General features: G+C 58.3%; 52 protein-coding genes (1 of these 52 running past the window's edge). 39 read left to right on the top strand and 13 right to left on the bottom strand.

Features of this window, described 5'->3' with window-relative positions:
• Together fdhF and AC2FIP_RS17490 are read left to right on the top strand one after the other, a co-directional pair.
• Positions 1-2120, top strand: the 3' portion of a protein-coding gene (gene fdhF, locus AC2FIP_RS17495; protein ID WP_496701090.1) for a formate dehydrogenase subunit alpha. The gene continues 664 nt to the left of window position 1, outside the view; only the last 2120 of its 2784 coding nucleotides appear in the window; its start codon lies off the left edge, out of view; it ends in the stop codon at positions 2118-2120.
• A gap of 312 nt (positions 2121-2432) precedes the next feature.
• Positions 2433-3365 (top strand): LytTR family DNA-binding domain-containing protein, encoded by a 933-nt coding sequence (locus AC2FIP_RS17490; protein ID WP_142640101.1) that lies wholly within the window; start codon positions 2433-2435, stop codon positions 3363-3365.
• Between the two features lie 457 nt (positions 3366-3822).
• On the opposite strand, the gene AC2FIP_RS17485 is transcribed toward AC2FIP_RS17490, so the two are convergent.
• The 3 genes from AC2FIP_RS17485 to AC2FIP_RS17475 form a co-directional block, all read right to left on the bottom strand.
• Entirely contained in the window at positions 3823-7896 is a 4074-nt protein-coding gene (locus AC2FIP_RS17485; protein ID WP_496787470.1) for a translocation/assembly module TamB domain-containing protein, read from the bottom strand.
• Entirely contained in the window at positions 7893-9698 is a 1806-nt protein-coding gene (locus tag AC2FIP_RS17480; RefSeq protein WP_496692313.1) for an autotransporter assembly complex protein TamA, read from the bottom strand. Before AC2FIP_RS17480 ends, AC2FIP_RS17485 begins: the two co-directional genes overlap by 4 nt.
• A gap of 156 nt (positions 9699-9854) precedes the next feature.
• On the bottom strand, positions 9855-11078 hold the full coding sequence (locus AC2FIP_RS17475; protein ID WP_496692314.1) for a urate hydroxylase PuuD: 1224 nt from the start codon (positions 11076-11078) through the stop codon (positions 9855-9857).
• Between the two features lie 96 nt (positions 11079-11174).
• Between AC2FIP_RS17475 and AC2FIP_RS17470 the strand changes: the two genes are divergently transcribed.
• The gene (locus AC2FIP_RS17470; protein ID WP_496787469.1) at positions 11175-12095 is read left to right on the top strand and encodes a LysR family transcriptional regulator; all 921 of its coding nucleotides are present in this window, start codon (positions 11175-11177) and stop codon (positions 12093-12095) included.
• A 141-nt stretch (positions 12096-12236) separates the two neighbouring features.
• Here AC2FIP_RS17470 and uraH read toward each other — a convergent pair whose 3' ends face one another.
• Positions 12237-12593 (bottom strand): hydroxyisourate hydrolase, encoded by a 357-nt coding sequence (gene uraH / locus AC2FIP_RS17465; RefSeq protein WP_496787468.1) that lies wholly within the window; start codon positions 12591-12593, stop codon positions 12237-12239.
• A gap of 209 nt (positions 12594-12802) precedes the next feature.
• On the opposite strand from uraH, the gene puuE reads away from it, so the two are divergent.
• The 3 genes from puuE to AC2FIP_RS17450 all read left to right on the top strand — a co-directional run bounded on the left by puuE (position 12803) and on the right by AC2FIP_RS17450 (position 16191).
• Positions 12803-14221, top strand: a complete 1419-nt coding sequence (gene puuE, locus AC2FIP_RS17460) for an allantoinase PuuE (protein WP_496787466.1) — start codon at positions 12803-12805, stop codon at positions 14219-14221.
• The gene (locus AC2FIP_RS17455; protein ID WP_496787465.1) at positions 14218-14700 is read left to right on the top strand and encodes an ureidoglycolate lyase; all 483 of its coding nucleotides are present in this window, start codon (positions 14218-14220) and stop codon (positions 14698-14700) included. The genes puuE and AC2FIP_RS17455 overlap by 4 nt, the downstream gene beginning before the upstream one ends.
• 63 nt (positions 14701-14763) lie before the next feature.
• Positions 14764-16191, top strand: coding sequence for a nucleobase:cation symporter-2 family protein (locus AC2FIP_RS17450; protein ID WP_142640116.1), 1428 nt, complete (start codon positions 14764-14766; stop codon positions 16189-16191).
• A gap of 40 nt (positions 16192-16231) precedes the next feature.
• On the opposite strand, the gene AC2FIP_RS17445 is transcribed toward AC2FIP_RS17450, so the two are convergent.
• From AC2FIP_RS17445 to AC2FIP_RS17435, 3 genes are all read right to left on the bottom strand, one after another.
• Complete coding sequence (locus AC2FIP_RS17445) at positions 16232-17218, bottom strand: type I glyceraldehyde-3-phosphate dehydrogenase (protein ID WP_496703820.1); 987 nt, start codon at positions 17216-17218, stop codon at positions 16232-16234.
• 54 nt (positions 17219-17272) lie between these two features.
• Positions 17273-17593 carry a hypothetical protein gene (locus tag AC2FIP_RS17440; protein WP_496709656.1) on the bottom strand — a complete coding sequence of 107 codons (321 nt, stop codon included), beginning with the start codon at positions 17591-17593 and terminating at the stop codon, positions 17273-17275.
• An 81-nt stretch (positions 17594-17674) separates the two neighbouring features.
• Complete coding sequence (locus tag AC2FIP_RS17435) at positions 17675-18508, bottom strand: bifunctional allantoicase/(S)-ureidoglycine aminohydrolase (protein ID WP_496692319.1); 834 nt, start codon at positions 18506-18508, stop codon at positions 17675-17677.
• Positions 18509-18682: 174 nt separating this feature from the next.
• On the opposite strand from AC2FIP_RS17435, the gene AC2FIP_RS17430 reads away from it, so the two are divergent.
• The 5 genes from AC2FIP_RS17430 to AC2FIP_RS17410 all read left to right on the top strand — a co-directional run bounded on the left by AC2FIP_RS17430 (position 18683) and on the right by AC2FIP_RS17410 (position 22887).
• Positions 18683-19039 carry a hypothetical protein gene (locus tag AC2FIP_RS17430; protein ID WP_496701077.1) on the top strand — a complete coding sequence of 119 codons (357 nt, stop codon included), beginning with the start codon at positions 18683-18685 and terminating at the stop codon, positions 19037-19039.
• A gap of 189 nt (positions 19040-19228) precedes the next feature.
• Entirely contained in the window at positions 19229-20464 is a 1236-nt protein-coding gene (locus AC2FIP_RS17425; protein WP_496787463.1) for an acyl-CoA dehydrogenase family protein, read from the top strand.
• Between the two features lie 26 nt (positions 20465-20490).
• Positions 20491-21279 (top strand): thioesterase family protein, encoded by a 789-nt coding sequence (locus AC2FIP_RS17420; RefSeq protein WP_496787462.1) that lies wholly within the window; start codon positions 20491-20493, stop codon positions 21277-21279.
• 85 nt (positions 21280-21364) lie between these two features.
• The gene (locus AC2FIP_RS17415) at positions 21365-22000 is read left to right on the top strand and encodes a DUF1007 family protein (protein ID WP_496787460.1); all 636 of its coding nucleotides are present in this window, start codon (positions 21365-21367) and stop codon (positions 21998-22000) included.
• Positions 21985-22887: a nickel/cobalt transporter gene (locus AC2FIP_RS17410; protein ID WP_496787459.1), complete on the top strand. Its 903-nt coding sequence runs from the start codon at positions 21985-21987 to the stop codon at positions 22885-22887. Before AC2FIP_RS17415 ends, AC2FIP_RS17410 begins: the two co-directional genes overlap by 16 nt.
• Here AC2FIP_RS17410 and truA read toward each other — a convergent pair.
• Complete coding sequence (truA, locus tag AC2FIP_RS17405; protein WP_496703816.1) at positions 22884-23651, bottom strand: tRNA pseudouridine(38-40) synthase TruA; 768 nt, start codon at positions 23649-23651, stop codon at positions 22884-22886. The two genes, AC2FIP_RS17410 and truA, sit on opposite strands and share 4 nt — an antisense overlap.
• A gap of 108 nt (positions 23652-23759) precedes the next feature.
• On the opposite strand from truA, the gene AC2FIP_RS17400 reads away from it, so the two are divergent.
• The 10 genes from AC2FIP_RS17400 to AC2FIP_RS17355 all read left to right on the top strand — a co-directional run bounded on the left by AC2FIP_RS17400 (position 23760) and on the right by AC2FIP_RS17355 (position 36246).
• Positions 23760-25172, top strand: a complete 1413-nt coding sequence (locus tag AC2FIP_RS17400) for a YcjX family GTP-binding protein (protein ID WP_496787457.1) — start codon at positions 23760-23762, stop codon at positions 25170-25172.
• Positions 25169-25624 (top strand): GNAT family N-acetyltransferase, encoded by a 456-nt coding sequence (locus AC2FIP_RS17395; RefSeq protein WP_142640138.1) that lies wholly within the window; start codon positions 25169-25171, stop codon positions 25622-25624. The genes AC2FIP_RS17400 and AC2FIP_RS17395 overlap by 4 nt, the downstream gene beginning before the upstream one ends.
• Positions 25617-26606, top strand: coding sequence for a YcjF family protein (locus AC2FIP_RS17390; RefSeq protein ID WP_496787517.1), 990 nt, complete (start codon positions 25617-25619; stop codon positions 26604-26606). Before AC2FIP_RS17395 ends, AC2FIP_RS17390 begins: the two co-directional genes overlap by 8 nt.
• A gap of 54 nt (positions 26607-26660) precedes the next feature.
• A complete protein-coding gene (locus AC2FIP_RS17385) occupies positions 26661-27371 on the top strand; it encodes a VIT1/CCC1 transporter family protein (RefSeq protein WP_281973820.1) in 711 nt (236 codons plus the stop codon).
• 91 nt (positions 27372-27462) lie between these two features.
• Positions 27463-28770, top strand: coding sequence for an SDR family oxidoreductase (locus AC2FIP_RS17380; RefSeq protein ID WP_496787456.1), 1308 nt, complete (start codon positions 27463-27465; stop codon positions 28768-28770).
• On the top strand, positions 28770-29249 hold the full coding sequence (locus tag AC2FIP_RS17375) for a DUF2269 family protein (protein ID WP_496701455.1): 480 nt from the start codon (positions 28770-28772) through the stop codon (positions 29247-29249). The genes AC2FIP_RS17380 and AC2FIP_RS17375 overlap by 1 nt, the downstream gene beginning before the upstream one ends.
• 95 nt (positions 29250-29344) lie before the next feature.
• Positions 29345-32038 carry a DUF2339 domain-containing protein gene (locus AC2FIP_RS17370; RefSeq protein ID WP_496787455.1) on the top strand — a complete coding sequence of 898 codons (2694 nt, stop codon included), beginning with the start codon at positions 29345-29347 and terminating at the stop codon, positions 32036-32038.
• A 163-nt stretch (positions 32039-32201) separates the two neighbouring features.
• Positions 32202-35114 (top strand): isoleucine--tRNA ligase, encoded by a 2913-nt coding sequence (ileS, locus tag AC2FIP_RS17365; protein ID WP_496787454.1) that lies wholly within the window; start codon positions 32202-32204, stop codon positions 35112-35114.
• Positions 35115-35246: 132 nt separating this feature from the next.
• Positions 35247-35702, top strand: coding sequence for a methylated-DNA--[protein]-cysteine S-methyltransferase (locus AC2FIP_RS17360; RefSeq protein ID WP_496692328.1), 456 nt, complete (start codon positions 35247-35249; stop codon positions 35700-35702).
• A 76-nt stretch (positions 35703-35778) separates the two neighbouring features.
• Complete coding sequence (locus AC2FIP_RS17355; RefSeq protein ID WP_496787452.1) at positions 35779-36246, top strand: hypothetical protein; 468 nt, start codon at positions 35779-35781, stop codon at positions 36244-36246.
• A gap of 2 nt (positions 36247-36248) precedes the next feature.
• On the opposite strand, the gene AC2FIP_RS17350 is transcribed toward AC2FIP_RS17355, so the two are convergent.
• The 4 genes from AC2FIP_RS17350 to fsa all read right to left on the bottom strand — a co-directional run bounded on the left by AC2FIP_RS17350 (position 36249) and on the right by fsa (position 39487).
• Positions 36249-36944 carry a CDP-alcohol phosphatidyltransferase family protein gene (locus tag AC2FIP_RS17350; RefSeq protein WP_496787450.1) on the bottom strand — a complete coding sequence of 232 codons (696 nt, stop codon included), beginning with the start codon at positions 36942-36944 and terminating at the stop codon, positions 36249-36251.
• Between the two features lie 67 nt (positions 36945-37011).
• Positions 37012-37932, bottom strand: coding sequence for a tyrosine recombinase XerC (locus tag AC2FIP_RS17345; RefSeq protein ID WP_496787449.1), 921 nt, complete (start codon positions 37930-37932; stop codon positions 37012-37014).
• Positions 37929-38636 carry a DUF484 family protein gene (locus AC2FIP_RS17340; RefSeq protein ID WP_496692329.1) on the bottom strand — a complete coding sequence of 236 codons (708 nt, stop codon included), beginning with the start codon at positions 38634-38636 and terminating at the stop codon, positions 37929-37931. Before AC2FIP_RS17340 ends, AC2FIP_RS17345 begins: the two co-directional genes overlap by 4 nt.
• A 197-nt stretch (positions 38637-38833) precedes the next feature.
• A complete protein-coding gene (fsa, locus tag AC2FIP_RS17335; protein WP_496787446.1) occupies positions 38834-39487 on the bottom strand; it encodes a fructose-6-phosphate aldolase in 654 nt (217 codons plus the stop codon).
• An 88-nt stretch (positions 39488-39575) separates the two neighbouring features.
• On the opposite strand from fsa, the gene AC2FIP_RS17330 reads away from it, so the two are divergent.
• The 4 genes from AC2FIP_RS17330 (at position 39576) to AC2FIP_RS17315 (ending at position 44475) form a co-directional block, all read left to right on the top strand.
• Positions 39576-41771 carry a primosomal protein N' gene (locus tag AC2FIP_RS17330; protein ID WP_496787444.1) on the top strand — a complete coding sequence of 732 codons (2196 nt, stop codon included), beginning with the start codon at positions 39576-39578 and terminating at the stop codon, positions 41769-41771.
• 80 nt (positions 41772-41851) lie between these two features.
• Positions 41852-43084, top strand: a complete 1233-nt coding sequence (locus AC2FIP_RS17325; protein WP_271952281.1) for an MFS transporter — start codon at positions 41852-41854, stop codon at positions 43082-43084.
• Between the two features lie 66 nt (positions 43085-43150).
• Positions 43151-44023 (top strand): 50S ribosomal protein L11 methyltransferase, encoded by an 873-nt coding sequence (locus tag AC2FIP_RS17320; RefSeq protein WP_496692331.1) that lies wholly within the window; start codon positions 43151-43153, stop codon positions 44021-44023.
• Positions 44024-44130: 107 nt separating this feature from the next.
• Positions 44131-44475, top strand: a complete 345-nt coding sequence (locus AC2FIP_RS17315) for a hypothetical protein (RefSeq protein WP_496696928.1) — start codon at positions 44131-44133, stop codon at positions 44473-44475.
• 102 nt (positions 44476-44577) lie between these two features.
• Here the strand turns inward: AC2FIP_RS17315 and AC2FIP_RS17310 are convergent, their stop codons facing one another.
• Positions 44578-44790: a DUF1127 domain-containing protein gene (locus AC2FIP_RS17310; RefSeq protein WP_142640173.1), complete on the bottom strand. Its 213-nt coding sequence runs from the start codon at positions 44788-44790 to the stop codon at positions 44578-44580.
• A 333-nt stretch (positions 44791-45123) separates the two neighbouring features.
• Between AC2FIP_RS17310 and ruvC the strand changes: the two genes are divergently transcribed.
• The 14 genes from ruvC to AC2FIP_RS17240 all read left to right on the top strand — a co-directional run bounded on the left by ruvC (position 45124) and on the right by AC2FIP_RS17240 (position 57440).
• Positions 45124-45621, top strand: coding sequence for a crossover junction endodeoxyribonuclease RuvC (gene ruvC, locus AC2FIP_RS17305; protein ID WP_142640175.1), 498 nt, complete (start codon positions 45124-45126; stop codon positions 45619-45621).
• On the top strand, positions 45618-46295 hold the full coding sequence (gene ruvA / locus AC2FIP_RS17300) for a Holliday junction branch migration protein RuvA (protein ID WP_271952277.1): 678 nt from the start codon (positions 45618-45620) through the stop codon (positions 46293-46295). The genes ruvC and ruvA overlap by 4 nt, the downstream gene beginning before the upstream one ends.
• A 4-nt stretch (positions 46296-46299) precedes the next feature.
• On the top strand, positions 46300-47319 hold the full coding sequence (gene ruvB, locus AC2FIP_RS17295; protein WP_496787442.1) for a Holliday junction branch migration DNA helicase RuvB: 1020 nt from the start codon (positions 46300-46302) through the stop codon (positions 47317-47319).
• Positions 47320-47380: 61 nt separating this feature from the next.
• Complete coding sequence (locus tag AC2FIP_RS17290) at positions 47381-48004, top strand: hypothetical protein (protein WP_496787440.1); 624 nt, start codon at positions 47381-47383, stop codon at positions 48002-48004.
• On the top strand, positions 48001-48384 hold the full coding sequence (ybgC, locus tag AC2FIP_RS17285) for a tol-pal system-associated acyl-CoA thioesterase (RefSeq protein WP_142640183.1): 384 nt from the start codon (positions 48001-48003) through the stop codon (positions 48382-48384). The genes AC2FIP_RS17290 and ybgC overlap by 4 nt, the downstream gene beginning before the upstream one ends.
• Positions 48385-48489: 105 nt before the next feature.
• Entirely contained in the window at positions 48490-49185 is a 696-nt protein-coding gene (tolQ, locus tag AC2FIP_RS17280) for a protein TolQ (protein WP_142640185.1), read from the top strand.
• Between the two features lies 1 nt (position 49186).
• Positions 49187-49663, top strand: a complete 477-nt coding sequence (tolR, locus tag AC2FIP_RS17275; protein ID WP_142640204.1) for a protein TolR — start codon at positions 49187-49189, stop codon at positions 49661-49663.
• Between the two features lie 9 nt (positions 49664-49672).
• Positions 49673-50776: a cell envelope integrity protein TolA gene (tolA, locus tag AC2FIP_RS17270; protein WP_496696934.1), complete on the top strand. Its 1104-nt coding sequence runs from the start codon at positions 49673-49675 to the stop codon at positions 50774-50776.
• Positions 50773-52092 (top strand): Tol-Pal system beta propeller repeat protein TolB, encoded by a 1320-nt coding sequence (gene tolB, locus AC2FIP_RS17265; protein ID WP_496787439.1) that lies wholly within the window; start codon positions 50773-50775, stop codon positions 52090-52092. Before tolA ends, tolB begins: the two co-directional genes overlap by 4 nt.
• Positions 52093-52180: 88 nt before the next feature.
• Complete coding sequence (gene pal / locus AC2FIP_RS17260; protein WP_281973807.1) at positions 52181-52690, top strand: peptidoglycan-associated lipoprotein Pal; 510 nt, start codon at positions 52181-52183, stop codon at positions 52688-52690.
• A 4-nt stretch (positions 52691-52694) separates the two neighbouring features.
• A complete protein-coding gene (gene ybgF, locus AC2FIP_RS17255; protein WP_496696939.1) occupies positions 52695-53519 on the top strand; it encodes a tol-pal system protein YbgF in 825 nt (274 codons plus the stop codon).
• Entirely contained in the window at positions 53516-54769 is a 1254-nt protein-coding gene (gene tilS, locus AC2FIP_RS17250) for a tRNA lysidine(34) synthetase TilS (RefSeq protein ID WP_496787436.1), read from the top strand. Before ybgF ends, tilS begins: the two co-directional genes overlap by 4 nt.
• A gap of 76 nt (positions 54770-54845) precedes the next feature.
• Entirely contained in the window at positions 54846-56762 is a 1917-nt protein-coding gene (gene ftsH, locus AC2FIP_RS17245; RefSeq protein ID WP_142640196.1) for an ATP-dependent zinc metalloprotease FtsH, read from the top strand.
• A gap of 102 nt (positions 56763-56864) precedes the next feature.
• Complete coding sequence (locus AC2FIP_RS17240; RefSeq protein ID WP_496787434.1) at positions 56865-57440, top strand: MOSC domain-containing protein; 576 nt, start codon at positions 56865-56867, stop codon at positions 57438-57440.
• The last annotated feature ends 231 nt before the right edge of the window (positions 57441-57671 follow it).

The raw sequence follows: 57671 nt of genomic DNA, 5'->3' as shown, positions 1-57671 counted from the left end.
AGCAGGGCGACAGCAAGGATTATGATTCCGAGACCGAAAGCGTCTGCCCGTTCTGCGGCGTCGGCTGCAAGGTCTCGCTGAAGGTCAAGGACGGCAAGGTCAAGTATGTCGAAGGCATCAACGGCCCGGCCAACGAAGGCCGCTTGTGCGTGAAAGGCCGCTTTGGCTTTGACTACATCCACCACCCACACCGCCTGACCAAACCGCTGATCCGGCGAGAGGATGCGCCTGCGAAGGGGCTGAATGTCGATCCGTCGAATCTGTCGACCCATTTCCGCGAAGCGAGCTGGGAAGAGGCGATGGATCTGGCCGCCGCCAGGCTGAAAGCCCTGCGCGACGAAGACCCGCGCAATGTTGCGGGCTTTGGTTCGGCCAAATGCACCAACGAAGAGGCCTATCTGTTCCAGAAATTCATCCGTCAGGGTTTCAAGCACAACAATGTCGATCACTGCACAAGGCTGTGCCATGCATCGTCCGTGGCGGCGCTGATCGAGAATGTCGGCTCGGGCGCGGTGACCGCGACGTTTAACGAGATCGAAAACGCGGATGTGGCGATCATCATCGGGGCTAACCCGATCGAAAACCATCCCGTTGCGGCGACCTATTTCAAGCAGTTCACCAAACGTGGTGGCAAGCTGATCGTGATGGACCCGCGCGGCGTCGGCATGCGCAAATTCGCGGACGAAATGCTGCAATTCCGTCCGGGTGCTGATGTCTCGATGCTGAATGCGATCATGAATGTGATCGTCGAAGAAGAGCTTTATGACAGCCAGTACATCCACCGCTGGACCGAAAACTGGGAAGCCGAAAAAGAGCACCTGCGCGCCTTCACCCCCGAAGCGATGGCGCCGATCTGCGGTATCGAACCTGATCAGCTGCGCCGCGTGGCGCGCATCTTTGCACAGGCCAAGGCCGGGCTTATTTTCTGGGGTATGGGTGTCAGTCAGCATATCCACGGCACCGACAATTCGCGCTGCCTGATCTCGCTGGCGTTGATGACCGGCAACGTTGGTAAACCAGGCGCGGGCCTGCACCCGCTGCGCGGTCAGAACAATGTGCAGGGCGCGTCGGACGCGGGCCTGATCCCGATGTTCCTGCCCGATTACAAAACGGTGACCGATGACAACATCCGGGCAAGGTTCACCTCGGTCTGGGGATCTGAGGATTTCTCGAACGAAAAAGGCCTGACCGTCACTGAAATCATCGATCAAGCATATGCGGGCAATATCAAGGGCATGTATATTCAGGGTGAAAACCCAGCCATGTCCGACCCCGATGTAGGCCATGCGCGGGACGCGCTGGCCAAGCTGGAGTTGATGATTGTGCAGGACATCTTCCTGACCGAAACGGCGAACTACGCCGACATCATCCTGCCTGCCTCGGCGCTGTATGAAAAGAACGGCACCGTGTCGAACACCAACCGTCAGGTACAACGAGTGCGTCCGGCTGTGGCGCCTCCGGGCGAGGCGCGCGAGGATTGGAAAATCACCGTCGAACTTGCGCAGCGCATTGGTCTGAACTGGTCTTATTCGGATGTGTCCGAAGTGTTTGCCGAGATGAAGCTGACGATGGAGTCTCTCGACAACATCACCTGGGAGCGGCTGGAGACCGAAACAATCACCTACCCGTCGCTGTCTGAGACCGATCCGGGCCAAGCGATTGTGTTTGGTGATGGCTTCCCTCGTGCCGATGGGCGGGCCAAGTTCACTCCTGCCAGTGTGATCCAGCCGGATGAAGCGCCGGATGAGGAGTATCCGATGATAGCCACCACGGGTCGTCAGCTTGAACATTGGCACACAGGGTCAATGACCCGCCGGGCCACGGTGCTGGATGCGGTTGAACCAGAGGCCAACTGTTCGATGAACCCACGTCAGCTAAAGCTGATGGGAATCGAACCGGGCGAGACCATTCGCCTGACCACCCGTCGCGGCTCGATCGAGATCATGGTGCGTGCCGACCGGGCGATTGCAGAGGACATGGTGTTCATCCCCTTTGCCTATGTTGAGGCGGCGGCGAATATCCTGACCAACTCGGCCATCGACCCTTATGGTAAAATCCCTGAGTTCAAATTCTCGGCCATTCGCGTAGAAAAGATCGAAGACGCAATCGCGGCTGAGTAAGAGTGTCGGAGTAGAATTTTTGAGGGCGGCCTTGCGAGGTCGCCCTTTTAGGTTTCCGCGACGTCAACGCGGAAATAGGCATTTCCCACTCAGCTTTGCGCCATTTGCGCCATATTTCTCTGGTTTCAGCAATTTTGAGCCTAAGAAAACGCCACCAAAGCGCCCATTTTGCGGTCGTCAGGTTAGGTCTTGATTGGGTTTGGAAACGAAATTGGGGAACCGATTGCGCAGGGCCCGAACCTGTGAGCAGTCGGGCCTAGGCGCCGAAGCCGAAATAGATGGTAGTAGTGCGATCAGAGCAACAAGGGCTGAATGAAACCGCAAGACGTGTATAACGATTTGAAACAGGCTAAGCTTTCGTTTGTCGTATTGCCGGGTATGTCGGTTGATGCGATCCTGAGCGAAGTCCTTAGTTTTTTCCTGTCCAGAAACTTCCTGATGTTTCTGCCTGCTTTGATGCTGCTGCTCATTGGTGCGACGCCGTCATTGTTTGCTGAACCGCTAAACGGGCTGGGGCGCACGATCTATTGGATGTGCGGATTGCTGGGGTATATGGGCTCGGTGGTGCTGATGTTGCTTTTTGAAGCATTCTGCAGCCGATATCTGGGCATCAAACGGTTTTTCACCCCGCTGACATGTTTTCCCATTGCGTATGGGGCGATGCAGTTTGCCCAATTCGCAACGACAATGGTTTTCAGTACATTTCTGTCTTTCAGCTTTGAAAACTCGCCGCTTTTGCTGCCTCAGTACTTTCTCGTCGTTGGAATTGAAGTGATCGTAATCGTTTGGGTTTTTCCACCTTATCTGGCCCGCCTGCGCGCCAGCGATCCGCAACCCGAGGACGAGCCGGATAGCAGAGTGGAATCCCGTGTTCCTGTGGCCAATGGTTTAGTGTCCGCCAATGGGCAAAATTTTTTGGCCAAGGACATTTTGTTCGTTCAGGCTCAGCAGCACTATGTCACCCTGCGTGTAGATGAAAAAGAAGTGCTGGTGCGTTCAACGTTCAAAGGCATCCTATCGCAAATGCCAGAATGCTATGGCCTACAGGTGCATCGGTCCTTTTGGGTTGCCAATCGGTGTGTGGATATTGCTCAAAGCCTGAATGAAGTCGGATATCTGGTTCTGGGCTGCGGCAAAAAGATCGCTATCGCCCGTAGTCGGCACGGCGCCGTGCGTGATTGGCTGTCCGAGATGGCGTCAGCGGAAAGCCCGGCAACAGTCAAAGCTTCACCACAACAAACCTGACATCGTTCGGCAGAAACATCCGGCTTATCGGTTCGTTTAGATAATCCACCTTCCCATCGCTACTGGGTACAGAATACGCAGTGGATGGGAAGGTGGACAGTTCAATATTTTTAGTAATGAAAAGACTTGAATTTTGATCTTTTGCTTTCCCCGATTTTGAGTTTTTCCCCCTCTATAATCAGGTCGTACTGGTCAACACGTCACTCGATAAAGGCGCCGCAAAACCAGGCGCTGCCTTCTTTTCCTGCATAGGCACGGACCTGGCAATGAAATTGGTACGAAACGTCAAAAATTCGAAACGAATGGCAATGAAAATTCGTGTCGCACGAAATGAATAGAGCGACTTGTGCATTCGCTGTCATGTTAAGAAGTTGATAGTAAAGGGGTTAATGAAACTCCCTGCCTTCCTGTGATTTGGCCCGAAACTGTTGTCACAGATGCAGAGTTCCGCGCAGGATTAGTAGTCGCGCTCGAAAAAGACACCCAATCCCGTTTCCCCTCGCCCGTCAACGGTTCCGCGCATGGTGATATTATCGGTGACGTCCAGATTGAGGTTCACTTCGGTATTTCCTTCGGTGTTCACGTTAAAGTCGGTATAGAGATTGTCACCCAGATACGCCCCGGCGCCCAAAATTCCGCCGCTTGACGTTGCTCCGATATCGACTGTGTCGACACCGGTCGACTCCCTCAGACCCTTGGTTGCATCCCCTCCTGCACCGCTGAGCTGCGCCAGCGATGCCGCCATCTGGGCAATGACAAAGGGGGACAGCTCAGAGAAACGATTGCCAAACAACAGCATGGCCAGCGCCTCTTCTGCTGGCCGTTCCGGATCCGAGAACACGTTGACTTCGGGGGCGTCCAGCGGCCCGGCGATTTCGATTGTAGCGGTCCCGTCCGAGGTGCTGTTTGAGGATTCAAATTCGATATAGGGTGTCAAGTCGCCTTGTAGGGTCACGATACCTTTTGTCAGGGCCAGCCTGCGGCCCAGAATGTCGAAATTGCCTCGGATTAGAGCGATCTGACCCGAAGGAATGATCGAGGTTGTTGTACCGCCTATGTACAGCTGTCCGCCGAGTTCGGCATTCACGCCTCGACCTCGGACAAACACGGCTTTGGGGGCGAGCAGAGCGATGTCCAGCGCAATACGGGAATCGCTTTGGGTGGCATCGTCCTGTTTTACCAAACGAGCACGTTCCCGAGTCCTATAGCTGGCCGCGTTTTCGTTGATATGTTCGATCTCTGGTATGGGTGCAGCGCCGACCGCACCCGAGGCGGCGGCGAGATTAATATTGGTTTCCTCGAATGTAATTTGCCCGACTATTGTGCTGTTGCCAGCCAAAGCTCCGGTCATTGCGATTTGCCCGTTCAGGATCGTCTCGTACAAAAGCTGATCCGTCAGCACGAGACGATTGAGCGTGGTCGTAATTTGCGCATTGAACGGAGGCGTCAGGTCAATCGGGCCCGCGACGGTGAAATTACCCCCGGCGCGGGTTCCACCATTTAGGGAGATGTTGGCGCGGTTGTTGGCCAACTCGACCGCGCCGCTGATGCCGGTAATGGTCTGACCGGCACCCGGTATCGCCAACGAGGTTCCAGAGGTCGTGATCGACCCGCTGAGCGCCTCAAGCGAGGGTTGGCCATTCAAGCTAAGGTCGTACCGCGCAGTCCCGTCGATTTGGTTGGGGGTGATGAACAGGTTTGCGATACCGATATTAACCCCGCCTTGCGCATTCAGATCGGCGTTTCCTGTGGTTTCATCGAACGTGCCCGAGATTTCGCCGGTGATCTGTGCCGGACCCTGCGCCGAAGAGTTGATGGTCCAGACGCCTGCCTTGCGCTTTGCGGTCCCATTGGCGGTGATTGTACCTGGAAAGTCTGGGGCGAAACGCTCGACCTTGTTTAGCTCGGCGTCAAAGTCCAAGTCTGCCGATCCGTCAGAGCCGACCGACCCCGTCAGCGACGCGTATGAACTGTCCGGCCCACGCAAGCTGACTCTTCCTTCAAGGCCCGAAGCTGTTGGCGCGGCGTTGCCTTCCAATGTGAGTGGTCCTGACAACGTCTTGGAAATCCGCGCAAGATCGTCCAGCTTTACCGAATAGCTCAGCCCGCCGGTCTCTTTGCTGACCTGACCCGAAGCGTCTGCGGTCAAGGCGGTGCCCCGCAGTTTGAAGTTTTGGACATTCAGACCCTGATCACTGTTCTCGGCATCGACACGCAGCGTCGTTCGACCTTCGATCAGTTTGTCGACGAGACTGATGCCAATCTGGACGTCCTGCGCATCGACATCGCCGGCTATGTCGAAGGTCTGGCTGGACAAAGCTCCGTTGCCATTGATATCCGCGGTAACCGACCCGGCAAGATCCCGGCCCGCGAGGTCCGAAAATAGCGAAAGATCAGGGACAGTCACCTGTGCCTGACCATCAAGAACTAGATTGCCGGTTGGGTCATTGATCGACGCGCTCACCTGTGCTGTCACGGCCCGTCCGTTGATGGTGGCTTTGCGTATGTCGATAAGGTCTCCCGTTTTCGCACCATCCCAGGCGATCACGGTTTTGCCTGCAAGCAGAGGATCGACTTCGGATATACCTGTCTGCAGATCCTGCGTCGTAATGCTGGCCGTGCCATCAAACTCTTGCGTCTGCAGGGTGCCTTTGCCGTCCATTTGTGCGCTGAGCGACCCGCCAAGCTGTCGCTGGGCCAGCCCGGAAAAGACCGAGAGGTCGGGCGCGTTGAGGCTGGCCTGACCGTCGATTGTCAGATTGCCATCAGGCGTGGTCACTTCGCCACTTGCCTGTGCCTGCGCGGCCTGACCGTCCAGATTAAACTCGCGGATGGAAATGCCATCCCCTCCACGGCTGGCGTCCAGCGTGATGGTGGTTTGGCCTGCGATCACGGGGTCGATATCGTCGCGACCGGTCGACAGGTTGTTGCCCTGAACTACCACTTTGCCGTCAAAGCTGCCCTCAAGCGGAGAGCCCTTGCCCTGAACCTCTGCCGACGCCGACCCTGCCAGTTCCAACTGGGCAAGGCCAGAGAACCGGGACAGGTCGGTAGCGTCCAGCGTTGCTTTGCCATCAACAGCCAATCCGCTGGTTAATCCGCTAATCAGCGTGTCCAGGGCCAGAGTGTAATCCGACCCGACCAGTTCGAAACCGGACAATGTCAGCGACTGGTCATCACCATACTCAAACTGCCCGTCCAGCGTGATGCGATCTCCGACGGCTGTATTCAAGTTCGGATCGGTCAGATCAATGCCTGTGACGCTGGCTTGCAGATCGCCGTTCACCGTAAATCCAAGGGCCTGATCGAGCACGCCTTGCGCGATAATTTGCATGCTCTCAAGTTCGGCCTGGGGGGATTTGAACTTATCTGCTGTCAGGCTAAGATCCCAGAGATTGCCGTTCTTCTGATCAAACAAGGTCGAGATCTGCGCGGACTTGATCGTTTTGTCACCACCGCCAACCGGAAGCGTGACCGCCTGTCCCTGCGGAGGGGTAATGCGTCCCTGCAAGGCGGCAAACTGCAATGTGCCACCTTCGGCAAGGGCCAACTTCCCTTCAAGGTTCAGGGCCTGCGTTGCAAGCTGAAGATCGGACAGGTCCAGCGCCCCTTCGGGCAGGGTCTGACCCTGCACGAACAGCCGCGAGTCCGTCCCGAAAAACGGGTCGATGGCAGGGCCGACGAAAGGTGTCAGGTCTCCGTTCAGATCGGCGGTAAATGCTATGCCTTCCGCAGTGTCGTCAGGGGTCGAACCAAGCCGAACCTGCCCGGCCAGACGCTGCTGCCCGTCACTGCTCAGCCCGATATCGGCGGTGAAATCCGTCAGCGGTCCGGCACCTTTTGCCGTCAGCTCGATCGTTGGGCTGTCGGGAATGTTCAAAGCGGTCGAAATAAGCCCGCCGGATGCCTCGGCCACGTTCAGGTCCAGATTGATCTCGCTTGTCGAGTTGTCGAACCCGGCGGTCAGTGTGATCTCATCTCCGGCACGATCCAACCGCACCACGTCGAGATTGGTGTCCAGCGTTCCATCAGCAAGCGACAGATTTCCGGTGACGGATAAGTCGGCGGCTACCCCAATCAGCGGCTGCCCCAGCGACAACTGATCCACGCGGATTTCGCCGATTTCAACTGCGACAGGCAGCTCGGGCAGCTGGAATGTCTGGGTTTCCGCAGAGGGAGGAGGGGCATCTTTGGTTGTGGTGCCCGGCGCGCGGGCTACGTCGATCTCTTGCGCTGTCAGCGCATTGACCGAGAACCGCCCACGTATCAGGGCCAGTCTGTTCCAATCCAGTTCGGCATCTTTGATGGTCAGCCAGACGCCCTCGTCATCCGATACGGTGATCTCTGCGATTGTGGCCCGTGCGCTCAGCGCGCCTTGCAAGCCTTTGACGGTCACGTTCTGATCATCACCGGACAGGGTATCCTGCAGAAACTGCTCTAGCATACTGCCGCCTTCGTCCTGCGCCAGAACGGGGTACGGCACCCACAGCAGAACCGCCGCAACAACTGGATATGAGAAACGATGTGTCAAAATGCCTGACCAATTCCGATGTAAAACTGCAGACCGTCTCCGGTGTCACCCTGAACGGGAAGGGCCAGATCCAGACGCAGGGGGCCAAAGCCGCCAAGGTCGTATCTGATCCCAAGCCCGGCGCCGGAATGGCTCTCAGCGGCGCTGCTGACAAAAGAGGACGTGTCGACAACACCATAATCATAAAACCCGACCAGCGATATTGTCTCGGTGATTTTGCCGCGAACTTCGCCAGATAGACCGAGGAAAGACTTGCCGCCAGCAACCTCATTGCCAACAGGGATGCCGAGGCTTTCATAGGGCTGACCGCGCACAGTGCCCGCACCGCCCGAAAAGAACAGGAAATCGGGTGTGACCCCGTCCAAGGCGGGTCCTACAATCGACCCAATCTGGACCCGCCCGGCCAGCACGAGACGACCTTGTGTCCGCAGACTGGTATAGGCACGCGCGTCCGCAAACATCCTGAGGCCTGTTTCTGTGTCGGACAGGCCGACAAATGGCATCACACGGGCATCCAGGTAATAGCCATTGGTGGCGCTGACCTTGCTGTCCCTTTCGTCCCATTCTGATCGGAACGGCATGATAAAATAGCGGAACTTGCGCCCGTCGCCATAGGCGTCATCTGCATCCGACCACTGAAACCCGGCGGATGCTTCGGCGTATAGGCGGTCTGAAAATGTGCGTCTTGCACCATAGGCCAGTGACGTCACAGTCACGTTGTAATTATCGGTGTTGCGACGTTCCAGAAGGGCGCTCCAGAACGTGCTGTCATCGGGGCCCAGCCGGTCGGGCTGATCCAGCCGCAGCCCGATGCGCCCGTCCAGATCCTCGGCCCCGCCAATATTGCGCAACGATGCTTCAAACCGCAGCCGTTGGGCGCGGCGGAACACGTTGCGATGCGTCCAGGTCGTCGACAGCTCCATCCCGTCGCGCGAGGCCACTTCCAAACCGAAGGTCAGGCGGCGTTTGGGCATGTCTTCAAGATAGACATCGAAATCCAGGGAGCCATCAGGGTTGGGAGTGTCGTGCTCTTCGATCGAGACAATATTAAACGTGCCGGTGCGGCGAAGCCGGGTTCCGACCTTTTGCACCTGCTGGGGGGAATACACCTCTCCGGTAGGGAAGCCGGCGATTTGTTCGACGGACCTGTGGCGAACATCGCTGTCGCCTTTGATGTACATTTTTCCAAAGCTCAGACGCGGTCCCGGGGCGAGGTCAATGCGGGAATCCAGCTTTGCCTGGGCGTGGCGGGCAATGACTTTCTGGCCGCTGACCTCGGCCTTGGCATGACCCGCGTCACGCCATCCCTGCACGCCTGCTGACGCGGCTTGCTGAATGGCGCCGGTGGTGGCCAGTTTGCCCGTCGCATAGTCTTCGGGAAGAACCGTTTCGGTCGCGATCGGCCGGACCACCGCCTGGCCAAATGTGAAGGTTGGGCCGGTTTTAACAGCAATCACGATTTTGTTGATCTGATTGGGCACGTTGAGTGAACTGAGTTCCGCCGCCTCTTTCCCGTCCAGTTTAATGCTGACGACGGGACTGAAATAGCCTTCGTCATAAAGGATCTGAACAATGGTGGTATAGTCGGACAGGGCCGCTGACAAAAGTTCAAGCGGCGTGTCCAGCCCGCGGGATTCTGCGGTTGTCACCGATGCGGTATCTTCGATCCGTTCAACCAGTGCTTTCGGAGCGCCCGGTGCCGTGAGGACGGTTTCCAATGCGGCCAGCGATGTGGGCAATGTGGCGACGACAATTCCGAACAGACAATTTCTCACAAAGCTGCATTGTCTTATTCGCTGCATCTATTGGCTCCAGCTGCCCCAACTAGAAATTAATTTCGGCGCCTTTTCGGATGTGGCGGCCCCTTAAGGATAGTTAGAACATCTGTAATCGTGTAGGGGAAGCGTTTATCGTTTGGCCAAGAAAATTAGCGGAACAAGTGATGGCTCAGTGCCAGTTCAAAGGCCAGCATTGCGGAACCAGCGAATGATCGCCGCGCGATCTTCCGGTTCCATATAGGTGACATTTGCGGGTGGCATGGCGTGACTGACACCGGCCTGCAGGTAAATCTGTTTCGCATTGCGGGCGATGTCACCTTGGGTTTCCAGAAGAATGCCCTTTGGCGCCCACAGGATGCCGTCCCAAACCGGTTCGCGCGCATGGCACATGGAACAGCGCCCCAGAACGACATCATGTGCCTGTTCGAACCCGTCTGCTGCTGCGTATTTCTGTTCAAATGCGGTGAGCGGCTGCGCCTCGGCCTCCTCCAGAGGTTTGTACATAGGCGCGGTGGACAGCCACATGATGGCGATGAATAGCAGAGCGGTCACCAGCCAGGTCCAGGTCGGATCACCGGCGCGAGCGTGGCGTGTATTGAAGTAGTGACGGATTGTGACACCCATCAGAAATACCAGCGCCGCAATGATCCAGTTGTATTGGGTGGCAAAGGCCAGCGGGTAGTGGTTCGAAAGCATCAGGAAAACCACTGGCAAGGTCAGATAGTTGTTATGAGTCGAACGCAACTTGGCGATCTTGCCGTATTTCGGGTCCGGGGTGCGGCCATTCTTAAGGTCGTCTACGACGATGCGCTGGTTCGGCATGATGATGAAGAATACATTCGCTGTCATGATCGTGGCGGTGAACGCGCCCAGATGCAGCATCATCGCGCGCCCGGTGAATATTTGGTTGTACCCCCAGCCCATCACCACCAGCAGGACAAACAGCAGCACCATCAGTAATGTTGGGCGCTCACCCAGACCGGATTTGCACAGGAAGTCGTAGATCAGCCAGCCCATAGTCAACGAGGCAGCCGAGATCAGAATGCCCTGCCACAGCGCCAGATCGGCCTTTTGCGCATCAATCAGATAAAGCTCTCCACCAACCCAGTAGACGATCATCAACAGCGCAGCTCCGCTAAGCCAGGTGGCATAGCTTTCCCATTTGAACCAGGTCAGATGATCCGGCATCCGCTCGGGTGCGACGAGGTATTTCTGAATATGGTAAAAGCCGCCGCCATGTACCTGCCATTCTTCCCCGTCGGCGGGGCCGGGGATATCCCGATTCAGGCCAAGGTCCAGAGCGATGAAGTAAAAGGATGATCCGATCCAGGCGATAGCAGTGATTACGTGCAGCCAGCGCACAGCGAATGCCATCCAATCCCAGAACACGGCGAATTCAAACATGAGAGTTCTCTCCAGTAGGTTATAGTCACCCTAGGCAAACTGGCTTTTCTTCGGTATTCCCGTATATTGTCAAACTGTATCAAAAAAAACGATAAGATGTCCTATCTCGACAATATTCGCACCTTCGTTCGTGTCTATGATCTGGGCAGCATGTCTGCTGCCGGGAGGGATTTGCGTGTTTCACCGGCGGTGACTTCGGCGCGAATATCACAGCTTGAGGATCATTTGGGCGTGCGTCTGTTTCAGAGGACTACACGTAACCTCAGCCCGACCGAGCAGGGACGTGCGTTTTACCCTGGAGCGGTTGCGGTCCTGGATGCCGTAGATGAAGCCGAGGCGCAGGTTGTTCACCTGACCGAAGCCCCCCGCGGGTCACTGTTCGTAGCCGCGCCTTTGGGCGTCGGGCGCAGGTTATTAGCCCCACATGTGCCGGATTTTCTCTCGGAATACCCCGAAATTGATGTGCGATTGCGCCTGACCGACAGGTCAGTGGACCTGACGACCGAAGGACTGGATCTGGCCTTTTTCATTGGCCAGCCCGAGGACAGCACCCTGCGTATTCGCAAGATCGCGGATTGCGCGCGGGTTCTGTGTGCTGCACCGGACTATGTAAAACGCAAGGGGATGCCGCAAAACGGAGCCGATCTTGTGTCCGACAAGCACGAGTGTCTTAACCTGCGGTATCCCGGCGCTGCAGAGTTTCAGTGGATGCTGGAAACTCCAGACGGGCCAAGACGTTATGCCGTGTCGGGCCGGTTTGAATGCGATGACGGAGATGTTTTGACCGATTGGGCGTTGTCAGGGCAGGGGATCGCGATGAAACCTGTGTTTGAGGCAGCGGGACATCTCAAGGCTGGACGTCTTGTGGTGGTTGCAAAGGAGACACCTCCTGTCTCTGTTCAGATGGCGTGTCTCTATACCCATCGACGTCACCAGGATCCCAAGGCGCGTTTGTTCATGGATTTCATGATCGCGCGAATTGGCAAGGTTGTGCAAAACTCGGACATCAACGGTTAGCAAAGGCTCCCGGCCGCGCGTAAATTTTCTCGAAGGGCTGTAACCGTCACTATCCGCGCCGCGCCCAACGGGTGCGGCGCCCGGCTCAACAGGAGGAGGCCCGGCAGGGGCGATCGACGGGCGGAAGGTTCGCCCGGTCAGTTAGCTGCCACGATACGTGGAGTAGCTGTATGGCGAAAGCAAGAGCGGCACATGATAGTGGGCGTCTGCTTCAGACATACCAAACCTGATTGGAATCTCATCCAGGAACAGCTGTTCGTCATCCGCCTGGCCAGAGGCGCGCAGATAGTCACCCGCGCTGAAAACAAGCTCATATTCCCCGGTTTCAAAGTTTGCTTGCGGTAGTATTGGGCTGTCTGTTCGCCCGTCTGCATTGGTCAGCATCTCAGCCAGTTTGTGGCGTCCGTCCTGGGTAATCGCGTACAGAGCAATTTTCAGCCCCTCTGCGGGACAGCCTTTGGCGGTGTCCAGAACATGGGTTGTCAGGTATCCTGCCACGCGTTTCTCCTCATATTCCAATCACCGCAACGAGTGGCTGTTGAAAACCGCAAACTGCAATCGAGTATTGTTTGACGCAGTCTGGGGCGAAACCCGAGACTTTGGGAATGCCGAAAGAAAAGGAAACAGCGTTCGGATTGATTTGATAATACTGCTTCCAATTCTGCGGTAAAGCGTAGGTAGTGTAACACAACTGAGACGGAACATTCATGCAGCCCCCTCGCTATCCCCGTGACATGATCGGATACGGAGCCAACCCGCCAAACGCCCAGTGGCCTGGCGGAGCAAATCTGGCCGTTCAGATTGTGCTGAACTACGAAGAGGGTGGCGAAAACTGCGTGCTTCACGGTGATGCCGCGTCCGAGGCCTTTCTGTCCGAGATTGTCGGCGCAGCGCAATGGCCAGACCAGCGTCATTGGAACATGGAATCGATCTATGAATATGGGTCGCGGGCAGGGTTCTGGCGTCTGCACCGCTTGATGCAGGACTTGCCCATAACCGTTTACGGTGTTGCTTCGGCGCTGGCACGGTCGCCCGATCAGGTTGCCGCCATGAAAGACGCAGGTTGGGAGATCGCAAGTCACGGCCTGAAATGGGTCGAACACAAGGATATGTCCGAGGCGGAGGAGCGCGCTCAAATAGAAGAGGCTATCCGCCTGCATACCGAGGTCGTGGGGGAACGTCCCTATGGTTGGTATACCGGCCGGTGTTCCGAGAACACCGTGCGTCTGGTGGCCGAAGAGGGGGGCTTTGCCTATGTGGCGGACACCTATGCGGATGATCTGCCCTATTGGATGCAGGCCTCTGGCCGGGACCAGTTGATCGTACCATATACACTCGATTGTAACGATATGCGCTTTGCAACGCCGCAAGGTTTCAATTCGGGCGATCAGTTCTATTCCTATCTCAAAGACAGTTTCGACGCGCTTTATTCCGAGGGTGAAGCCGGTGCGCCCAAGATGTTGTCGATCGGTCTGCATTGCCGCCTGATCGGTCGTCCAGGTCGGGTCATGGCGCTGAAACGGTTTCTGGATTATGCGCGTGGGCACTCGGATGTCTGGTTCGCGACCCGTCTGGAGATCGCCCAGCATTGGGCAGCGCAGCACCCGCCTGTATCAGGTCCAAAGCCGTCAGAAATGGCGCGGGACGCTTTCGTTGCCGCTTATGGCGGGATCTTCGAACATTCGGCGTGGATTGCAGAGCGCGCCCATGGGCTGGAACTCGGCGCGGCTCACGATACTGCCGGCGGGTTGCACAACGCACTGACGCGCATGTTCCGTTCGGCCTCGGATGAGGAGCGGCTGGGCGTGCTGACCGCGCACCCGGATCTGGCAGGCAAGCTGGCACAGGCCAAGCGACTGACGCAGGAAAGCACGGCGGAACAATCCTCGGCGGGGCTGGATGCGTTGACGGATGCCGAACGCGATGCCTTCACCGATCTGAATAGGCGCTATACCGACAAGTTCGGATTTCCATTCATTATTGCTGTGCGTGATCATGACAAAGCCTCTATCCAGCAGGCGTTTCAGCGGCGGATAGATCAGGATCGGGAAACCGAATTCGCCGAGGCCTGCCGACAGGTCGAGCGTATTGCCGAATTCCGCCTGAGGGATGTGTTGCCTTCATGAAACAGATCCGGACCGTTCCTTTAACGCCTGACGCTTTTGCCTCATTCGGAGATGTAATCGAGGCCGCGGGCGACCCGGACAAGATCATCAATCAAGGCCAGTGCGGGCGGTTTCATGATCGGGCGGCCCTTGAATTCGCGGGCGGCCGCGCCGGGATCAGCCTGTTCAACGCCAACCCCCGAACCCTGCCGTACCAGTTGGATATGGTTGAACGGCATCCTGATGGCAGTCAGGCCTTTGTGCCCATGACCCATCAACCCTTTCTGGTCGTTGTAGCACCAGATGTTGACGGGCAGCCGGGCGAGCCGTGTGCCTTTGTCACCCGGTCCGGTCAGGCGGTGAATTATCATCGTGGGACGTGGCACGGCGTTTTGACACCGTTGCATGGCCCTGGATTGTTCGCCGTTGTTGATCGGATCGGCGATGGGCCCAACCTGGAAGAATACTGGTTCGATACCCCTTATCAGGTGGTGTCGTAGCCAATTGAAGCCGCAGCATAAGCGGTAAGACCCCCGTGAATCTGACAGAGAGGACAGTAACTCATGGCTGACACTTCAATAGGGACACCCGAACAACTTCGGGATCCAAATTATACCCCGGCGCTGCACAAGGCAGTTCCGCTGGGCATTCAACATGTTCTGGCGATGTTCGTTTCGAACGTGACGCCTGCGATCATCGTTGCTGGGGCCGCCGGGTTTGGGTTCGGTTCGAACTCTCCTGATTTTCCGGAACTGCTGTACCTGATCCAGATGTCGATGCTGTTTGCCGGCGTCGCGACCTTGCTCCAAACGGTGACGATTGGTCCGGTAGGAGCGGCTTTGCCTATTGTTCAGGGCACTAGCTTTGCCTTTCTGCCGATCATGATCCCATTGGTTGCTGGCAAAGGCGTCGATGGTCTGGCCGCATTGTTTGGCGGTGTCATTATCGGTGGGGTGTTCCATGCCCTGCTGGGCACGGTGATTGGCAAAATCCGTTTTGCCTTGCCACCTCTGGTCACAGGCCTTGTGGTGACGATGATTGGTCTGGCGTTGGTAAAGGTCGGCATTCAATACGCCGCCGGAGGGGTTCCGGCCATTGGAACGCCTGAATACGGCTCGGCGCTGAACTGGTCGGCTGCTTTGGTCGTGGTTGTGGTAACGCTGGGGCTGAAGTTCTTTACGCGCGGAATGCTTTCGGTTTCTGCCGTTCTGATTGGTCTTGCGGTTGGGTATGTCTATGCCTTGATGGTTGGCATGATCACGTTTGAGGCAATCGGAACAAGCTGGAGCCGCGCTGCAACTTTCGCCCTGCCTGTGCCCTTCAAGTATGGGTTCGAGTTCTCATTCGCCGCCATAATCGGGTTCTGTCTGATGGCCTTTGTTTCGGCAGTTGAGACGGTGGGGGATGTGTCGGGTGTGACCAAAGGCGGAGCCGGGCGCGAAGCCACGGACAAGGAAATCACCGGTGCAACCTATGCTGACGGCTTCGGCTCGGCCCTGGCGGGCGTGTTCGGCGGCTTACCCAACACGTCGTTCAGCCAGAATGTCGGGCTGATCGCGATGACCGGCGTCATGAGCCGAAATGTCGTCACCATCGGCGCCTTGTTTCTGATCCTGTGCGGCCTGGTGCCCAAGGTTGGCGCGATCATCCGCACCGTTCCGATCGAAGTACTGGGCGGTGGCGTCATCGTCATGTTCGGGATGGTTGTCGCCGCGGGTGTTTCGATGTTGTCCGATGTGGATTGGAATCGGCGCAACATGGTGATCTTTGCCATCGCGCTGTCAATCGGGTTCGGCCTCCAGCTCGAGCCGGGTGCGGTGCAACACTTGCCCGATACTCTGGGCATCCTGATGAAAAGCGGGCTGCTGCCTGCGGCTCTGATCGCCATCGTGCTGAACCTGATCCTGCCGGATGAGTTGGCCGATGAGGCAACCGAAGAAGTTTCGGGCGGCATGTCGGGGCACGGGTCAGGCAGCCTTCCCGGCAAGTAACCAAATGCAAATCGGCGGATCGCGTTAGGTCGCGATCCGCCTATGTGTCGGCCATCATACGAGCGACATCCAGCATGCGGGCTGAAAACCCCCATTCATTGTCATACCAGCCAAAAACACGAACCTGAGTTTCGCCGATCTGCCGGGTTTCTGGCCCTGCAATGATCAGAGATTCCGGCCGCGTCCGCAAATCGGACGACACCAGCGGCTCATCCGTCCAACCCAGAACGGGAGACTCTGCAACGGCTGCACGCAGGGCGGTTTCAAAACCCTCGGCACTCATCCCGCGTTCCAATGTCACGATCAGATCGATTGCCGAGACGCTTGCGGTCGGCACCCTGACTGCCGCGCCCGAGATGCGCCCGGCCAGATGGGGCAGGACTTCGTCTATCAAGTGCATAGCGCTGGTGGTGGTCGGGACCATCGACAGCGCTCCGGCGCGTGACCGTGCCAGATCACCACGCGGAGCGTCGATCATCGGTTGGCTGTTGGTGTAGCAGTGGATGGTGGTCATATGGCCCGACGCGACACCAGCGATCCCGTCCAGAACCTTGACCAGCGGAGCCAGCCCGTTGGTGGTGCAAGAGGCATTTGACACGATCCGCGCATTGCCCAGCTGATCCTCATTTGCACCCAGAACGATTGTGGCCTCGGTCGCGGGCGAGGGGCCGGAAATCAGTACTTTCCTTGCCCCTGCGGTCAGGCCCTGACTGGCAACATCCGATGTCCGGGCAACGCCGGTGCAGTCCATCAGGACATCTACACCGGACAGATCAACCCGGCTGAGGTTGGGGCTGTGTGTAACAGGAATAGCGTGCCCATCGACAACCAGTTGCGCAGTTCCCTGTTCCACTTTGCCCGGATAGGGCCCAAAAGTGCTGTCGTACTTGAACAGATAGGCGCAGGTCTCTAGCGGTGCGATGTCGTTGATCAGCACCAGTTCGATGTCGTGACCGAGCGGCATGGCCAGAAGCTGCCGCAAAATCGTGCGGCCGATGCGGCCGAATCCGTTAATTGCGAGTTTCATGTGCAAGCTATGGCAGGGGCTTGAATTAACCTCAATGCCAGTTTCCTGTCCGGGTCAGTTACAGCTGACCTGTGAAAAGAACTGGCCCGAGATGTTCTGGTACATGCTGGCCACAATCGGCTTGCACCCGGTTGCCTGCTGAATAGCCGCGATGGCCTGAATAGTGCGCAGCCGGGGCGGGGGGCCGAATGGGTTGAGATTGTTGTTATCACGTGTGGCACGGTATACGACCGGAGCTTCCGAAACCTGGGTAATGGCCCAGGTACGGCTCATGACGTTGACGGTATTCGTCTCTTTGGCGGTTGCAGGGTTCACATCCAGGGCCGTCAGGCCGATTGCAGCCGCCAGTGCCAGCGTTACATTGCGCAGTGCCATCGTACAATCTCCTGAACTAAAACCGTTTGTTATTCCACCAGATTACCGCGCTTGCCGAGTTCCGCCAAGGCCGAATTTATCCTAGCGCCCGCCTGGTGAAAGAGGCATCTGGCGGTTCACATCTTTGTACAGCAGATACCGGAACCGCCCGGGACCGCCCGCATAGCACGCCTGAGGGCAAAAGGCGCGCAGCCACATAAAGTCTCCGGCTTCGACCTCGACCCAGTCCTGATTCAGCCGGTAAACGGCTTTGCCTTCCAGCACATACAGCCCGTGTTCCATGACGTGGGTTTCGGCAAATGGGATCACGCCGCCGGGTTCAAAAGTCACGATGTTGACATGCATGTCGTGGCGCAGGTCTTGCGGATCCGCGAAACGTGTTGTGGCCCAGCGACCCTCGGTGCCCGGCATTTCGATCGGGGCGACCTCTTGTTCATTGGTGATGATCGGGTCCGGCTTGGGCAGGCCGGGCACTGCCTCATAAGCCTTTCGAACCCAATGAAACCGCGCTGGCTGCTCCGTATGGTTGCGCAACGCCCATTTGGAACCAGCGGGGATATAGGCATATCCACCAGTTTCCAAAACGTGAACACTTCCCTCAAGCGTCAATGTGACCGCCCCTTCGACAACGAACAACACCGCCTGCGCTGCGGGGTCCGTTTCGGGCGTATCGCTACCGCCACCGGGTTGGACCTCCATGATGTATTGCGAAAAGGTTTCGGCGAACCCGCTAAGGGGGCGTGCCAAAACCCACAGGCGGGTGTTTTCCCAGAAGGGCAAATAGCTGGTGACGATGTCGCGCATCGTACCCTTGGGTATAACGGCATAGGCCTCGGTGAACATGGCGCGATCTGTTAACAGGGTGTCCTGTCCGGGGTGTCCGCCATGGGGCGCATAATAAGTCGGGTGTGCCATCAAATGCCTCTGGTTCGTGTTTCGTGCACTATGCGAGGGACGCTCGGCATGGCCTAGCGTCAGAGTTGCAATAGGTTTCTTCGGGATAATTTGAAGGTTGCAGACTAGGGCTTGGCCCTGTGCCTTCCCGGGTATATCCTTGAATGTAAATTGGTTGCAGAATTGCGAGGCGGTATGAGAATTTGGGGATCACTATTAGTTGCAGGTGTTCTGGTGCTGAGCATTGGTGTTGCCGGCAGCGCGAAACCGCTGTCGCGCATCATCGCAGAGTCGGGGTTGAGCCCGGATGATTTCACATTGCTGAGTGCAACCACAGACACCATGCTGGGCAGTGGTTTGCCGCAGGTTGGTGCCGAAAGTGAATGGATCAGCACCGAGACCGGGGCCAAGGGCACCGTCCGTGTGCGCGAGGTCCGCGATAATTGCGTGCATCTGCAGCATTTTATCCGACCTCCGAGTGCCGAGCAGACCCGTGAGATCAGAACCCGCAGGTGCCAGGATGCCAATGGTAACTGGATTTTCACACCCTAATTGGGTTGCTATACCCGCGCGCGACGCAGGTTATTGACGGCTATACGGTCGCCAGTCTCCGGTTACTGCACCCGTTTAATCTCATATGGGGTGGGTGACGTCCCGTCACCCAACTGGACATCATGACGGTGGCTAAGTCATTCTCGGCCCAAAGGTAATGCCCGTGTGTCGGGGCGGAGGAGAAAACTCATGAACATGTCATTCGGCCTGCGCGAGGAAAACCGCGAACTGCTGACCCGCGTAACAGAGATGATCCGAAATGAAGTCATGCCGCTGGAAGAAGAGTTCCATGCTGAAATCAACAAAGGTGACCGCTGGCAATATACCGACCGGCAGGCGGATATCCTTGAAGGGTTGAAGGCCAAGGCCAAGGCGGCGGGATTGTGGAACTTCTGGCTGACCGACAGTGAAAAAGGGCTGGGTTTGACAACTGTGGAATACGCCTTTTTTGCTGAAGAAATGGGAAAGACCCCGCTGGGTGCCGAAATCTTCAACTGTTCGGCCCCAGATACGGGCAACATGGAAGTATTCGAGCGGTACGGGTCCGAAAAGATGAAGCAAGAGTGGCTCAAGCCGCTGCTCGATGGGCAAATCCGTTCGGCCTATCTGATGACCGAACCGGATGTCGCCTCGTCTGATGCCACCAATGTTTCGATGTCCTGTGTGCTGGACGGCGATTCCTACGTTCTGAATGGCGAGAAATGGTGGGCCTCAGGCGCCGGTGATCCGCGGTGCAAGGTCTATATCGTCATGGTCCGAACTGGTGGTGATGACCTGCCTGTTCACAAACGCCAGTCGATGATCGTGGTGCCGGCGGGAACACCGGGGATCGAGGTGCTGCGCCCGATGGAAGTCTACGGCCATGATGATGCGCCGCACGGGCATATGCATATTCGCTTTACCAATGTCCGGGTGCCTGCCGAGAATATCCTGCTGGGCGAAGGGCGCGGGTTCGAGATCGCTCAGGGTCGATTGGGGCCGGGACGTATTCACCACTGTATGCGCGCTATTGGGCAAGCAGAGATGGCCCTGGAGCAGATGTGCAAACGGTCGCTGCAACGCGAAGCATTTGGCAAGAAGCTGGCGCAGCTTGGGGCGAATTTCGATATCATAGCCGAATGCCGGATGGAGATCGAAATGGCCCGGCTACTTTGCCTCAAGGCTGCTTGGTACATGGATCAGGGCGATGCGCGCGCGGCGGCCTCGTGGATCAGCCAGATCAAGGTCGTGGCCCCGCGGGTCGCATTGAAGGTGATTGATGAGGCGGTGCAGATGTATGGCGGGCAAGGGGTAAGTCAGGACACGCCGCTGGCGACCGCGTGGACGCATGTACGGACCCTGCGGCTGGCTGATGGGCCGGACGCGGTGCATCGTCGTCAGGTCGCACGGACCGAGCTGAAAAAGCATACACAGGAAAAGGTCTGAGGTCCCAAGTGGTCTTGAAATCTGACATGTCCAGGTTGCCTTATTTCAGACTTCGCGCGGATGGGGATTTTGTCGGCAATGACCCGGCGCGGGGCCCGTGGTCTGCCGAACATTGCCATGCTGGTCCGGTCAGCGGTCTGATCGTACGCGCCGCGGAATCTGAAATTGGACCGGACAAGATGCTGACCCGGCTGACGGTCGATCTACTGCGCCCGCTGCCCCTGTCCGGGTTGCGGGTTGCGGCCGAGACGACGCGGCACACCAGAACGCTGGCGACCACTCGGGTTACTGTGCACGATCTGGACAACACTTTATGTGCCGTAGCCACAACTATGCACCTTGCCCGCCGCGACCTTGGCCCGGTTCCCAATGCCGCTCTCTCATCTCCGCAACTGGCGGACTCGGTAGACGGCCCATTTCCCATCGGCGAAATTCGGCACGATCTTCCGGGGTTCGCGACCTATTCCGATGTCCTCTATCCCAAGGGTGGAAATCAGGGCGTCGGTCCCAAAACGATCTGGATGCGCACGCCTCCGTTGCTTGGGGACGAGGTGCAATCTCCGATTCAGGCGCTGTGTCCACTGGCTGATTGCGGCAATGGCATTTCGTGGAATGCCCCCACAACCGAGATGGGGTTCATGAATACCGATCTGACGATTCAGGTGCACCGCGAGCCGGTCTCGGATTGGCTGGCCTCCGAGTCTGTCTGCCATTGGCAGCCCTCGGGTATCGGCATGTCGCAATCGGTTTTGTATGACACCGAAGGGCCGGTTGGAACAGCCCTGCAGACCCTTGTGTTGTTCCCACCTGCCTGAGCCATCGGCCAGCTTCTGCGCGCCCGGCCCAAATGGGATTGCCGGGCGCAGGCCGACACCCTATCTTTCGCCCATGCGCTGGCTTGTGACCCTAGTGACCTGCTGTTTGCCGATCCCGGCGATGACGCACCCGCATGTCTTTATCGACACGGGGCTGGAATTCTTTGTGGACGATTCCGGGCAGCTGACCCATGTCCGTGTGACCTGGGCCTATGACGAGTTCTACTCATTGCTTGTCCTCGAAGACATGAAGCTGGATCAGGATGGCGACGGTCTTCTAAGTGAAAGCGAACAGGATTTCCTGTCCGGGTTCGATGCACAGTGGGATCAAGGCTATAACGGCGATCTGGTCGTCTGGTCCGAGGCTGAGGTATTGCCGCTTTCTGGCCCACTGGAGCCGAAAGCATTGATGGAGGACGGGCGCATCGTGACCTCGCATCTGCGCAGTGTCGAAGGGGGGCCTGTACCGGCCACGTCATTAACGGCCAAGGCCTTTGATGAGACCTATTATACCGCCTATGACCTGACACGCCCGGTGACGGTTTCGGGCGGTAAAACCTGCCAGATCAACCGGGTTGAGCCGGATGTCGACGGACAGCTTGCCCAAATGCAGGCGTTTCTGCTGACGCTGGATGCCAATTACGACCTTGAGGAAAATGACATCCCGATGGTGGGCGAAAACTTTGCAACCGAGATCCGAATTTCATGTCCAAATACCTGATTGTCCCGTTTGTTCTGGCGGTCGGAGTTCTGCTCTGGTTCTGGTTCAGCGGCGGGTTTGACCAACTTGCGGCATGGGCTGCCGGTGAACAGCGTGCATTTCAGAACCAGATTGCGCGGTCTCTGCGCGCTGCCCGCGCTGAACAACCTCAGGCGGTCATGACTTTGTTGACGGTGTGCTTCGCTTACGGGTTCTTCCACGCCATCGGTCCTGGGCATGGCAAAGTCCTGATCGGTGGCTATGGGCTTGGTCGGCGTGTGGCGTTCTGGCGGCTTTCAGCGATCAGTGTGTTGTCCAGCCTTGGACAGGCCGTAACCGCGATTGTTCTGGTCTATGCCGGTGTGCTGGTGTTCCAGATGTCTCGGGAAAGACTGGTCGACACAACGGAGCAAATCATGGCCCCAGTCAGCTATGGGGCGATCACTGCGATCGGGCTTTGGCTAGTGTTTCGCGCCTTGCGGAGCTTTGCCAAACGCAGCCGGGATCACGGCGCAGATCATCCTCACCACGATCACGAAACCTGTTCGGATTGCGGCCACCGGCATGGTCCGTCTGCGGATGAGGTGGCGCAGGTCGGTAGCCTGCGCGAGGCGGCGTTGCTGATCGCCGGAATCGCCGCACGCCCCTGCACCGGGGCGCTGTTTGTGTTGATTCTGACCTGGCAGATGGGCATCGCCATGGTCGGCATCGCCGGAGCGTTCTGCATGGCGCTGGGCACGGCGACTGTCACCACTCTGGTAGGGTGGACCTCATTCGGTCTGCGCGGGGGGATGCTGGCCTCGGCCTCAGCGACGCGGTTTGCACAGGTGCTGGCCCCAACCATCGAGTTGGTCGCCGGGTTGTTGATAGCGGTGATAGCTGGCGGGTTGTTGCTGAGCGCGCTTTAGTCGAACACCGGGTCCGGATAGCCGACCCGCGCAAGATACAGCCCCTGTGGCGGGCAAACCGGCCCGCAGGCGGCACGATCCTCAGCTTGCAGCGCGTCGCGCACATCTTCGGGCGTCCAGGACCCGGCGCCGACACGTTCCAGAGTGCCGACAAAGCTGCGCACCTGATTGTGCAGGAACGAACGTGCCCGGACGTGGAAATGAACCTCGGGACCTGAAAAGCCCTGCACCTGTTCCACCCGCAACTCATCCAGCGTTTTGACCGGGCTGGCCGCCTGACAGATCGTGGACCGGAACGTGGTGAAATCATGCCGTCCGGTCAGCATGTCCGCCGCGGCCTGCATCGCATCAACATCCAACGGGTGACTGACTTGCCAAACCTGCCCCGCGTCATGGGTTGCAGGCGCGCGGCGCATCAGGATGCGAAACAGATATTGCCGTTCAAGCGCCGAGAACCGCGCATGCCAATCATCGTCCACCCGTGCGGCTTTCACGATGGCCACTGGTTGCGGCTTGAGGTGATAGTTCAGCGCTTCGGACAGTCGGAAAGGGTCCCATTCCTTGATCAGGTCGCAATGGGCGACCTGTCCCAGCGCGTGGACACCGGCATCGGTGCGACCCGCCGCAGCGATCGTGTGATCCCCCGGTTGTATCCGCGACAATGCCTCTTCGATCGCCCCCTGAACCGAGGGCTGATCTTTCTGCCTTTGCCACCCGGCAAACGGCTTTCCGTGATATTCGACTTTCAACGCGTATCTGGGCATGGGCTGCTGGTACCGTGCTGCGCGGCGGCGGGCAAGGGGCCGGAAAGCGCTGGCATGTCGGACGGTGGCTACCTATCTTGAGCGAAACGATAAAAGCGGGGCGACGGCTTGGTCATCTCATCTATGGCAGACAGTCTTGTGCGCGGCATGGAATCCGTGGGCGACAGCGTTTCCGAAGCTCTGTTCGAGCCGGTCATCCGCCTTGGTGTCGCCGGGTTAGCGCGTTCGGGCAAAACGGTGTTCATCACCTCGCTTGTTGCAAACCTGCTGGACCGTGGGCGAATGCCGGGCCTTGTTGCGCAGCATGAGGGACGGATCAACGCAGCTTACCTTCAGCCGCAGCCGGATGATACCGTGCCCCGGTTCGACTATGAAAACCACCTTGCTGCGCTGACCGGGCCAAACCCGCATTGGCCCGAAAGCACCCGCGCCGTGTCCGAGTTGCGCCTGTCGTTCAAGGTTCGCCCTGCCGGTCTGCTGTCTGGCCTGAAGGGGCCGCGAACCGTGCATCTGGATATTGTGGATTATCCGGGCGAATGGTTGCTGGACTTGGCCCTGCTGGACAAATCCTATGACGACTGGTCAACCGAAACGCTGAACCGCATCACAGAGCGGGCCGAGGCACAAGATTTTCTGGCGCAGGCCAAAGCGGTCGCGCCAGAGGCAAAACATGATGAGCCGGTGGCGCAATCTTTGGCGCAGGCGTTCTCGGGCTATCTGAACACGGCGCGCGATGCCGGGTTTTACGATTGTACGCCGGGGCGGTTCCTGTTGCCGGGTGATCTGGCGGGATCACCGGTTCTGACCTTCGCGCCGCTGCCAGTCGAAGGGGTCGCCACCCGTAACAGCCTGCACCGCGAAATGGCACGGCGCTACGAAGCCTATAAATTGCGCGTGGTCAAACCGTTCTTTCGCGAACATTTTGCCCGGATCGATCGACAGGTTGTTCTGGTCGACGCGCTGGGTGCGATTCACAAAGGGCCGAAAGCGGTTGAGGATATGCGCCGGGCGATGGGAGATATTCTGTCGGCCTTCCGTCCGGGGCGCAACGCGTGGCTCAGCCAGTATCTTCTGGGCAAACGGGTCGAGCGCATTTTATTTGCCGCCACCAAGGCCGATCATTTGCACCACCTGCAGCATCCACGTCTGACCAGCATCATGGAGGCGTTGACACGCGACGCCCGTGACCGCGCCAGTTTTGCCGGGGCCGAGACCTCGGCTGTGTCACTGGCGGCTTTGCGGGCAACAACCGAAGAGATGCGAACCCATGAAGGAGTGCCGCTTGCCTGCGTGCGGGGCACTTTGCTTGACGGCAAGCAGGCGGCCTTCTACCCCGGTGAGTTGCCCGAAGACCCGGCTCATTTGTTGGGGCCAGCCCGCAGCGGAGCAGAAAGCTGGCTGGGCGAAGACTATGGGTTCATGAGTTTTGCACCTGCGAACCTGACCCTGCGATCGGGTGACGGCCCGCCCCATATCCGGCTTGATCGCGCGGCCCAGTTCCTGATCGGAGACCGACTATGACTGTAACGCTCCGCCCTGCGCGCAGCACCGATGCTGGCGCGACGGGGAAAATTCTGCATGGTTTTGCTTGTGAAAATGAGTGGATGCCAGAGCTGCATTCCTGCGCCGAAACCATCGCCTTTTGCGGCGTGATGATTGATCGCGACTGGATCACCGTTGCTGAAAATGAGGATGGTGTAGTTGGTTTTCTGGCATTGAATGGTTCAGAGGTCCATTCGCTTTACCTGCGTGCGTCAGCGCGCAATCAGGGGATCGGGCAGCGCCTGTTGGATCAGGCAAAATCTGGCCGACAAAAGCTGTCCCTGTTCGCCTTTCAGGCCAACCATGGCGCGCGAAGATTCTACGAGCGCAACGGATTTGCCGAGATTGCCCGCGGTGACGGGGCCGATAATGACGAAAACCTGCCGGACATCAAATTTGTCTGGAACAGAGAAAGGGCTGCTGATGGCTAAGGGTCCGGTTCTGATCGATCTTGATCCCGAGGAACCTGTTGCGGATGTCGCTTTGGCACCGCCCGTTCCGGATGCGGGCGAACCACAGGGGAAGGCGATGCAGGCCGCCGCGCGTCTGGCTGCACGGAAACCGTCGGCCCTGTCACGCTGGTTCTGGGGGCTGGCGGCAGCGGTCATCGGCGCGGTTGTCTCGGTGGCGGCATGGGATTTTGTGACCGCTTTGCTGTTACGCGCGCCGGTTTTGGGATGGGTCGTAACTGGTCTGATTGGCGCGTTGCTGCTGGTTGCCCTGATCATCGCTTTGCGGGAACTTGCTGCGATCGGGCGGCTTTCGCGTGTGGATGGCATCCGTCGCGCCGCAGACACCGCGTTGGCAGAGGCGGATCTGACGCAAGCCCGCGCCGTAACCAACCGGTTGTTGGCATTTTACAACGGGCGCGAGGACGTTCGATGGGGCCGCGATAGGCTGGCCGAACGTATCGCCGAGCCTTTCGATGCCTCGGATCTGATGGCTCTGGCCGAGAATGAGCTGCTGGCCCCTCTGGATGCCGCGGCCAGTCGAGAAGTCGAGGCCGCCGCGCGTCAGGTCGCGACGGTGACCGCTCTGGTTCCTTTGGCTCTTGCGGATGTGGCGACGGCTTTGGCCGCTTCGCTGCGGATGATCCGCCGCGTTGCCGAGATCTATGGTGGGCGGGCCGGTTTTCTGGGCAGTTGGCGCCTGACCCGGGCGGTCTTTGTGCATCTGGTTGCAACCGGCGCCGTGGCTATGGGCGACGACTTGCTGGAACCGGTGCTGGGCGGCTCTGTCCTAAGCAAACTGTCGCGGCGGTTTGGCGAAGGCCTGGTTAACGGGGCGCTTAGCGCGCGCGTCGGCGTGGCCGCCATGGAGGTCTGCCGTCCTTTACCGTTCTCGGACCGTCACAAGCCCTCGACCCGGTCGATGATCAAGCGTGCGCTGGCGGGGCTGTTTTCGAAAACTTGACCTGAGACAAAGCGTTCCTGCCAGCCGCGCATCATAACAAAGCAGGAGGCACCCATGACAGACCATGGACACAGCCAGCAAGAAATCGCGGCACGTATCAACGCGCCGCCGGGGCGTGGCGTTTTGCGTGATGTGGTTTACGGCGGGATCGATGGATCAGTCACCACTTTTGCCATCGTTGCGGGCGTTGCCGGGGCGGGGCTGTCACCGTTCATCATCATCGCGCTGGGGCTGGCCAATGTGCTGGCTGACGGGTTTTCGATGGCGGCGGGTAACTACTCGGGCACCAAGGCTGAACTGGATAACATCCGGCGCATTCGCGCGATCGAGGAGCGTCATATACATCTTTATCCCGATGGTGAACGGAACGAGGTGCGCGAGATTTTAGCCCAGAAAGGACTGTCGGGCCGTGTGCTGGACGAAGCCACCGATGCGATCACGGAAAACCATGACAACTGGATCGACCTGATGATCGAGGGAGAATATGGCCTGGGCAGCGTCGATCCGCATCCGCGCAAAGCTGCGGTGGCGACGTTTTTTGCCTTTCTTGTGGCCGGCATGGTTCCGCTTTTGCCGTTTCTGTTTTCGGTGGACCGGGCATTTGCTGCTTCGGCCTGGATGACGATGGGTGTTTTCTTTGCCATTGGTGCCCTCAAAAGCCGCTGGTCGCTGGCTCCGTGGTGGCGGTCAGGGATCGAAACGCTGCTGATTGGTGGGGCCGCTGCCGCAATCGCCTATTTCGTCGGTTCACTGTTTCACCCCTAGCGGTCGGAATTGTCGCAGTTTGCCCGGTGCCGCAGACGGCTGCCGCTCGACCCGCTAGGTTGGGGCGCAACTTCAGCATGTAAGGTGCCCGATGCAAGGTTCTGGGAAAAATATACTTGTTCTAGGCGCTTATGGGTTTATCGGCGCGGCGATGATGCGGTCTCTTTCGGATCGAGGGGCTAATGTATGCGGCCTTGTGCGCGATACAAACCTGGGTGAGAAAATCCTGCCCGGGATGTCTTTGGCTCAGGGAGATTTGCGCCAGCTCACGCACCCACACGATTGGCGGGAAATTCTGTCAGGTTTTGATTGTATCGTGAACTGCGCCGGGGCGTTGCAGGACGGACCAAAGGACAATCTTGAGGCGGTGCATCACACTGCGATTGCCGCCCTCGGGCAGGCCTGCGCCGCGCGCGAGATTGCTTTGGTTCAGATTTCTGCAACCGGAAGCAGCCCAGAGGCAGACACGGAATTCATGCGCACCAAAGCCTCCGGGGATGCCGCCTTGCAGGCCAGTGGCGTGCCGCTGTGGATTCTAAGGCCGGGCCTTGTGATCGGGCAGACTGACTATGGTGGAACGACCTTGTTGCGCATGCTGGCCGCAATTCCGCTTGTGCAACCGATCGCCTTTCCGCAGACGCTGGTTCAATGTGTTGGACTGGCCGATTTGTGCAGCGCCGTGGCGGCGGCCATTGATGAGACGTTGCCACAGGGAACCTATGATCTGGTCGAGGATCAGGCTCATTCGCTGTCCGAGGTTTTGGGCGAAACCCGCCGTTGGATGGGGTTCCCTAAGGCACGTGTTCGGATAACGGCACCGGCTGTGGTTGCTAAATTCGCCGCCGGTTGCGCCGATCAACTTGGGCGCTTGGGGTGGCGGTCGCCCCTGCGCAGCAACGCAATGACAGTCATGGCTAGCGGCGTGCCGGGCGACCCGGCCCCATATCGTAAGGTTACAGGTCAATCCATGCGCTCAATGCCCGAGATTTACCGCAGCATGGCCTGTTCACGCGAACACAGGTTGGCAGCACGAATATCGTTGCTGATGCCGTTGACGGTTGCAGCGCTCAGCCTGTTCTGGGTCCTCTCAGGTGTCTTCGGAGTGCTGGCCTTGTCGCAGGCCACACAGGTTCTGACCGTCGCAGGCTGGACCAGTGGTGCCGCTGTGGCCAGCGTGCTGTTCTGGTCATGTGTCGATATCGGTCTGGGGCTTGCGATCCTTTGGCGACCATGGGCAGAACGCGCCTGCATCGCTCAACTTTGTGTGGCGGTTTTCTACCTATTGGCGGCCTCAATTACGGCTCCTGCCTTGTGGCTCGACCCGCTTGGACCGCTTGTTAAGGTCATGCCCGCGATCATGTTGTCTCTGGTCGCACTGCCAATGGTGAAAAGCCGATGATGGACCCGGATCTGATCTTGCGCTGGTTTCATGTGATCGGGGCTTGCGTCTTGTTGGGAACCGGGGCCGGAATCGCATTCTTCATGCTGATGGCCCATCGGTCACGCGACCCGCGTTTCATCGCCCAGACGGCGGCAATCGTGGTGCTGGCCGATATGCTGTTCACCACAACCGCCGTTGTTGTACAGCCGATTTCTGGGGGCCTGCTGGCTTATAGGTTGGGTTGGTCACTGACCGAGGGGTGGGTGCTGCTGTCCCTATTGCTGTATGTCCTGACCGGAGCTTTCTGGCTGCCGGTCGTCTGGATGCAGATAAAGATGCGGAACCTCGCGCAAGAGGCGGCAGATCGCGATACTGCTCTGCCGCGTTCGTATTTCATATTGTTCCGGCTTTGGTTTGCATGTGGGATCCCCGCATTTCTGGCCGTTTTGGCCATAGTCTGGCTCATGATTTCCCGCCCTTCGATAGACCTGTTTTGATTTCAGGCCATGTCGCGGTATGCAGGACGGTATTCCGGACTGTTTCTACCTGATGCATCAGGTTAGCCTGCAGAGAATTTGATAGGAGAAACAGGTTGGAATCCCTTCTGGTCCTTCTTGCGTTGGTTGCGCTGGCTATTCCTTTGGCCATTGTGCTGCTGCTTGTCAGTCAGGTTCGGTTGCGGCGGCGGGTCGTCCGGTTAGAGGCGGACATCCTGTCACTGAAACAAGGCACCAATACTGAACCAGAACCCGCGACAGAGCCCGAGCCCAAGGCGCAGGATATTCCGACCAAAGCGCCTCCAGTGTGGCCGATAGCCGACCAACCTGAGACCGAACAGCCAATCCCCCCGCAATCTCCTCAAGAAGCACTGGTTTTCAGCTCTGACCGTTTCGCGTTGCTGCAGGAATGGCTGCAGGAAAACTGGTTCTATGTCGTTTCGGCACTGTCGCTGGCACTGGCCGGAATTTTCTTGGTGCAATACGGCGTCGAGAACGGGTTGCTGCCGCCGTCGGCACGTGTCGTTGCCGCATTGCTGTTTGGCGCGGCGCTGATTGTCAGCGGAGAGGTCATTCGCAGGCGCTATGGCGATGGCGTGGACTCCGCGAGCGCCTATTTGCCCTCGGTGTTCTCAGGCGCGGGGCTGGTCACACTGTTTGGCGGCGTTCTGGCGGCGCGGCAACTATATGGCTTGATCGGCCCTGAATTTGCGCTTGTCGCCATGATTGGCGTTGCATCTGTCGGGCTGGTTTTGGGCTGGTTCCATGGTCCGCTATTGGCAGCTGTCGGACTGACAGGTGCCTTTGCCGCCCCATTCTTGGTCGGTGGCTCTTCGGATGATCCGACCTGGTTATATGGCTACTTCCTGACCATAACGGTTCTGGGCCTGGGCATAGATACAGTGCGCCGATGGGCGTGGATTTCGGTTCTGACACTGGTCGGAGGTTATTCTTCGTGTCTGCTGCTGGTCCTGTCGGAACCGATGACAGAGCCGGGCTATCTGACCTGCATCACCGCCTTTGCGCTCATCACTATTGCGATTCCGGTCCGGCGAATTTGGCCTGATCACACCGGCCCGATGGTCAGCGAAATGATCCGACGCCAAAGCGGCGAGGCATGGCCCGAGTTTCCGACGCGTCTGGCATTCGGTGCGGTTGCGGTCAGCTCGGCCATCCTGGCGCTGCACTGGCCGGATTCCGCCGGTGAGTTCTGGTTGAGCCTGACGCTTTTGGCTGGTCTGGCTTTTGCGATGATCGTTTGGACAAGCGGGGCGAGGGCGCTTCAGGACATCAGTGTTTTCCCGATTGTTGGCCTTGTCTGGCTCGTATTTCTCCAGGGTTTGGATCGTGGCAAAGTCGCACAGCGTTTTGCTGAGACCTATGCCGAAACCCCCGAGGCGGATTTTCCCTTTGTCGTGACATTGCTTGTGGCACTGGGTGCAGCCCTGTCGGTTGCGGCGGCGTGGCGATCGATGCAGCAGGGGCGCTATGGCGTGGTCTGGGCGGCTGGGGCGGTAATAACCGCACCGATACTTGCCATCGCTCTTGAGATCGCTTGGCGCCCGGCCGAGGTTTTGGGCGCGTATTTCTGGGGGCTGCACGCAATGGCTCTGGGTGCCTTGATGGTGGTCTTTGCCGAACGCTATGCGCGCGTGGATGGTGAACAACGTATACGTCCTGCGCTGGCCACGTTATCCGCGCTGTCCTGTCTTGCATTTGCCTGTGTCATCGTGCTGAGTTCTGGCGCCCTGACGATTGCGCTGGTTGTGACCGTTGTAGCCGCTGCTGCGCTGGATCGTCGGTTCAACCTGCCTCAGCTCAGTTGGTTTATCTGGGCCGGGGTCTTCACGGTGACTGTGCGGCTGATCCTGAACCCGGGCCTGTACTGGGCCAATACGGTGCCGGTCGGTGAAATGACGTTGGTCTATGGCGCCGCCACCCTTGGATATGTTCTCGCCTGGGGCCTGATCCGGGGATTGAACCGCCCCGTTGCAATCTTGCTGCTGGAAAGCGCAGCCTGGGCAACCGCGGGGATATTGCTGTCATTGCTGCTGTTGCGCTGGCTGGAAGCGTTCGGTCAAGGCGGGATGGAGGATAGCCATTGGGGGTTGGGCCTGATGGCGGTGATCTGGCTGCTGTTGGCGGCGGCACAGATACGGCGGTTCGATTTGGGCGGGCCGTTGAACTATGTCCGCTATGGGCTGGCGACGTTCTTTGCCGCCCATGCCCTGTTCCGACTCGCGCAAGCGCTGACCGAGGCAAATCCCGTTCTTTATGTGCACAGTGATCCCGTGTTGGGGCCTGCGCTGATGAACACGCTTGCCATAGCCTACCTTCTTCCTGCCGGGGTCCTTGCCATGTCAGCCTGGCGCATTGAACAGATGCCGGTTTGGTTGCGGCAGGGCTGTTTCGGTCTTGCGGGTGCGCTTGCAGCATATTGGTTGGGTGCTTCTATTCGTCATTTCTGGCAGGGTCCCGGTGGCATGTATGTCGGGGCTGGGGTCAACCAACCAGAGCTTTACACCTATACCTTGGCCCTTTTGATTGCAGGCGCGGCGCTATTTTATCAATCTTTGGCCCGTCGGTCCGACCTGTTGCGCAAAGTGGGGCTGGTTGTGATCGGACTGGCCGTGGCTAAGGTATTTCTGATCGACATCGCCGGGCTGGGCGGCCTGATCCGGGTCTTTTCGCTGCTGGCGCTGGGGCTTGCACTGGCCGGTTTGGCGTGGCTGAATCGCTGGGCAAAGCTGCGCCAATCGCCACAAGAGGCGGAACCTCTGGACCATTAGCTGTGAGCGTCCTATAAGCGCGGCCATGTATGCCCGTCTGGCCATCATTATTCGAATTATTTCCCCGGCGCTCTGACCACTGAGACGCCGGGCAAAGGTGTTTGAGAACTCGCACCGACCGCTTCGATCCCAATACGACCAGATCATCCAAAGGACGCCCCCAATGTGCGCCGACACGACCCAAACACCTGATTACAAAGATACGCTGAACCTGCCCAAAACCGACTTCCCCATGCGCGCAGGCCTGCCCAAGCGCGAGCCCGCATGGCTGGAACGCTGGGAACAGATCGGTGTCTATGACCGCCTGCGTGAAAAACAGGGCCGCACGCCCTTTACCCTGCACGATGGCCCTCCGTATGCGAACGGTCACCTTCATATCGGTCACGCGCTGAACAAGACGATCAAAGACATGATCGTGCGCAGCCATCAGATGATGGGCCACGACGCGCGCTATGTGCCAGGATGGGATTGTCACGGTCTGCCGATCGAATGGAAGATCGAGGAACAGTACCGCAAGAAGGGCAAGAACAAGGACGAGGTGAACGTTGTCGACTTCCGTCAGGAATGCCGCAAGTTCGCCGAGGGCTGGATCGACATCCAGCGTGAAGAGTTCAAGCGTCTGGGCATCACCGGCAACTGGGCCGATCCCTACATCACCATGGACTATCACGCCGAGGCTGTGATCGCGGATGAGTTCATGAAGTTCCTGATGAACGGAACGCTCTATCAGGGGTCCAAGCCAGTCATGTGGTCGCCGGTTGAAAAAACCGCGCTGGCCGAAGCCGAGGTCGAGTATCACGACAAGGAAAGCTTCACCATCTGGGTGAAGTTCAAGGTTGTGAATGCGGGTGATCTGGATGACGCGTTTGTTGTGATCTGGACGACGACACCTTGGACCATGCCGTCGAACAAGGCTGTGGTCTATGGCAAGGACATCTCCTACGGGCTGTACGAAGTCACTGATGCGCCAGAGGAATGCTGGGCTGCTGTTGGCGACAAGTTCCTGCTGGCGGACAATCTGGCCGCTGACGTGCTGGGCCGCGCCCGCTTGAACGACGACCAGTGGACCCGCGTCCGTGATGTCACAGCCGATGAGCTGTCATCTGTCCAACTGGCCCACCCGCTGGCCGGGGCCAAGGGCGGCAATGGCGAATGGGACGACATCCGTGACTTCCGCGCGGCTGAGTTCGTGACCGACACCGAAGGAACGGGGTTGGTTCACTGCGCGCCGTCGCACGGGATGGAGGAATTTGAGCTCTACCGTGATCTTGGCATGCTGGAGCAGGTCATCACCTATAACGTGATGGACGATGGTTCGTTCCGCGCTGATCTGCCGTTCTTTGGCGGCAAATACATCCTGTCCCGCAAGGGCGGCGAAGGCGACGCCAACAAAGCCATCATCGACAAGCTGGTCGAGGTCGGCGGGCTGCTGGCCCGCGGAAAGATCAAGCACAGCTATCCGCATTCCTGGCGCTCGAAGGCTCCGATCATCTATCGCAACACGCCGCAGTGGTTTGCCTCGGTCGACCGCAAACTGGACGACGGCATGGGCGAAATGGGCGATAGCATCCGCGAACGCGCCCTGCGTTCGATCGACGAGTTGGTGAAATGGACCCCGCAGACCGGCCGGAACCGTCTGTATTCCATGATCGAGGCCCGGCCAGACTGGGTTCTGTCGCGCCAGCGCGCCTGGGGCGTACCGTTGACCTGCTTTACCAAGAAGGGCGCTTTGCCGACCGATCCCGATTTTCTGCTGCGCGACCCTGGCGTGAATGCGCGCGTCAAAGAAGCGTTTGAACAGGACGGGGCCGATTGCTGGTATCTTGACGGCGCGAAAGAGCGCTTCCTGGGCAATGACTATAACCCGGATGACTGGGATCAGGTGTTCGACGTTCTGGATGTTTGGTTCGATTCGGGCTCGACCCATGCCTTTGTGCTGCGCGACCGTGAGGACGGCACCGAGGACGGCATCGCCGATGTATATATGGAAGGCACCGACCAGCATCGTGGGTGGTTCCATTCGTCCATGCTGCAGGCCTGCGGCACCAAGGGCCGCGCGCCCTATCGCAACGTGGTGACCCATGGCTTTACGCTCGATGCCAAGGGCAACAAGATGTCCAAATCGCTGGGAAACACCATCGTGCCCGAAGAGGTCATCAAGCAATACGGTGCCGATATCCTGCGCCTGTGGGTGGCTCAGACCGATTACACCGCTGACCAGCGGATCGGACCCGAAATCCTGAAGGGCACCGCCGACAGCTATCGTCGGTTGCGCAACACCATGCGGTTCATGCTGGGCTCGCTGGCTGATTTTTCTGAGGCCGACCGGGTGGACCCTGCGGATATGCCGCGCCTGGAACGCTGGGTGCTCAGCCGTCTGGCCGATTTGGATGAACAGGTGCGAAAAGGATATGCGTCTTTCGACTTCCAGGGCGTGTTCAGTGCGGTGTTCACCTTTGCAACCGTTGATCTGTCGTCCTTCTATTTCGACGTCCGCAAGGATGCGCTGTATTGCGACGGCGACAATCTGCGCCGTCGTGCCGCGCGCACCGTGCTGGATATACTGTTCCACCGTCTGACCACATGGCTGGCCCCAGTTCTGGTCTTCACTATGGAAGAGGTCTGGCTGGAGCGTTTTCCGGGTGACGACAGCTCGGTCCATCTGGTGGACTTCCCGGAGTCGCCTGCCGACTGGCGCAATACCGAGCTTGAGGCTGGCATGGCCAAGATCCGCCGGGTCCGCCGCGCTGTGACTGCCGCGCTCGAAGTTCAGAGACAGGATAAGGTCATCGGTTCCAGCCTTGAGGCCGCACCGATCGTGCATGTCGAAGATGGTGAAACCCGCAATCTTCTGGCAACGTTTGACGTCGATGACATGTGCATCACGTCCGGTTTGACCGTCACCGGAGATCCGGCCCCGGCCGAGGCGTTCCGCCTGCCGGAAATCGAGGGCGTGGCCGTGGTGTTCGAAAAGGCTGAGGGCGAGAAATGTCAGCGCTGCTGGAAAATCCTGCCTGATGTTGGGCGCCATGAGCATGACGGCGTGTGCGGGCGTTGTAACGACGCGCTGAGCTAATCAGTGTTCTGCGGCTGAGGCGGAGTCTTTTGCGAGGCTCTGCCTCGCGCTCCGAGGTATTTTTGGCCAGATGAAGATCCGGATCCGCAGAATTCGGGTTGTGATGCGCGCGGTTTCTGTCAGCCTGTTCGCATGGGAATGATTGCGGTTGAGACCCGTTTCGGGACTTTGGGTGTTGAAGGAACAGATGGCGCGGTGACGCGTCTGATCTGGAATGGCGGCAATCAGGGCGAAGTCACGCCCCTGTTGCAGGAGGCCGCCGCGCAGCTGCGCGCCTATGATCAGGGGCGGTTGGACAGGTTCGATCTGCCTTACCGTATCGAGGGGTCGGAATTCCTGCGTCAGGTTTGCGACCTGATGTTTGCCATTCCGCTGGGCGAAACCAGAACTTATGGTGATCTCGCGAAGGAACTCGGTCAGCCCCCGCAACCTGTGGGGCAGGCCTGTGGCGCCAATCCCATTCCGGTGATTATCCCCTGCCACCGGGTGCTGGCCGCAAACGGGCTGGGCGGGTTTTCAGGTGATGGCGGGATTGAAACCAAAGTCGCGCTGTTGCGCCATGAACGCGCCGCCGGTCTGCTGATCTAGAAAGCGGAATTCTGTTGCAATCCCGCTGGTTGATGCCCAATTTGTTTCAAATAGAGATTTCAAAGGATCGCATGGTATGACCGATCAACCAGACCTGGCAGCTCGTAAAAAGGCCATCATCGACCGCCTTATGTCGCTTGAGGAGCAAGAGCTTGCGACCGCACAGGCGCATTACGACGCTTTCCTGAAAGATTCGCAGCTTGATGACCGGGAAGGGCATGACAAGGATGACATCGCGGCCTCGCGTGAGAATGCCGATCTGGCAGCAGCCTTCGATGCGCCGGTTCATGCTCATCATGCCAAGATCGATGTGATCGAGAATACGGATTTTGATTTGACCGACAGGGTGCAACCGGGTGCGGTGGTCAAGTTCAACAACCGGCGCTTTGTGGTCTGCATCTCGACCACGCGGTTCGAAGTGGACGGCAAAACCTATATGGGCATCTCAACCCAAAGCCCGATTTACTTGGCGATGGCTGGCCTGCAACAGGGTGATGTGTTCGCTCATAACGGAACCGAGTTCGAGGTGCAGGAGGTCCTGTGACCTTATGCTTTGCCTGGCGGGATCACCTGCTGGGCAATTCCTGCGAACACCAGATACAAGCTGGTGATCACCAGACCCCAATGGGCCCAGCTTTCGGGGTGGAAATCGACCCAGGCAGCCCATCCGGCGAAGAAGGTCCAGGCAAATGCCATCGGCAATGACACATTGCGCCAGCGTTCTGTGCGCACTGGGTGGATGAACTTCAATGGCAGGAACATCGCCAGCGAAAGCAGCGTCACCAGCAGCAGGATAACCCAGAAATTGGGCTCGAGCGCGAAGATCACAATGACGAACATGTTCCAGCAGCCCGGAAAGCCGGAAAAGGAATTGTCCTTCGTCTTCATCCTAGTGTCGGCAAAATACATAGCGCTGGCAAAGGTGATGACAATGATGGCGAACCAGCCGGTCCAGCCGTCCATCAAGCCCGATTTGAACAGGGCAAAGGCCGGGATGAACACATAGGTCAGGTAATCAATGATCAGATCCAGAAGCACGCCGTCAAATTCCGGGGCGTTCTTTTTGACGTGATAGTGCCGCGCCAAGGGGCCGTCGATACCGTCCACAATGAACGAGACGACCAGCCACAGATACATCAGGCTCCATTTCTCTTCGACGGCGGCCAGCATGGCGAGCATTGCAAATACGGCGCCGGTCGCGGTGAATAGATGTACGGAAAGAGCTTTGAATCTGTGTGTCATGGTGTCTCTTGAATGATGCGCGGGCCAGATGCAAACCAAAAGCCCGGTCAATGTGGATAGCGTTTGCTCAGGCTTTTGGGTGGGTGCGGTTGTAAACTTCCATCAGGCGCGCCGTGTCGACCGCAGTATATGCTTGGGTGGTGGACAGCGATGCGTGGCCCAGCAATTCCTGAATGGTGCGTAGATCACCGCCCGCAGACAGCAGGTGGGTCGCGAAACTGTGGCGCATGGCATGGGGTGTTACAGTGGAGGGCAGCCCAAGCTGCTGGCGCGCTTTGGCCATCACACCTTGGATGGCTCGGGGGTTCAGGGGGCCTCCGCGAACCCCGCGAAACAGTGCCTTCTCCCTGGATTGGGGGTGGGGGCACAGCTTTACATATTGATCTACAGCTATTTGAGCGACCGGCAGGACCGGGACGACCCTTTCTTTGTTGCCCTTGCCGGTGATCCGCAGCGAGTTGGGCAAAGGGGTATCCGCTCCGGTCAGTGAGAGAGCCTCGGAAATACGCAAACCACAGCCATATAAAAGAGTAACGACTGCAACGTCGCGGGCAGAAACCCAGTCGCTGGCTGATTGCATCTCGACCGTTTCAATCATCGCACGTGCGGCATCCTCGGCCATGGGTCGAGGGAGTTTTTGGGTAAATTTGGGGGCGCGCGTCGACAGAACTGCGGTCGGCTCAAACCCTTCACGCTCGGAAAGCCAACGGTAGAAGGTTTTTACGGCGGAAAGTTTGCGCGCAAGCGAGCGCGAGCCAACGCCGGATGCGCGCTGATCGGCCATCCATGCCCGCATGTCCGAGATTGTAATCCGTGCAATCGCCGCCATCCCCTGACTTTCGCTATGGTGCAGTGTCATGAAGGACAGAAATTCGGACACATCCCCCCGATAGGCGGTAAGCGTGTTTTCGGACCGGCCTGACAAGGCCCCCAGGCCATCAAGCCAGTTTTGCAGTGCGTCACGACAAGCCGGAGAAATAAGGCTCACGACAGCCAATGGCGCATCGACCGTTCGAAGACACCAGCAAAGAAAGTCAGAAGATCCGTGCCCAGCTTTGGCGTAAAGTGCCTGGGGTCTTTTGCGCTCATGATGATCATGCCAGGCAGGCGGCCTTCGCCCAAATCCAGCCTCAGACAAGCTTCCGAGCGCAGGTGATCCGCATCACTGCCGAATATCCTGTGCGCGGGGTGGATAATTTCACGCAAGACGACCTCGCGTGCAGGGCCGCTGTGGTCAAAGGTCAGATAGTTGTCGACGAAACCGGGTTCGACGATGGCCAGCACGCCTGCAAGTCTTGAGATTGCCGGGTCTTTCTGGACTGCCGTCGTTTCAAGAACCAGCGTAATGCGGTCGACACGCAGTATGTCAGCCACATCTGCACCAAGTATGTGCAGGAATTCCTCAAATCCGACTGGTTCAAGTAGCCGAAGAATGGCCCGGTGAACCTGATTTGTGCCGGCCAGATTTTCATAGGCTGCCGCAATGACCGAGCGGTGCGTATCCTCCAGCCTGTCCAGCCGGGCCTCGAGCCGTTGCATGGCTATGCCGCGCAGGTCGATGACGTTATTCCCGCGCGCCTGCTCATTTGCGGTGACGAGGGCCTGCATCAGGTCCTTGTCATCCAGAATGGCATCTGGTTCGGCCAGAATCGCCTCGCGCAAGGTGTCCTTGAGTATGGTGTTGCTGCTCATGTCCTGTCCGGTCTTTTTTATTTTTCGGCCTTATAGCACGGCTTGCCGGATCTGCCTCGGGAAAAATGAGCGTCAATTTGAATTTCGCGGGGAATGTGGTCGGGAAAACTCCGGTCTGCAGAGATCTGATCCGAGATCAGATTCAAAGCAGCTGGGCCGAGCGCGGCGCCAGGGGCGCCGCGCGGGTTCGCGCAGAATCAGAGGATTTTCTGACCCGTTTTGGCCCAATCGGACAGGAAGGTTTCAAGGCCTTTATCGGTCAACGGATGATCGGCCAGCTTTTTGATCACAGCGGGTGGTGCGGTGATGACATCAGCGCCGATACGGGCGCTGTCGGTCACGTGGTTCACGGTGCGGATCGATGCGGCGAGGATTTCGGTCTCATATCCGTAAGTGTCATAGACCTGACGGATATCAGCGATCAGGTCCATGCCATCTAGGTTGATGTCATCCAGACGTCCGATGAAGGGCGAGATGAAAGTTGCGCCGGCTTTGGCGGCCAGAATCGCCTGATTGGTCGAAAAGCAGAGGGTCACATTGACCATCTGGCCTTCGTCACTAAGCGTTTTGCAGGTTTTCAGGCCCGCCCATGTCAGCGGCACTTTGACAGCGATATTCGGGGCGATCTTGGCCAGCTTGCGACCTTCGGCAATCATGTCGTCGGCTTCGGTTGCCACGACTTCGGCCGAGACCGGTCCGTCGACCAGATCGCAGATTTCCTTGGTCACTTCCAGAATATCGCGGCCTGACTTCAGGATCAGCGAAGGGTTGGTGGTGACACCGTCCACCATGCCCAGATCGTTCAGTTCGGCGATTGCGTCGATCTCGGCTGTGTCTACGAAGAATTTCATGCGGGCAGTCCTTTGATGGGTTGGCCTTGGTCGCGGATGGCTTTACCTCAAAGAGACCCATGCTGGAACCCCTTGCCAAGGATATGCATTGAGCACTCAGGAGTTTTTCGACCAAGGTGAGCTGGTGGCGGTGCTGACCGCCCAACCGCTGGACCGGACGCTGGACTATAAGGCGCCCGAGGGCGGGTGCTTTCTAGGCGCTTTTGTCGAGGTGCCGCTGGGCCCGCGCAAGGTCTTGGGCGTGGTCTGGGGGCCGGGGCAGGGTGGCTTTGATCTTGCCAAGGCCCGCTCGGTAATCCGGGTGCTTGAAGTCGCGCCGATGCGCGAAGAGATGCGCCTGTTTCTGGGGCGCGTCGCCGATTACACGCTGACTCCGATGCCAGCAATGTTGCGATTGGCGACGCGGGCGCCTGGGCTGGGCGACCCACCTTCAATGCGTAAAATTTATCGGCTTGGCGACAGGGACCCTGACAGGGTGACCGACGCGCGGACCCGTGTGTTGGAGGTGCTGCGCGACTACGGCGGGTTGGCCTTTACGCTGAAGGAACTGGCCGAACAGGCGGGTGTGACCTCTTCAGTCGTGAAGGGGTTGGTCAAACTCGGTGCGGTTCGCGAAGAAGACAGCCCGCGCGATCTGCCCTATCCACATCTGGATCCGGATCTGCCGGGCAAGGCGTTGACCGATGATCAGGCCGCAGCAGTGGAAACCCTGCAATCTGGTCTGCGAACGGGTGATTATGGCACGACCTTGCTGAAAGGCGTCACCGGGTCGGGCAAGACCGAGGTTTATCTTGAGGCCGTCGCCGAAGCGTTGCGCCAGGGGCGGCAGGCGCTGGTTCTGTTGCCCGAGATTGCCCTGACCGCCGAATTCCTGACGCGCGTTGAGGCACGTTTCGGCGCGCGCCCGGCAGAGTGGCATTCGGGCGCGACGATGACCGAACGCCGCCGAGTCTGGCGCATGGTGGGGCAGGGCGATGCACAGCTGGTTGTCGGCGCGCGCTCGGCCCTGTTTCTGCCGTTTCGCAATCTTGGGTTGGTCGTGGTCGATGAAGAACATGACACCTCGTACAAACAGGAAGACGGGGTGCATTACAGCGCCCGTGACATGGCTGTGCTGCGGTCCGCCATTTGCGGCGCGCGCGTTGTTCTGGCAAGTGCGACGCCGTCACTGGAAAGCTGGGCCAATGCCGAAGCAGGCAAGTATGAGCGGCTCGATTTGACCTCGCGCTTTGGTGATGCGGTGTTGCCCGAGATGAAGCCCATCGACATGCGGGCCGAACAGATGCAGCCGGGGACGTGGATTTCTCCATCGCTGCGGCAGGCCGTCCATCAGCGGATCGAGCGGGGTGAACAATCCCTTCTGTTTATTAACCGCCGGGGATATGCGCCGGTCACCCTGTGCCGGGCTTGTGGCGAGCAGGTTGCCTGTGATCACTGCGATGCGCGCATGGTTGAACACCGGTTTCTCAAGCGTCTGATGTGCCATCAATGCGGTGAGACCAAACCCATGCCCGAGGTCTGCCCCTCCTGTCAGGTCGAGGGCAAGCTGGCCCCGGTCGGGCCGGGGATCGAACGGCTGGCTGAAGAGGCTGAGGCAACATTTCCCGAGGCGAATATTGCCATGCTGTCATCCGATCTGTTCGGATCGGCGCGCGCATTGAAAGCAAAGATCGAAGAGATTGCTGCCGGTGACGCCGATATCGTCATTGGTACGCAGCTGGTGGCCAAGGGGCACAATTTTCCGAAACTGACACTGGTGGGTGTCATTGACGCCGATCTCAGCCTGCATGGGGCGGACCTGCGCGCCGCCGAACGCACATTCCAGCTGATGCGGCAGGTGGCTGGCCGCGCCGGGCGCGCGGATAAGCCTGGACAAGCGCTGTTACAGACTTTCCAACCGGAACATCCCGTCATTCGCGCCATCCTTTCGGGCGATGAAGAAGGGTTCTGGAAAGCCGAGGCCGCCGGGCGGTTGGCCGCCGGTGTTCCCCCCTATGGACGCATGGCCGGTATCGTTCTGTCTGGCCCCGAGGTCGGTCCTGTTTTTGACATCGGCAACGCCATGGCCCGCAACGACGCCCCGTTGCGGCAGATCGGTGCGCAGGTCTTTGGTCCTGCGCCTGCGCCCATTGCGCGTATCCGCGGGCGACACAGGGTGCGGCTGCTGGTCAAAGCCCCCAAAGGAGCGCCAATTCAGGATGCCATCGCCCGTTGGATAGCACCGCTGCGGCTGAAGGGTGACATCAGGCTGACCGTTGATATTGACCCGCAAAATTTCTACTGACCTCTGCATTCATGCAGAGCCAATGTGCGTGCCCTTCTTCCCACTCGCCAAAACCTGAAAATGGGCGTAGAGGGACTCTCATGCTGAAACCCATGCCACTTTCCGAGGCGCAAAGCCTTCCGTTCTGGCGCCGTCCCATCACGCTTTTATTCGTGATGGCACTGACCATGCCCATTGCTTTCAACGCATGGAGCGCGTTGTTGAACAATTTCGTTATTGAAGTGGCGAATTTCGACGGTGCCGACATCGGCCTGCTGCATACCGTGCGCGAGATCCCAGGCTTTCTGGCTGTAGGCGTAATTGCCGTGATCTTGTTTGTTCGGGAGCAGGTGCTGGCGATGATCTCGCTGATCATGCTGGGTGTTGCGACTGCGGTGACAGCGTGGTTCCCAAGCCTTGGTGGCTTGCTGTTCGTCACACTGCTGAGCTCGATCGGGTTCCACTATTATGAAACCGTGAACCAATCCCTTCAGCTGCAGTGGTTGCCCAAGGACCGAGCGCCGCAATTTCTGGGCTGGATGGTCGCCATGGGATCAGCTTCGACATTGGTTATCTATGGGCTGATTGTCCTGACGTGGGATCGGTTCGATCTGTCCTATAACACTGTATTCATGGCTGCGGGCGGGCTGACGGCTTTGCTGGCGTTGTTCTGTCTGGTCGCCTATCCGCAGTTCGACGCGCCGACTCCGCAAACCAAAAAAATAGTGCTGCGCCGCCGATATTGGCTGTACTATGCGCTTCAGTTCATGGCGGGCGCGCGTCGTCAGATCTTTGTCGTTTTCGCCGGTTTCATGATGGTCGAGAAATTCGGGTTTGAGGTCCACGAACTCACCGGTCTTTTCTTGATCAACCTGGTTATCAACATTTCTGTTGCGCCGATGCTAGGCAAAGCTGTGTCCGTATTCGGTGAACGTCGCACTTTGATTTTCGAATATGCAGGCCTGGCCGTTGTATTTGCAGCCTATGGCGGCATTTATTGGTTCGGTTGGGGCGTTGTTCTGGCGGCTACTCTCTATGTGATTGACCATGTGCTTTTCGCGCTGGCTCTGGCGCTTAAAACCTATTTCCAGAAAATTGCCGATCCGGCAGATATTGCGCCAACCGCAGCGGTTGCCTTTACGATCAACCATATCGCCGCGGTATTCCTACCAGCGCTTCTGGGCCTGCTCTGGGTGTACTCGCCCGGAGCGGTCTTTGCGGTGGCTGCAGCGATGGCGTTGATTTCGTTATCGCTGTCGCTGCTGATCCCGCGCCACCCAGAGCTTGGGAATGAGACGATACTGTCGAAATACGCGCCCGCTCCGGCGGAATAGCTGCCGATGCTTGACCTTCGCGGGCCCGCACCCTAGGCGCTGTGTCAGCTGACACAGGAGGCTCCCATGCCCACATTCACCGCGCTTACCACCCTGACCGGCAAAAAATCAGCCGATGGTCTGGGCGAAGCCATGGAGCGTCTTGATCCCGAACCCACGGGCGTGGGCGTATTCGAAGTCGAAGATGGCTCGGGCCTGTGGGAGATTGGCGGTTACTTCACCGAAGCGCCGGATGAAACGGCACTGGCGGTTCTGGCGGCTGCGTTCGGATCCAAACCCTTTGTAATCTCGGAACTGCCCGAAACCGACTGGGTCGCCCATGTTCGCCGTGAATTGGCGCCTGTCGAGGCTGGCCGCTTTTTCGTCTATGGCTGTCACGATGCCGACAAGCTGCCCGAAGGCCGTATCCCTTTGTTGATTGAGGCCGCAATGGCTTTCGGTACCGGGCATCACGGCACCACCCTTGGGTGTCTCAAGGCTCTGGATTTTCTGCTCGATCAGGGTTTTACCGCGACAAAAGTTGCAGATATCGGTTGCGGCACCGCCGTTCTTGCGATGGCCGCCGCTCGTGTTTGGGAGGGGGACATCATTGCCAGCGATATTGATCAGGTTGCTGTCGAAGTTGCTGAAGCCAACCTGAAGGCAAACGGCATGTCAGGGAAGGTTCAATGTGTCGAGGCTGCGGGGTTCGATCATCCGGAGCTGAAATCTCTTGCGCCCTATGACCTGATATTCGCCAACATCCTCAAGGGCCCATTGGTGGCCCTGGCGCCCGAAATTTCAGCGAATCTGCGGGTTGGGGGTAAGGCGATTCTATCGGGAATCCTTAACGAGCAAGCCGAGGACGTTGTTTCCGTTTATCTCCAAAATGGTTTCAATGCCTCTAGAAATGACCAAATTGGTGAATGGACGTCGCTAGTCTTAACCAAACAGGGCTAAAATCGGGCCATTTGCAGGAGTTTTGTAGAGTTTCGCCTCTTTTTTGTCGCAATCTGTTTTTACCGTCAATGACGTGGAATTGGGGGGCGGTTGATTTGGAGGCTGCCATGACTGGAAAACAAATTGAATTTGATCAGCGCGTTCATCGGCTGAACAAGAAACATTCGAAGATGACCCGTGGTTATCGTGCGACTATGCGCAAAGATGGCCTGGTTGTTATGAAGCCACAGCGGGTTCAGTCCGCGGTGCCTGCAAAGGCTCTGCTGATCTGCTTCGCTGGGCTGTTCGCCTTCAAAACGCTTTTGCTGACCAGCTTGGGGTCGTCGGCCTACCAGTATCGTGTCGATAGCCTTGCGCAAGGGACCGAAGTGGAGAAGGCGGGGGCATGGATCATGCAGATCGACCCGGTATCACAGGCCCTCTCGTCTCAACTCAGCAAAGTTCTCCGCTAAGTTTCTTCCGTTTTGAATAGAAACGCCGCGTATCCGGGGATACGCGGCGTTCTTCTTTGCCCCGAGGGAGAAGGGGAAAATCAACGGTAAGTTTGCTTTGCCTTAGCGGCGGCCTTCCACGACGATTTCAATGTCGCCACGGCACAGGCCGATATCTTCCAGCTCGCGGTCCGACAGACCGCTTAGCGCGTTGCGTGTAACGCGGGCATCATTCCATTCGACAACGGCGTTTACGACCATTGCGAAAGTCGCGCCGATACGGCCGACGAGGCCAAATGAGCCAGTGGTGGTGCGGGTTGTGTCCAGTGCAGCCATATCCTGTTTCCTTCCGGTTTGTGTTAAACTCTGATCTTGCGATCTGACGGGCATTTAGGGATGGTTTTCTGACTGCACAAGCATAGAAATTGCATGTGTCCTATGCGTTTTTTGCAATGCTCGAAAAACATGAAAACGCCTTAATTTATTGGCAATTTTGCCTTCATCAAACTGGTCGAAACCCGACATTTTCCGGTCGTAATCAGCTCATTCTGTCGGAGACAGGACGGCCGTGTCGCAATCTGACCATCAGTCAATTCGCTTGGAAAATGTTCTTGTTTCGTGCTAGTCGGTAAAAAAGAACACACAAACCCGAGCAGGCCGAGGCTATATATGCGAATTCTGGGCATTGATCCGGGGCTACGGACCCTGGGATGGGGCGTCATCGAATCACATGGCAGCCGTCTCAGTCATGTTGCCAATGGGTTATGTAAATCGGACGGGGATGATCTGGGAGAGCGGTTGCTATCGCTCCATAATCAGATCGTCGAAGTGATTGCCGAGCATCAGCCCGATCAGGCCGCCATCGAACAGACCTTTGTGAACAAGGACGGAGCCGGTACGCTTAAGCTGGGTCAGGCACGAGGTGTGGCGTTGTTGACGCTGGCGCAGGCCGGGTTGCCAGTGGGGGAATATGCGCCCAATCGAGTCAAGAAAACGGTTGTGGGCGTGGGCCATGCCGAAAAGGAACAGGTTCTTCATATGGTCAAGTTGCAACTGCCGGGCTGTCAGCCCAAGGGCGCGGATGCCGCGGATGCGCTGGCGATAGCGATCTGTCATTCCTTTTACGGGGCAACGCCACAGTCGCGGATGAAACAGGTGCGGGCATGATTGGCAAGCTGACAGGCCGGTTGGATTACCGCGCGGCGGATCACGTGCTGATCGACGTGCGTGGGGTTGGCTATCTGGTCTATTGCTCGGACCGTACGATGGCTGCGCTGCCGGGCGTGGGTGAGGCGATCTCGATCTACACCGACATGGTGGTGCGCGAGGATTTGATGCAGCTTTACGGGTTCCTTTCGCTGGTCGAGAAGGAATGGCATCGCCTGCTGTGCTCGGTGCAAGGGGTCGGGGCCAAGGTCTCGCTAGCAATCCTCAGCGCCTTGGGCCCCGATGGTGTCAGCCGGGCGATTGCTCTGGGCGATTGGGGGGCAGTCAAGGCAGCCAAGGGCGTGGGCCCCAAAACCGCGCAGCGGATCGTGCTGGACCTCAAAGACAAGGCGCCCGGCGTTATGGCCATGGGCGGCACGGTGACCGAGGCAATGGATGGCCCCGCGCTGGATGTGGTGGAACTGACTGAACCGACACCTGTACCAAAGCGGCCCACCATAAGCGCATCAGGTAATGCAGCAGCATCTGCCGGGGCATTGTCGGCACTCTCCAATCTGGGCTATGGCCCGTCCGAGGCCGCGTCAGCCGTGGCCGAAGCCGCGGCAAGCTTGCCCGAAGCGGGTGAGGCGGACCTGATCCGCGCTGCGTTGAAACTGTTGGCTCCGAAAGGGTGATTGAATGGTAGATGCCGATCCCACCCTGCGCCCCGAGCCGTTGCCGGAAGACAATGACCGCGCCTTGCGCCCGCAGGGACTGGACGAATTCATCGGTCAAGCCGAGGCGCGCGCCAATCTGCGTATCTTTATCCAATCCGCTCGCCAAAGGGGTGAGGCAATGGATCATACGCTGTTCCATGGCCCTCCGGGTCTGGGCAAAACCACGCTGGCGCAGATTATCGCGCGTGAGTTGGGGGTGAATTTTCGGATGACATCTGGCCCGGTTCTGGCAAAGGCGGGCGATCTGGCGGCGATCCTGACCAATCTGGAAGCGCGCGATGTGCTGTTCATTGACGAAATCCATCGATTGAATCCAGCGGTCGAAGAGGTCCTGTACCCGGCGATGGAGGATTTCGAGCTGGATCTGGTGATTGGTGAAGGCCCGGCCGCGCGCACGGTGAGGATCGAGTTGCAGCCGTTTACTCTGGTCGGGGCCACCACCCGGATGGGGCTGCTGACCACGCCGCTGCGCGACCGCTTTGGCATCCCGACACGCCTGCAGTTCTATACCGTTGATGAATTGCACGAGATTGTCACCCGCAACGCGCGCAAGCTTGGGGCACCGGCTGATGACAGCGGCGCCCGAGAGATCGCGCGCCGGTCACGCGGAACGCCTCGGATCGCCGGGCGCCTGCTGCGGCGGGTGGTGGATTTCGCAATCGTCGAAGGCGATGGACGGATCACCCGCAATTTGGCTGATGGGGCGTTGACGCGGCTGGGGGTCGATCATCTGGGGCTGGACGGCGCGGACCGCCGGTATCTGAAGCTGATCGCCGAGAATTACGCGGGCGGGCCGGTAGGTATCGAAACCTTGTCGGCAGCTCTGTCGGAAAGCCGGGACTCGCTGGAGGAGGTGATCGAACCCTTCCTCTTGCAGCAAGGCCTGATCCAACGCACACCGCGTGGCCGGATGCTGGCGCAGAAGGCGTGGACGCATCTGGGCATGGCCGCACCCAAGGGGCAAAACGATCTGTTTGGTTGAAGCCGAGCCTGCGAGCTTTTAAGGGTTTCGCCAAACATTGTCCGATTGCCGAGGATTGCGCGTGACACCCGACGACATTCAAGCCCTGTTCACCCGCGAAAGCGGAGAGTTCCTGTTTGCGCGCTGGGGCCGCCCCATCGTGCCGATCGTCTTTGGGGTCGAAGATGAAAGTTTGGCCACGGTCAAAGGCGCGTTCGAGGCAGTGGTAAAACTGGCAGGGCATCAGATGGCAGAAACCGACCCCGAGCTTGGCGCCAACTGCATGGTCTTTTTCTTCCGCGACTGGAAAGAACTGACAGAAGTGCCCGATCTGGACCGTTTGGTCCCTGATCTGGGGCCGTTGGTTGATCGGTTGATCGCGGCCGATGCCAACCAGTACCGGATATTCCGTTTTGAAGAAGACGGCGCCATTCGTGCGGCCTTTGTGTTTTTGCGGATGGACAATGAATTGTCGCAAGTCCCCGCTGAAACGCTTGCGCTCAGCCAGGTGGTGCAAACGGTGCTGCTCTGGTCCGATACCGCTTTTCGCAACCAGTCGCCCTTGGCAGTGGCGGGTGACGCGACGATATTGCGACCAGACATTGCCGGGTTGATCCGGGCGGCATACGATCCTGTCCTGCCGGGCGCGGCGCAAGATGCCTCTCATGCGCTGAGATTGTTTGCCAGATTGGATCAACCGCAATGAAGCACGTCTATTCCGTTAAAGTATATTACGAAGACACCGATATGGGCGGCGTGGTCTATCACGCTAACTATTTGAAATACATCGAACGCGCCCGGTCGGACTATGTGCGGCGCCTGGGCAATGACCAGAATGCCATGCGTGACGCAGGTATCGTTTGGGTCGTGCGCCGGATCGAGGCGGAATACCTGGCCCCGGCCAAATTTGACGACGATCTGGAGATCGAGACCGAAATCAAGTCTCTGTCCGGTGTCCGTCTGATCATGGCGCAAGTGGTCAAACGGGGCGAAGAGGAGATTTTTCGCGCCATCGTTACCGCCGTCTGTATGAATGCGCAGGGCAAGCCCGTACGCCTTCCGGCAGAGATTCGCGCATTGTTGTAACAATTTGCAGGGCCCGGGTGGTTCTGTTGGCAATTCGCCCCCATCTGCGTTAGCGTTTGACAAAACAAGGCCGTAAGGCTGTCAGGCAAAACAAAGAGCAGGTTCATGGAAGCTGAAACGCTGGCGCTGGCGCAGGAGATCGATTTCTCCATGTGGGGGCTTTTTGCCCGCGCGACTTTTATCGTTAAACTGGTAATGCTGATGCTGATTGGCGCATCAGTCTGGTCCTGGGGGATCATCATCCAGAAACTGATCAATTACCGTGCTGCAAGGCGTGAAGCTCAGGTTTTTGATGAGGCTTTCTGGTCCGGGAACCCCCTGGATGAACTGTTCGAGCAGATCGGTACCCAACCCGATGGCAGTTCGGAGAAGATATTTGCCTCGGGCATGATCGAATGGCGCCGCTCGCACCGCACTGATGGCGGGCTGATAGCTGGTGCCACTGCACGCATTGATCGGTCGATGGATGTGGCCATCGCAAAAGAGGCCGAGGCGCTGCAAAAGGGCCTGCCCATTCTGGCCACGGTCGGCTCAACTGCACCCTTCATTGGTCTGTTCGGAACGGTCTGGGGTATCATGAATGCGTTCATCGAGATTGCCGAGCAGCAGAACACCAACCTGGCTGTTGTCGCGCCCGGTATTGCCGAGGCGTTGCTGGCCACCGGCCTGGGCCTGTTGGCCGCGATTCCGGCGGTGATTTTCTATAACAAACTCAGCGCAGATAGTGATCGGATCGTTGGAGGCTATGAAGCCTTTGCCGATGAGTTCGCCACCATTCTGTCGCGCCAGCTGGACAGCTGAGATGGGGGCTGCGGTTCAGCAATCCTCGGGCGGGAATGGACGCCGGCGGGGTCGGCGTCGCGGTCGCGCGCAGCCGATGGCTGAGATCAACGTCACACCCTTTGTGGACGTTATGCTGGTGCTGCTGATCATCTTCATGGTGGCCGCGCCCTTGCTGACTGTTGGTGTGCCTGTTGATCTGCCCAAAACAGCGGCCAGTGCGTTGCCCGGCGATAACGAGGAACCTTTGACCGTCACGCTGACCGCGGATGGCAGGGTGCAAATCCAAACCACGGATATTCTGCGCGAAGAGTTGATTGGAAAACTGCGTGCCATCGCAGCAGAACGCAGTAGCGACCGAGTGTTTTTGCGCGCGGATGGTGCGATCCCTTATGCGCAGGTGATGCAGGTAATGGGCGCGCTTAATGCGGGTGGGTTCTCCAATGTGGGGCTGGTGACCGATACGGGCGGCCCGACACTGGACGACGGTGGAGAGTGAGGCCGCACGGTGGATACCGGCACCAAGATCTCGGCGATTGCCCATGTCAGTCTGATTGGTTGGGCATTTTTCGGCGGCACCTTCCGGTCCGAACCATTACCTATGGCCGTGCAGGATGTCTCGGTCATTTCGGCTGAGCAATTTGCGGCAATGACCGCTCAGCGGGATGCGCCCGAAGTGCCGACGCCAACAGCGCTGCAGCCGCCTGAGGCCCCAACAGAAGAGGATCCAGCGTCGGAACCGGTAGTGGAAGAGCAGCCTTCGTTGCAAGAGGCGGAACCTGCTGAATCCGACCCGGACCCGGATCCTGAGCCTGAACCGGTTGAGCCGCCGCCAGAGCCGGTGGTGATTGAACAGCCACCGGTGTTGGACACTCCCGCCCCCGAGATTGTCGACGTTACGGTGCCTTCTGGGCCAGAAGCACAGCCCAGCCCGGCCGAGAATGTTGCGCCGGTGCCGGTTGCGCCGCCTCCGCCCGAGGCCGCGCCTGATGAAATCGAAACCCCGGCCGTATCTTTGGACGAGGGAGCCGAGACCCAGCAGGAACAGCAGGATCAGACCGCCCCCGAGGAAAAGGCTGACGAGATTGTGACCGAAGCGGAAGAGCCCAAGGAAAACGCTCCCCGAACATCGCCGCGCCCGCGGATCCGTCCCAACCGCCCGACGCCACCGGTCGAGCCCGAAGTGGCGGAGACGCCCGAGCCCGAACCCACAGAGCCCGCGCAGACGGAAACAGCCATCAACGATGCGCTGGCCGAGGCGTTGGGACAAGGGAGTGAACCCTCTGGTCCGCCCTTGACCAGCGGCGAAAAGGACGCGATGCGATTGGCTGTTTCCCAATGCTGGAACGTGGGGTCCTTGTCTACGGATGCTCTGCAGACAGTTGTTGTTGTCGGATTTTCGTTGACCCCTGATGGCAAGGTCGTTGGCGGCAGCTTGCGCATGATCGACAGCTCAGGCGGTTCCGACGGCGCAGCCAGACAAGCCTATGAGGCCGCTCGACGTGCCATTTTGCGCTGTGGAGCCAAAGGTTATGACCTGCCAACCGATAAATACGAGCATTGGCAGGATATTGAGATTACATTCAATCCCGAGAGGATGCGGATCAAATGATGAGATTTCTGACCAGCCTGTTGCTTGGCCTGACACTGGTGTCGGCACCTGTTCACGCCCAAAGTGGACCGCTTCGCTTGGAATTGGATCAGGGGATTATCGAACCCTTGCCCTTTTCGGTTCCGAATTTTGTGCCGGACAGCACAGCAGCTGCGCAATATGCCCAGGATATCTCGCGGGTTGTGGCCGCCGATCTAACCGGAACAGGGCTGTTCCGCGAAATTCTGTCTGATGCTTTCATCAGCCAAGTGGCCAGCTTTGAAGATCCCGTTCGGTTCGCGGATTGGAAAGCCATCAATGCCGAGGCTTTGGTGACAGGTGCTGTGAATGTGTCGGGCAATAGTCTGACAGTGCGGTTCAGGGTCTGGGATGTATTTTCGGGGCAGGAGCTGGGCAACGGACTGCAGTTCGCCGGAACCACCGAAGGGTGGCGGCGCATGGCCCATAAAGTGGCGGATCAGGTCTATAGCCGCGTGACCGGTGAGGGGGCCTATTTCGACAGCCGCGTTGCCTTTGTCTCGGAAAGCGGGCCCAAGAACCAGCGCCTGAAACGGCTGGCGATAATGGATTACGACGGCGCGAATGTGCAGTACCTGACCGACAGCGCCGCCATCGTTTTGGCTCCGCGCTTTTCGCCTGCCGGTGATCAACTGCTTTATACCAGCTACGAATCCGGTCAGCCGCGCATCTATGTTCTGGATATCGAGCGGGTCAGGCGGACCGAGTTGAACACCCAAGGCGGCACGATGAGCTTTTCGCCCCGGTTTTCGCCGGATGGACGGTCGATCGTCTATTCGCTTATCCAGGGCGGCAATACGGACCTGTGGAAAATGGACCTGGCTTCCGGGCAAAGCGTACGGCTGACCAATACGCCCGCGATTGAAACCGCCCCCAGCTATTCGCCGGACGGTTCCCAGATCGTGTTTGAAAGTGACCGTTCGGGCACGCCACAGCTTTACATCATGCCCGCAAACGGGGGTGAGGCGACGCGGATCAGCTTTGGTCAGGGCCGTTATGGAACGCCGGTCTGGTCCCCCCGTGGCGATCTGGTTGCGTTTACCAAGCAGAACAAAGGCCGATTTCATATCGGTGTCATGCGAACAGATGGCAGCGAAGAGCGTTTGCTGACCTCGTCGTTTCTGGACGAAGGACCGACATGGTCCCCTAATGGTCGCGTGATCATGTTCACCCGAGAAACCCAGGGCGCAAGTGGCCGGGCGACGCTGTATTCCGTTGATATCTCGGGACGCAACCTGCGCCCGATCCGCACCCCGGATGGGGGCAGCGATCCGTCATGGGGCCCACTGCAGAATTGATCACGGCTGCTGGCAGGAAAAGTTCACAAGGAACCTGCACTATGTTACAGAGACGGCAATAAAGAGAAAAAACAACGAGGCACCTGAGATGAACGTATTGGGCAAAATCCTAGCACTAGGTGTGTTTGGCGCGTTGGCGGCCTGCACCAATAACGATCCGTCTGCGCTGGGCGGCGGCTTTGGCAATGGCGCAAATGGCGGGCTGGCCGCGGGCTCTCCAAGTGATCCGCGCTCGCCTGCATATTTCCAGCAAACTGTTGGTGACCGGGTTCTGTTTTCGGTCGATCAGTCGACGCTTACTCCGCAGGCGCAGTCAGTGCTGCAGGGGCAGGCCGACTGGCTGATGGCCAACCCCGACTTTGTGGCAACGATCGAAGGCCATGCGGATGAGCAGGGCACGCGTGAGTATAACCTCGCACTGGGTGCGCGCCGGGCAAATGCCGCCCGCGAGTTCCTGATTTCCCGCGGAGTAGCAGGCAACCGGCTGACAACTGTCAGCTTTGGCAAAGAGCGTCCGATCGAGATTTGCAGCACCGAGGACTGCTATTCGAAAAACCGTCGTGCAGTGACGGTGCTGACCGGATCAACGTTGGGATAAGACGATGAAACTAGCAGGATGGGTTCTGGCCGCAGTTTTGGCGACCGCCGGTTTGGCACAAGCACAGGATCAGCAAACTTTGGCGGATATCCGGCAGGAACTGACGGTGCTGCATGTGGAAATTCAGCGGCTCAAGCGCGAGTTTTCAACAACCGGCTCTCCGGCCCCGAACCTGTCCGGCAGTTCGATACTTGAACGCGTTGATGCCATAGAGGCCGAATTGCAGCGCCTGACGCGCCAGACCGAACAGTTGAACCAGCGTGTACAGAATATCGTAACCGACGGCACTAACAGGATCGGTGATCTCGAGTTTCGCTTGGTCGAACTGGAAGGCGGTGACCTGAGTACGCTCGGTGATACAACAACTCTGGGCGGAGATACGGACATCACATCCGCAGCCCCTACTGCTCCGACAGCGCCAACCGATGCCGACCTGGGTGAGTTGGCAGTAGGCGAGCAAGCGGATTTCAATGCCGCTGCTCAGGCGCTGGCCGATGGAAACTTCCAGGCCGCCGCGGATCAGTTCGCAGTATTCGATACATCATATCCCGGAAGCCCGCTTGCGCCCGAAGCACACCTAAAGCGCGGACAGGCGTTGGAGGGCATTGGCGACACCCGCGAAGCGGCAAAGGCATTCCTTGCCAGCTTCACCGGCGATTCCGAAGGCGCCTATGCGCCTGAGGCTTTGTTCGAACTGGGTGCTGCGCTGGGCCGTCTGGGACAGACCGAACAGGCGTGTATCACACTGAGCGAGGTTAGCGTCCGGTTCCCGGCCTCGGCATTGGTCTCCAGCGCCACGCAGGAAATGACATCACTGGGTTGTACTTGACCACACAAGGCACACTCCTGAAATCCGAACTCCGCGCGCGATTGCCGGAAAACCTTCCGCGCCGTCTAGGCGTTGCGGTATCCGGTGGCGGTGACTCGGTTGCTTTGCTGAGTTTGTTGAAGCACATCGCCCAAGAGGAACAGGTTGAGCTGTTTGTCGCCACGGTGAACCACAATCTGCGCCCCGAAGCGGTGGCGGAGGCAGATTGGGTGGCGCAGCTTGCCCAGGGTCTGGGCCTTCCACATGAGACGTTGCACTGGCAGGGGTGGGACCAGACAGGTAACCTGCAGGATAGGGCGCGGCAGGCCCGGTACCAGTTGCTGTCAGACTGGGCGCGTGACAAGCAGATCGGCGCGATTGCCCTAGGACACACCGCCGATGATCAAGCCGAAACCATGCTGATGCGATTGGCGCGCGCTGCTGGTGTGACGGGATTGTCCGGCATGCCTGCAATGCGGAACTATCAAGGGATCATGCTGCTGCGACCGATGTTGGGGATTACCCGGCAACAACTGCGCGATTATCTTGCCGAGATTGGGGCAGATTGGATCGAGGATCCATCGAATCACGACCGACGGTTTGATCGTATCAAGGCGCGCGACGCGTTGACCGGATTATCCGAAATTGGGATTTCGGTGCATTCTCTGTCCCGCGTTGCTGAAAATCTTACTCAAGCCCGTGAAGCATTAGAGCAGATTACGCAGGAATCCGCCCGTCAGGTCCTGAATGTCGATGGCGGCGATATCTGTGTCGATCGCGCGCAATTTTCCACTCTGCCTGCGGAAATCCGACGTCGTCTTCTTACAGGTTGTGTCCGCTGGATTGCGGGCCGCGGATATCCACCGCGTCAGGCTGCAACAGACCGGGCGCTGCTGGCGATTGATCAGGGTGAGGCGGCGACGATAGGTGGATGCCTCTTGATCCCAAAAGCCGATAAAATGTGGGTTTGCAGAGAGCTAAATGCCGTTGAGAGCGAACCCGGCGCACCCGGTCAGATTTGGGATGAACGGTGGATTCTGTCTGGTCCGGCGATTCCCGACGCGCAGGTTCACCCGTTAGGTGCGGCTGGTTTGCAGGCCGTGCCAGATTGGCGTGCACTTGGAAAACCGCGCGCCACGCTTCTGGCGTCTCCGTCCGTCTGGAGTGGAGAGGTCTTGGTATCTGCACCTATGGTGGGTTTCTCAAATGGTTGGCTTGCAGAACTGACGCCAGAAGAGCCCGAGTTTCACTCTTCGGTTTTATCGCATTGAACCTGCTTGAATCATCTCTATTTTAAAGAGCAACCCGGCAGATCCCCATCTGCCGAAATCTTTTGGGAGATTTTTCTTGGGCAACGCTCGTAACATCGCCTTTTGGGTCGTTCTGTTTTTGCTGATCCTTGCACTGTTCAATCTGTTCAGCGGACCAGGTGGAACGCTTCAGAGCAATGAAAGAACCTATTCTGATTTCGTGACCGCTGTTGAAGGCGGCGAAGTCAAAAACGTGACATTGGATGGCGAGCAAATTCGCTATACCACGCAAAGCGGCGCAAGCTATGTCACGATCAAGCCCGGCGATGCCGAGGTGACCAAACTGCTGATCGATGAAAGCATCCCGGTTCAGGCTGTGAAACAACAGCAATCGGGCATTCAGTCTTTCCTGGTCACTCTTCTTCCTTTCCTGCTGCTGATCGGTGTCTGGGTCTACTTCATGAACCGTATGCAGGGTGGCGGCAAAGGTGGCGCGATGGGCTTTGGCAAGTCCAAGGCCAAGATGCTGACCGAAAAGCATGGCCGTGTAACCTTTGATGATGTCGCTGGCATCGACGAGGCCAAGGAAGAACTGGAAGAGATCGTAGAATTCTTGCGCAATCCGCAGAAATTCAGTCGTCTGGGTGGCAAGATTCCAAAAGGCGCTTTGTTGGTGGGCCCTCCGGGGACCGGTAAAACGCTGCTGGCCCGCGCCATTGCGGGTGAGGCGGGTGTGCCCTTCTTCACCATTTCGGGTTCGGACTTTGTTGAGATGTTCGTCGGTGTCGGTGCATCCCGTGTCCGCGACATGTTCGAACAGGCCAAGAAAAACGCTCCCTGTATCGTCTTTATTGACGAGATTGACGCTGTTGGCCGCCATCGTGGTGCCGGTTATGGCGGGGGTAATGACGAACGTGAACAAACGCTCAACCAGTTGCTCGTCGAGATGGACGGGTTCGAGGCCAATGAGGGCGTGATTATTCTGGCGGCCACCAACCGTAAGGACGTTTTGGACCCTGCGCTGCTGCGTCCGGGCCGTTTCGACCGCAACGTGACTGTCGGCAACCCCGACATCAAAGGCCGCGAGAAGATCTTGGGCGTTCACGCACGCAAGACGCCCCTCGGACCTGATGTCGATCTGCGCATCATCGCGCGCGGGACTCCGGGCTTCTCGGGTGCTGATCTGGCCAACCTCGTGAATGAGGCCGCGCTGATGGCCGCCCGCGTCGGTCGCCGCTTTGTTACCATGGAAGATTTCGAGAATGCCAAGGACAAGGTGATGATGGGTGCCGAGCGCCGCTCGATGGTGCTGACCCAGGACCAGAAGGAAAAGACTGCCTATCACGAATCAGGGCATGCCGTTGTTGGTATGACGCTGCCGTTGTGTGATCCGGTCTATAAGGCAACGATCATTCCGCGTGGTGGTGCGCTGGGCATGGTGGTGTCACTGCCAGAAATGGACCGCCTAAACTATCACCGCGATGAGTGTGAGCAAAAGCTGGCCATGACCATGGCCGGTAAGGCGGCTGAGGTGATCAAATATGGCGAGGACCATGTCTCGAACGGTCCGGCGGGCGATATCATGCAGGCCAGCCAACTGTCGCGGGCGATGGTGATGCGCTGGGGCATGTCGGACAAGGTCGGCAATATCGACTATGCCGAAGCGCATGATGGCTATTCTGGCAACACTGCCGGGTTCTCGGTCTCGGCCCATACCAAGGAACTGATCGAGGAAGAGGTCAAGCGCCTGATCCAGCAAGGATATGAGCGTGCGCATCAGATCCTGTCAGAACAGAACGAGCAATGGGAACGTCTGGCCCAAGGGCTGCTGGAATATGAAACCCTGACCGGTGACGAGATCAAACGCGTCATGAATGGCGAGCCGCCCAGCGAAAGCGATGACGAGGGCGACAAACCTGATGAGGGCAGCGCCCCCAGCGTGACAGCCATTCCGAAAACCAAGGTTAAGAAAACTCCGCCCGATGGCGGGATGGAGCCGGAACCAACGGCTTAAACTTTCAAAGACCCGGGCCTGTCCCGGGTTTTTTTTTCTTTTCAATCGCGAAGGTTTGCCCTTTATTCCGCATCAGATGTCAGTTCTGAAATAGGGATAAATATGCCGGTATTGCGCGAAACCGAATTCACGGGCGAAGTTGTTTGGTTGGGCCACGTACCAGCAGGTAAAACTCTTCGGGCCAATGCCGTGGACAGTCTGGATTTGGGTTTCTCGGGTGATCAAGGCGCGCGTCACGAAGGGGTGAATCGTACTTCTTGCGTGCGGGTCAAAAACCTGTACCCGGTAGGCACCGAAATTCGCAATGTGCGGCAGTTATCGATCCTGTCCGCAGAAGAACTTGATGCCATCGCGCAGGAAATGGGCTTGGGTAAGCTGGACCCGTCCCATCTGGGGGTCAGCATTGTCTTGCGCGGCATTCCGGATTTCACCCATATTCCGCCCTCGTCTCGTTTGCAGGTGGAAAATGGCGTGACGCTGACGATCGACATGGAAAACCGGCCCTGTATCCTGCCGGGGCGCGAGATCGAGGCTGACTTGCCCGGGTATGGTGCGGCCTTCAAGCCTGCAGCGCAGGGACGGCGGGGAGTCACGGCTTGGGTCGAAAGACCCGGAGAGCTGAAGCTGGGCGATGAGCTTACACTGTTTGTCCCCGATCAGAGAGCCTGGACACCATAAGGGACCGCAATTTCCGATCGGAAGGCGCCGATGTGACGCTACGACGTTTCAAGGCGCAATTATGTCGGAATCCATAGCCACCAATTTGGTACACAACGGTATGGAGTGAGCAGCGCCGGCGTTCTGCGTCGGGTTTGCACGGAATTCAATCAGGGACCGAAACCCAATGAGCTATAAATCTGACATCGAAATTGCGCGTGAGGCGAAGAAGAAGCCGATTCAGGAGATTGG

This window comes from Ruegeria sp. CDSB114, assembly GCF_059611025.1.
The sequence above is the reverse complement of the archived record's forward strand: the minus strand, read 5'-3'. Positions and strand labels throughout refer to the sequence as shown.

Excerpts from the sequence above, each read along its gene's own strand:
- AC2FIP_RS17490 (WP_142640101.1), top strand. The coding sequence starts at position 2,433 with ATGAAACCGCAAGACGTGTATAACGATTTGAAACAGGCTAAGCTTTCG.
- AC2FIP_RS17480 (WP_496692313.1), bottom strand. The coding sequence starts at position 9,698 with ATGCAGCGAATAAGACAATGCAGCTTTGTGAGAAATTGTCTGTTCGGA.
- AC2FIP_RS17475 (WP_496692314.1), bottom strand. The coding sequence starts at position 11,078 with ATGTTTGAATTCGCCGTGTTCTGGGATTGGATGGCATTCGCTGTGCGC.
- AC2FIP_RS17470 (WP_496787469.1), top strand. The coding sequence starts at position 11,175 with ATGTCCTATCTCGACAATATTCGCACCTTCGTTCGTGTCTATGATCTG.
- puuE (WP_496787466.1), top strand. The coding sequence starts at position 12,803 with ATGCAGCCCCCTCGCTATCCCCGTGACATGATCGGATACGGAGCCAAC.
- AC2FIP_RS17455 (WP_496787465.1), top strand. The coding sequence starts at position 14,218 with ATGAAACAGATCCGGACCGTTCCTTTAACGCCTGACGCTTTTGCCTCA.
- AC2FIP_RS17450 (WP_142640116.1), top strand. The coding sequence starts at position 14,764 with ATGGCTGACACTTCAATAGGGACACCCGAACAACTTCGGGATCCAAAT.
- AC2FIP_RS17445 (WP_496703820.1), bottom strand. The coding sequence starts at position 17,218 with ATGAAACTCGCAATTAACGGATTCGGCCGCATCGGCCGCACGATTTTG.
- AC2FIP_RS17440 (WP_496709656.1), bottom strand. The coding sequence starts at position 17,593 with ATGGCACTGCGCAATGTAACGCTGGCACTGGCGGCTGCAATCGGCCTG.
- AC2FIP_RS17435 (WP_496692319.1), bottom strand. The coding sequence starts at position 18,508 with ATGGCACACCCGACTTATTATGCGCCCCATGGCGGACACCCCGGACAG.
- AC2FIP_RS17430 (WP_496701077.1), top strand. The coding sequence starts at position 18,683 with ATGAGAATTTGGGGATCACTATTAGTTGCAGGTGTTCTGGTGCTGAGC.
- AC2FIP_RS17425 (WP_496787463.1), top strand. The coding sequence starts at position 19,229 with ATGAACATGTCATTCGGCCTGCGCGAGGAAAACCGCGAACTGCTGACC.
- AC2FIP_RS17420 (WP_496787462.1), top strand. The coding sequence starts at position 20,491 with ATGTCCAGGTTGCCTTATTTCAGACTTCGCGCGGATGGGGATTTTGTC.
- AC2FIP_RS17410 (WP_496787459.1), top strand. The coding sequence starts at position 21,985 with ATGTCCAAATACCTGATTGTCCCGTTTGTTCTGGCGGTCGGAGTTCTG.
- truA (WP_496703816.1), bottom strand. The coding sequence starts at position 23,651 with ATGCCCAGATACGCGTTGAAAGTCGAATATCACGGAAAGCCGTTTGCC.
- AC2FIP_RS17395 (WP_142640138.1), top strand. The coding sequence starts at position 25,169 with ATGACTGTAACGCTCCGCCCTGCGCGCAGCACCGATGCTGGCGCGACG.
- AC2FIP_RS17390 (WP_496787517.1), top strand. The coding sequence starts at position 25,617 with ATGGCTAAGGGTCCGGTTCTGATCGATCTTGATCCCGAGGAACCTGTT.
- AC2FIP_RS17385 (WP_281973820.1), top strand. The coding sequence starts at position 26,661 with ATGACAGACCATGGACACAGCCAGCAAGAAATCGCGGCACGTATCAAC.
- AC2FIP_RS17380 (WP_496787456.1), top strand. The coding sequence starts at position 27,463 with ATGCAAGGTTCTGGGAAAAATATACTTGTTCTAGGCGCTTATGGGTTT.
- AC2FIP_RS17375 (WP_496701455.1), top strand. The coding sequence starts at position 28,770 with ATGGACCCGGATCTGATCTTGCGCTGGTTTCATGTGATCGGGGCTTGC.
- ileS (WP_496787454.1), top strand. The coding sequence starts at position 32,202 with ATGTGCGCCGACACGACCCAAACACCTGATTACAAAGATACGCTGAAC.
- AC2FIP_RS17360 (WP_496692328.1), top strand. The coding sequence starts at position 35,247 with ATGGGAATGATTGCGGTTGAGACCCGTTTCGGGACTTTGGGTGTTGAA.
- AC2FIP_RS17355 (WP_496787452.1), top strand. The coding sequence starts at position 35,779 with ATGACCGATCAACCAGACCTGGCAGCTCGTAAAAAGGCCATCATCGAC.
- AC2FIP_RS17350 (WP_496787450.1), bottom strand. The coding sequence starts at position 36,944 with ATGACACACAGATTCAAAGCTCTTTCCGTACATCTATTCACCGCGACC.
- AC2FIP_RS17340 (WP_496692329.1), bottom strand. The coding sequence starts at position 38,636 with ATGAGCAGCAACACCATACTCAAGGACACCTTGCGCGAGGCGATTCTG.
- fsa (WP_496787446.1), bottom strand. The coding sequence starts at position 39,487 with ATGAAATTCTTCGTAGACACAGCCGAGATCGACGCAATCGCCGAACTG.
- AC2FIP_RS17325 (WP_271952281.1), top strand. The coding sequence starts at position 41,852 with ATGCTGAAACCCATGCCACTTTCCGAGGCGCAAAGCCTTCCGTTCTGG.
- AC2FIP_RS17320 (WP_496692331.1), top strand. The coding sequence starts at position 43,151 with ATGCCCACATTCACCGCGCTTACCACCCTGACCGGCAAAAAATCAGCC.
- AC2FIP_RS17315 (WP_496696928.1), top strand. The coding sequence starts at position 44,131 with ATGACTGGAAAACAAATTGAATTTGATCAGCGCGTTCATCGGCTGAAC.
- AC2FIP_RS17310 (WP_142640173.1), bottom strand. The coding sequence starts at position 44,790 with ATGGCTGCACTGGACACAACCCGCACCACCACTGGCTCATTTGGCCTC.
- ruvC (WP_142640175.1), top strand. The coding sequence starts at position 45,124 with ATGCGAATTCTGGGCATTGATCCGGGGCTACGGACCCTGGGATGGGGC.
- ruvA (WP_271952277.1), top strand. The coding sequence starts at position 45,618 with ATGATTGGCAAGCTGACAGGCCGGTTGGATTACCGCGCGGCGGATCAC.
- ruvB (WP_496787442.1), top strand. The coding sequence starts at position 46,300 with ATGGTAGATGCCGATCCCACCCTGCGCCCCGAGCCGTTGCCGGAAGAC.
- ybgC (WP_142640183.1), top strand. The coding sequence starts at position 48,001 with ATGAAGCACGTCTATTCCGTTAAAGTATATTACGAAGACACCGATATG.
- tolQ (WP_142640185.1), top strand. The coding sequence starts at position 48,490 with ATGGAAGCTGAAACGCTGGCGCTGGCGCAGGAGATCGATTTCTCCATG.
- tolR (WP_142640204.1), top strand. The coding sequence starts at position 49,187 with ATGGGGGCTGCGGTTCAGCAATCCTCGGGCGGGAATGGACGCCGGCGG.
- tolB (WP_496787439.1), top strand. The coding sequence starts at position 50,773 with ATGATGAGATTTCTGACCAGCCTGTTGCTTGGCCTGACACTGGTGTCG.
- pal (WP_281973807.1), top strand. The coding sequence starts at position 52,181 with ATGAACGTATTGGGCAAAATCCTAGCACTAGGTGTGTTTGGCGCGTTG.
- ybgF (WP_496696939.1), top strand. The coding sequence starts at position 52,695 with ATGAAACTAGCAGGATGGGTTCTGGCCGCAGTTTTGGCGACCGCCGGT.
- AC2FIP_RS17240 (WP_496787434.1), top strand. The coding sequence starts at position 56,865 with ATGCCGGTATTGCGCGAAACCGAATTCACGGGCGAAGTTGTTTGGTTG.